The organism is Cellulomonas pakistanensis, from assembly GCF_016862755.1.
Taxonomy (GTDB): domain Bacteria; phylum Actinomycetota; class Actinomycetes; order Actinomycetales; family Cellulomonadaceae; genus Cellulomonas; species Cellulomonas pakistanensis.
Window position 1 is genome coordinate 1 of sequence record NZ_BONO01000031.1, and the last position, 51,824, is coordinate 51,824.

The following is a 51,824-nucleotide window of genomic DNA, read 5'->3' on the forward strand; positions in this document are numbered from 1 at the left end:
CACGGTGCTCGACAACGTCCTGCTCGCCACCCTGTACGGCGGCGTGCCCCGGGCGGAGCGCCGGGCCCGGGCGCTCGCGGCGCTGGACCGGGTGAACCTCGGGCACCGGCTCGGGTTCCTGCCCACGACGCTGTCGGGCGGCGAGCGGCAGCGGGTTGCGGTCGCGCGCGCCGTGGTCGCGTCGCCCGGCGTCCTGCTGGCCGACGAGCCGTCGGGCAACCTCGACACCCACAACTCCGCGGAGGTGCTCGACCTGTTCGACGAGCTGCACGCCGAGGGGCTCACGCTCGTGGTCATCACCCACGACGACGTCGTCTCCGCCCGCGCCCGGCGCCGGGTGCGGATCGCCGACGGCCGGCTGACGGAGCTCGCGTGAGCGCCCCCGCCTCCCTGGTCCGCGAGACCCGCCGCGCCGACCGGTTCGGCCTGCGGGACCTGCTCGCCGAGGCCGCCGCGGGGATCGACTCCCGGCCCGGCCGGCTGTTCCTCACCATCCTCGGCACCGTGCTGGGCATCGCCTCCGTCGTCGTCACGGTCGGGCTGGCCCAGACGGCGGCCGGCCAGATCGCCCGGCGGTTCGACGCGGTGGCCGCCACCCAGGCCATGGCCACCGCGAGCACCACCCGCGGGGCCGACGGGAACCAGCGCGCGACCGCGGCGCTGCCCTGGGACGCGCCCGACCGCGCCGGGCGGCTGGCGGGCGTCGAGGCGGCCGGGCTCGTCGCCCCGGTCGACGTCGCCGGCGCCGCGGTCACGGCCGTGCCGGTCAACGACCCGTCCGCGCCGGCCGCCACCTCCGTCGCCGTCCTCGCCGGCACCGGTCGTCTGCTCGACGCCGTCCGGGGGCGGGTCGTCACGGGTCGGTTCTTCGACGCCGGCCACGACGCCCGGGCGGACCGCGTCGTCGTGCTCGGCGAACGCGCCGCCGACCGGCTCGGCATCTCCCGGGTGGACCGGCAGCCGGCGATCTTCATCGGCGACCGCACGTACACCGTCATCGGCGTCGTCGACGGCATGCAGCGCCGCACCGACCTGCGCGACTCCGTCCTGCTGCCGCTCGGCACCGCCCGTGCCGACTTCGGGCTCGCCGCGCCGGAGGAGCTGCACCTGCGGATCGCCGTCGGCGCGGGTCCCGTCGTCGCCGCCCAGCTGCCCGTCGCGCTGTCGCCCAACGCGCCCGAGACCGTCACCGTCCAGGTGCCCGGCGCCTCCGGTGCGGTCCGGGAGGACGTGCAGGCCGACATCAACACGATCTTCCTGGCGCTCGGCGGCGTCGCCCTGCTGATCGGCGGCCTCGGCATCGCCAACGTGACCCTGCTGTCGGTCATGGAGCGCGTCGGCGAGATCGGCCTGCGCCGGGCGCTCGGCGCGCGGCAGCGGGACATCGCGGCGCAGTTCGTGCTCGAGTCGGCGACCGTCGGCCTGCTCGGCGGCATGGTCGGCGCCGCGCTCGGCGTCGGCGTCGTCGTGGCCGTCTCCGCGGCCCAGTCCTGGACGCCCATCCTGCACCTCGGCGTCGTCCTCCTGTCCGCGGCGGGCGGTGGCGTGGTCGGCCTGCTCGCCGGCGTCTACCCGGCCGTCAAGGCCGCGCGGGTCGAGCCGATCGCGGCGCTGCGCGGCGGGGTCTAGCCGCGCGGCGGGACGGGTGCCGTCAGCGGTACCCGTCCCACACCGGCGACGGGTAGAGCACCCGCTCGAACTTCGCCCACTCCGTCGCCAGGTCGACGGCGGGGCGGCGGAACGAGCGGATCTGCAGCCCGTCCATCGCCTCGATCGTCATCTCGACCAGGTCCCGGAGGCCGTCGAAGGACCCGGCCTCGGGCGGCAGCCGCCACGAGAACCCGCGGTAGAAGCCCCAGACCTGGTCGGGGCGGTCGAGGAAGTAGTCGTGCGCCGGGTGGTCGGGCGAGGACGCCTCGACGCCGAGCACCGTGTACAGCCGGAGCAGCTCGGGCCGCGCCGCGTTGAAGTCGACGAGGAACCGGAAGTAGCCCGGCAGCGAGATGCCGTCGGGGTGCGTCGCGGCCGGGTCCCCCGTGGCCACGTAGTCGTCGGGCGTCCCGCGCCGGTCGTACAGCTGCGAGACGACCAGCTCGAGCAGTCCCTCCTTGCTGCCCACGTGGTGCAGCAGCCCGGCCTGGGTGATCCCGACCTCGGCGGCGACGTCGGCGAGCGCCACCCCGTTGAACCCGTGCCGGGCGATCAGCCGGGTGGCCACCTCGAGGATCTGCGCCTGGCGCTGCTCGGGGGACAGGCGCACGCGGCGGCGCACCTGCGGGTCCTGCTGCTGCGCCGTCACGTCGCCTGCTCTCCGTCGGGGGTCCTCGCGCACGACCTTAAGCCGCGCGCGAGGACCGTCCCGCCTCAGGACTCCAGGACCACCAGGTCCCAGGGCCCGATGGTCAGCGCGTCGCCCGCGGCGACCGCGGCGCCGTCGGCGAGCACGGACCGGCCCGCCACCGGTGCGGGCAGCGTGACCGGCTGGGCCGAGTAGTTCAGCAGGTACGAGATCGCGTTCCCCGCGGCGTTCGTGCCGCGGCGCACCGACACCGTGCCGGCCAGGTCCTGTGCCCAGTCCGCGATCCCCGCGTCCCGGACGGCCAGGGTCAGGGCGGCGCGGAGCAGCTCCGGCGAGGTCATCGTCCCCAGGTGCAGGGACGACCCGTCACCGACCCGGTTCCGGGTGATCGCCGCGTACGGGCCCCACGCCGGGTGGTCGTACGAGGCGAGCGCCTCCGCGCCGTGCGGGTCGAGCAGCTCGAGGAACGCCTGCGCCCCGGCCGCCGCACCCTCGGCCGCGCCCGGCACCGCGGCCAGGTCGCCGTGCAGCGCCAGGCCCACGCCGTCGCCGGGCACCGTGTACTGGTTGTACGTGACGCCGGTGACCTCGGTGAGGCCGTGCGGCGCGGTGTCGTGCCAGACCTGCACGTGCTCGTCGGCGACCGCCGTGCGGAACGTCGTGACCAGGTGGCCGCCGCCGCGCGCGTACGCCGCCAGCCGGTCGACCGTCGCCTGCGGCGCCGCGTACAGCACGGGCACCACGAGCAGGTCGTACCGGCCCAGGTCCTCGTCGTCGACCGACACGAAGTCGACCTCGACGTTCAGGTCGAACAGCGCGTCGTACACCCAGCGCAGCACGTCGTTGTAGCCGAGCGACGACCCGAACACCCCGTCGATGAACCCGGTCTCGATGGTGAACCACCGCAGGGCCGTCAGAGCCTCGTTGCTCACCATGACCGCCGCGCGGTTGTGCTTGCGCAGGTGGATCAGCGACGAGCCGACCCGCTGCGCCTCGCGGCCGAACACGCCGGCCTCCTCGTACGTCGGGTTGCTCCGCAGGTCGTGCGACAGCAGCCCGCGCCAGTACGTCTCGAAGGAGTGGTGGATCGAGTGCCAGTGCCAGTACAGGAGGCCGTCGGCCCCGCCGGCCAGGTGGCTGTACGCCTGCAGCCGGAGCTGGCCCGGGTAGGGGAGCCAGCCGAGCTGGCCCTGCGCCTGCGTCTCCAGCACCAGGTAGTTCGCGCCGCCCTTGATCGAGCGGGTCATGTCGCCGCCGAACGCGATCTCCTTGCCCGTGAGCCGGGACTGCGTCGGGTGGTAGATGTCGACCCCCGCGACGTCGACCGTGGCCGCCGCCCGGAAGTGGTCCACGGCCGGCTGCAGGCCGTACGACCAGCCGGGCGTCCAGTCGAAGTCGAAGTTCTGGGTGACGAACTGGTCGTCCCGGGCGTACTCGCGCACGATCCCGGCCTGCCAGCCGAGGAACTCCTCGACGAGGCGGCGGCGGAACGCGTCGAACGCCGCGCCCAGGGACCCGTTGATCGTGCCGCGCACGTCCGGGAAGTCCTCCCAGGCGTCCACCCGGTTCGACCAGTAGTCCAGGCCGAACGCCGCGTTCAGCGCGTCCAGGTCGCCACCGAACTCCTCGCGCAGGTGCTTCACGAACCGGCGCTGCACCGCGGGGCCGGCCGTCTCGTGGTACTTGGTCTCGTTGTCGACCTGGAACCCGATCACGCCGCGGCGGTGCGCCGTGCGCTCCAGGAGCCGCCGGATGACCCGCTCGGCGTGGAACAGGTACGTCGGGTTCGTGATGTCCATGATCTGCCGGGCGCCGTAGCGCCCCTCGCCGGCCCGCGTCGTCGCCAGCACGTCCGGGTGCGACTGCACCAGCCACGCCGGGACCGCGTAGGTCGGGGTCCCGACGATCACGTGGATCCCGGCCGCCTCGAACGCGTCGAGCGCGCGGTCGACGTGCGTGAAGTCGAAGACGCCGGGCTGCGGCTCGAGCGTGCTCCACGTCGACTCGGCGATCCGGACGACCGTGATCCCGGCCGCCCTCATCATCTCGACGTCCGTCTCGATCCGGTCGGTCGGCATGTACTCGTCGTAGTACGCCGCACCGAACAGGAGCTCGTCCACCGGTTCACCCTCCGTCGCGCGAAGCCGGTGCCCGCGCGCGGCGCGGGTCCGGCCGGTCCGCCCTCGGACCGGCGGCCACTCTACCTACCGAACGGTAGGTAAGAGCAAGGCCGCGCCGGGTCCGCGCCGCGCCGCACCTCGGCCGCGCCCCCGGATGCCGGGTCGGCGCCGCCGACGGAGGATCGAGGGCGACCCGCCGCGTGCCGAGCGCGGTGACCAGGGGCGGCCCACGAGGCCGCCGAGGAGGGAGCACCGCATGCGCGCAGTCGTCTACCGCGGTCCGAAGCAGGTCGAGGTCGTGGAGGTCCCGGACGCCCGGATCGAGCAGCCCACGGACGTGCTCGTCCGGATCACCACCACCAACATCTGCGGGTCCGACCTGCACATGTACGAGGGCCGCACCTCCGTGGAGGAGGGCAAGGTGCTCGGCCACGAGAACATGGGTGTCGTCGAGGAGGTCGGCCCCGCCGTCACGCGGATCAAGGTCGGCGACCGGGTCAGCGTCCCGTTCAACATCGCCTGCGGCACCTGCCGCAACTGCCTGCAGGGCTGGACCTCGTTCTGCCTGCGCACCAACCCGATCGAGGGCATGGTCGGCGCCGCCTACGGCTACGCGAACATGGGCCCGTACGACGGCGGCCAGGCCGAGTACCTGCGCGTGCCGTACGGCGACGTGAACCTGCTCGAGCTGCCCGAGGGCACCGAGCACGAGAACGACTTCACCATGCTCAGCGACATCTTCCCGACCGGCTGGCACGGCACCGAGCTCGCCCGCATGCAGCCCGGCGACGACGTCGCGGTGTTCGGCGCCGGCCCGGTCGGGCTCATGGCGGCGCACAGCGCCCTGATCCGCGGCGCCTCGCGCGTGTTCGTGGTCGACAAGGAGCCGGACCGGCTGCGGCTCGCCGAGAGCATCGGCGCCGTCGGCGTCGACTTCTCCGCCGGCGACCCGGTCGAGCAGATCATGGACGCCACCCAGGGGCGCGGCACCGACTGCGGCGTCGAGGCCGTCGGGTACCAGGCGCACGACCCGTCCGGCGACGAGCAGCCCGAGCTGGTGCTCGACAACCTCGTCTCCGTCGTGCGGGCGACCGGCGGCATCGGCGTGGTCGGCGTGTACATGCCGGAGGACCCGGGCGCCGCCGACGAGGGCGCGAAGCAGGGCCGGATCGGGTTCGACTACGGCACGTTCTTCACCAAGGGCCAGCACATGGGCACCGGGCAGGCGCCCGTCATGCGGTACAACCGCCAGCTCCGCGACCTCATCGTCGCCGGCCGGGCCACGCCGTCGTTCATCGTGTCCCACGAGCTGCCGCTCGACCAGGCCGCCGAGGGCTACCGCCGGTTCGACGACCGCGAGGACGGCTGGACCAAGGTGCTGCTGCGCCCGGGCCAGGCCGCCTGAGCCGTCCCGCCGCCGGCGTCCCGGGGCCGGGGGCGTCACCCGTCCGGGTGGCGTCCCCGGCCGCTCGGGCGCACAATGACGCCCTGTGCAGCGCCGCGCAGCACGACGCCTGACGTCAGGACCGCACCATGAGCACCCGAGGGTCCGACGAGGTCCTGCGCGTCGACGCGGACGCGTCGCTCGACGCCCTGGTCCACACGCTGACGCACCACGCCGCGCGGACGCTCGGCGTCGTCGCGTCCGCCTGCGCCGCCGCGACCGTGCGCGGCTGCGACCGGTGGCTGGCCGCCGCGTCCGTCGCGGTCGCGCGCTGCGACGCCGTCCAGGACCGCCCGCGGCTCGGGCCGCGCTACCTCGTGCGGTCCACCGGCGCGCCGGTCGTCGTCCCGGACGTCGCCGCCGACGACCGGTGGCCGGTGTGGAGCCACGCCTGCCGCGTCCAGGGCTTCCGCTCCGCGATGGTCGTGCCCGGCACCTACGGCGACGTGACCGTGCACCTCTCGCTGTACTCGCCGGAGGCCCCCGACTGGGACGCCGTCACGCCCCGGGCGCTCGGCCTCGCGCACGGGATCGCCACCGTGGTGGCGGCGCGGGACGAGGTCATCGCGCTCGCGCAGACGATGGACGACCTGCTCGCGTGCAGCCGCACCCAGGCGGTGCTCGACCGTGCGGTGGGCGTCGTCATGGCGCGGCAGGGGTGCGACGCGTCCGAGGCGATCGCCTACCTCAAGGCCGCGTCCGGGGCGCGGGACGCCCGGGAGGTCGCGGCGGCGCTGGTCGCGGGCGCGACGACGGCGACGGCGTCGCCCGGGCTGGTGGCGCAGCGGGACGACGGCCCCGACGCCGAGCTCGGCCTCGCCCCCGAGGTCGGCAGGTCGGTGCCGGGGTCGGCAGCCAGAGGTGCCGACCTCGGGGCCTGAGTGCCGACCTCGGCGCTCGGTACAGTCCGATCGTGCCCACCCCGCCCGACGCCGCCCCCGCGCCCGGCGCCCCCGTGCACGTGGACGGCGGCGACCTCGGCTGCGCCCGGCTGCTGGTCCTGCTCCGCGCCCGGGCGCGCGAGCTCCCGCCGGGGACGGTCGTGCACCTGACGACGTCGGACCCCGTCGCGCCGATCGACCTGCCCGCGTGGTGCCGGCTGACCGGGCACCGCTACCTCGGCCCGGTGCCCGACGGCCCGCCGCCCGCGACCTACGCGGTCGAGGTCGCCGCGGACGCCCGCCCGACCGACCCCGACCGCCCCTGGCACGCGGCGCCGGGCGCCTGACGCGCGGCGCCGGTCAGTCCAGGCCCGCGGCCGCCTCGGCGTCCTCGATGCCGCGCAGCCACTCCCGCTTGCCCGCGCGCCAGCCCTCGTCGTCGGCGCCGAGCCGCCAGTACCCGGAGATCGACAGGTCGTCCTTGCCGAGCCCGCGCTCGACGCGCAGGTAGCGCCGGAGCTCGCGCACCGAGCCGGCCTCGCCGTGCACGAAGGCGTGCACCCGGCCGTCCGGCCACGGCAGTGCGCGCACGGCCTCCACCAGCCGGGCGCCCGGCGCGGCGTCCCCGGCGTGCACCCAGCGCAGCGCGATCCCGTCGGGGACGTGCAGGGCCTGCTCCTCGGCGCGGTCGTGCACCTCGAGCACGGCGTACCCGGACGCGGCCGGCCCCAGCCGCTCCAGCGCGACGGCGATCGCGGGCAGCGCGGACGCGTCGCCGGCGAGCAGGTGGTGGTCGGCGGTGAGGTCGGGGGTGTAGCCGCCGCCGGGGCCGACCACGACGACCTCGTCGCCGGGCGCCGCCGTCGCGGCCCACGGGCCGGCGATGCCCTCGGCCCCGTGCACGACGAGGTCGAGGGTCAGGGTCAGCTCGAGGTCGTCGAACCGCCGCACGGTGTAGGTCCGCATCCGCGGCTGGTGCTCCGGCGGCAGCGCGGCGCGGGCGGCCTCCAGGTCGACCCGGCCGTCCGGCGTGGTCCAGGCGGCGAGCACGTCGGCGCCGGACGCCGTCTCCCCGAGGCCGGGCACGAACAGCAGCTTGACGTAGGAGTCGGCGTGCGGCGACGGCGCGAACCCGGCGACGCCGGGGCCGCCGAGCGTGAGCCGGACCATCGCCGGGGTGAGGTGCTCGGCGTGCAGGACGGTCGCGCGCAGGGCGGTCCGCGGGGGTCGCCGTGCGGCGGTGGTCGGCTCGGTCGTGGTCACGCGGGAGCACCTTCCAGTGGTTCGAGGTGCCGGACGGGTCGGCGTGCGGGCGGCGCGCGGCCCGGGGGCGTGGCCGGTGCGCCGCGGTCGAGCGTAGGTGCTCGCCGCCGCGTGCGTCACGCGCGACGTGGCGGACGCCTCACCGGTCGCCGTGCGCGCGGCCCCAGGTGTCGACGTCGGCGTTCAGGCGGGTGAGCAGCCGCGCGAGGTCGCCGCGGTCCTCGGCGGACCAGCCGTCGAGCACCTCGCCGTACAGCCGCGCCCGCACCTCGCGGGTGCGCTCGAGCGCGGCGAGGCCCTCCTCGGTGGGGCGGACGAGCGTGACCCGCCCGTCGCTGGCGTCGGCGGCGCGGACGACCTGGCCGGCCTGCTCCATCGCGAGCACCTGCCGGGTGACGGTGGACGGGTCGAGCCGCAGGGCGTCGGCGATGCCGTTCACGCTGGTGGGGCCGTCCTGGGCGAGGACGCCGAGGACCAGGTAGGCGGAGCGCTCGATCTCGCCCCGCGCGCGGGCGCCGGCCCGCCGGGTGCGGTCGGAGAGGCGCAGGAGCATCGCCACCTGGGCCTCGATCGTGCGCAGGGAGTCGTCCGGCTGCATGGTCACCTCGTCGTCGGGTCGGCCCCGGCAGTCTGCCACGTCGCGCCGGACGTAAAGCTGTACAGTACAGATAAATCAGCACGGACGACCGAAGGACCCGCATGCCCAGCCGGCACCCCGAACCGAACAAGACAGCCATCTACGCCACGGCCCTGACGGCGTTCTTCGCGATCGCCGGCATCGCCGTCGTCGACCCGATCCTCCCGGTGATCGGGGAGGAGATCGGCGCCTCCACCTGGCAGATCGAGCTGCTGTTCACCGCGTACCTGGTCGTGATGGCCGTCGGCATGATCCCGGCCGTCATCGCCACGGGCCGGTACGGCTACCGCAAGGTCCTCGCCACCGGCGTGACGGTGGTCGCCGCGGCGGCGCTGCTCGCGGCGCTGTCCGGGAACATCCTCGAGCTCGCGGTGCTCCGCGGCCTGTGGGGCCTGGGCAACGCGATGTTCTTCGCGACGGCGATGGTCCTGCTGGTCGCGCTCGCCACCGACCGCGAGTGGGTGGTCGAGCTGTTCGAGACCTGCGTCGGCCTCGGCTTCGCGGTGGGCCCGCTGATCGGCGGCCTGCTCGGGCAGATCTCGTGGCGGGTGCCGTTCGCCGCGTGCGGCCTGTTCATGCTGATCGCGCTGGCGATGTCGGTCACGCGGCTGCGCGACCCGCAGGACCCGCCGTCGGCGCTCACCCTGCGCGACGTGTGGCAGCCGTTCCGCCGCCCGGCGTTCCGCACGCTGTGCGTGGTGACGGCGGCGTACAACTTCGTGTTCTTCGTGGTGCTCGGCTACACGCCGGTGTTCCTCGGCCTCGGCGTCGTGCCGCTCGGCCTGGTGTTCACGGCGTGGGGCGTCGGCCTGGCGTTCGGCATCCTCGTGGTGGGCCACCGGCTCGCGCACCGGATCGGCGCGGTGGCGACGGTCGGCGTGGCGATCGCGGGTCTGCTGGTGGCGCTGGTCCTGCTCGCGACGAGCGCGGGCACGGCGGAGTCGGTCGTGGTGCTGGTGCTGGCCGGCGTGTGCATGGGCATCGCCAACGCCAACCTCACGGACCTGGCCCTCGGCCTCGGCGGGGCGGAACGCCGCACGACCACCGCGGCGTTCAACCTGGTCCGGTGGGGCTGCGCGGCCCCGGCGCCGGTGATCGCCGGCCTGCTGCACCCGGTGAGCGCGACCGCGCCGTACTGGGTCGGCGCCGGCGTGCTGGTGATCGGCGTGGCGGCGTTCGCGTGGAAGGGGCGCGCGATGGCGCACGCGGTCGGCGAGCGGCTGTCCTTCCGCCGCTGGGACCGCGCGGCGCTCGCGGCCGAGGGCGCCCCGGAGGAGGCCGTCGGCGAGGTGTGAGCCCGCGGGGAACCACCCGGCCGCCCCGGCCGTTCACCCCACGACCGCGCTCCACGGCCACGACGGCCGGGTGGCGCGGTCGCGCCGTGCCCGGACGTCCTCCGGCGCGGCGCACCGGACCCCCGGCCCCGCGCGGGCCACGCACCGTGGAGCACGCATGTCCCGTCTGACCCGGCTGTCGCTGGCCAACCGCGCGGTCATCGCGCTCGTCACCGCGGCCATCGCGGTGTTCGGCGTGGTGAGCCTCGGCTCGCTCAAGCAGGAGCTCATCCCGTCGCTGCAGATCCCCACGGTCGCCGTGGTGGCCGCGTCGCCGGGCTCGGCGCCGGACCTGGTCGAGCAGCAGGTCACCGAGCCGATCGAGGCCGCGCTCACCGGGATCGCGGGGGTCGAGGACGTCGAGTCCACCGCGTCGACCGGCCTGTCCACGACGACCGTGATGCTGACCTACGGCACGGACACCGGCGACGCGGCGCAGGACGTGCAGCGGGCGCTCGAGCGCGCGGCGACGACGCTGCCCGAGGACGTCGACCCGCAGGTGATCACCGGCTCGATCGACGACCTGCCCGTGGTGCAGCTCGCGGTGAGCGCGGGCGCCGGCGCCGACGACGCCGCCGCGGTCGACCCGGCCTTCGTCGCGACGCTGAACGAGCAGGTGCTGCCGCGCCTGCAGGAGATCGAGGGCGTCCGCGACGTCACGCTGACCGGCACCGCGGAGGACCTGGTCACGGTCGACCTGGACCTGGCCGCCGCGACGGCCGCGGGCGTGTCGCCGGCGTCGGTCACGACCCTGCTGCAGGACTACGGCGTGGCGCTGCCCGCCGGCTCGGTCGACGACGGCGACCGGACGCTCTCGGTGCAGGTCGGCGCGGTGCTCACCTCGGTCGACGACCTGCGCGCGCTGCCGCTGGCCTCGGCCGCCGGCGCGCCGGTCACGCTCGGTGACGTCGCCACCGTCACCGAGGGCACGGCCGAGCCGACCTCGTTCTCCCGCCTGGACGGCAGCCCCGCGCTCGGCATCGCGATCACCAAGACGCCCGAGGGCAACACCGTCGAGGTCTCGCACGGCGTGACCGAGGCGCTCGACGAGCTGTCCGCGGTGGTCGGCGACGACCAGGTCGCCGTGGTGTTCGACCAGGCGCCGTTCATCGAGGAGTCGATCCACGGCCTGGCGACCGAGGGCGGGCTCGGCCTGGTGTTCGCGGTGGTCGTGATCCTGGTGTTCCTGGCCTCGGTCGCCTCGACGCTGGTCTCCGCGATCTCGATCCCGCTGTCCCTCCTGGTGACGTTCATCGGCCTGCAGGTGAGCGGCTACTCGCTCAACATCCTCACCCTCGGCGCGATGACGGTGGCGATCGGCCGCGTCGTCGACGACTCGATCGTGGTCATCGAGAACATCAAGCGGCACCTGTCGTACGGCGAGGGGAAGCTGCCCGCGATCCTGACGGCCGTCCGCGAGGTCGCCGGCGCGATCACGGCGTCGACGCTCACGACCGTGGCCGTGTTCCTGCCCATCGGCCTGGTGGGCGGGATGGTCGGCGAGCTGTTCCGGCCGTTCGCGCTGACCGTCGCGATCGCGATGACCGCCTCGCTGGTCGTCGCGCTGACGATCGTCCCGGTGCTCGCGTACTGGTTCATCCGGACGCCGAAGGGCGAGGACCCGGCGGCGGCCCGCGAGGCGGCCGAGGAGAAGGAGCGCCGCGGGCGCCTGCAGCGCGGCTACCTGTCGACGCTGCGCGCCGCGCTGGCGCACCCGGTGTGGACGATCGGCATCGCGGTCGCGGTGCTCGGCGGCACGCTCGCCCTGACGCCGCGGCTCGAGACGAACTTCCTCGACTCGACCGGCCAGGACACCGTCACGGTGACCCAGACGTTCCCGGCCGGCACCTCGCTGGCCACGCAGGACGACGCCGCCCGGGAGGTCGAGCAGCAGCTCGGCGACCTGGCCGGGGTCGACACCGTGCAGACGACCGTCGGGTCCGCGGGCGGCGCGGCCGCGTTCTTCGGCGGCGGGGGCGCGCCCACGGCGAGCTACGCGCTCACCCTGGGCGCCGACGCCGACGCCACCGCGGTGCCGGACGCGATCCGCGAGGACGTGGACCCGGCCGGCGACAGCACGCTGAGCGTGTCCGGCGGCGACGCCGCGTACGGCAGCTCGACGGTCGACGTGGTCGTGCAGGCGGCCGACGCCACGACGCTGGCGGACCTCGCCGCGCAGGTCGAGGAGACGGTGCGCGGCGTCGAGGGCACCACGGACGTCACGAACGACCTCGCGGCCGAGCAGCCGACCGTCCGCGTCGAGGTCGACCGTGCGGCGGTGGCCGCGGCCGGGCTGACCGAGACCCAGGTCGCGGGCACGCTGGCCGGGATGCTGAGCCCCCAGGCCGTGGGCCAGGTGGACCTGGGCACCGGCCCGGTCGACGTGGTGCTCCGGACCGGCGCCGTGCCGGCGACGGTCGACGAGCTGCGCGCCGTGGTGCTGCCGGGCGCCGCCGGCGTGGTGCCGCTGACCGCGGTGGCGTCGGTCGACGTGGTCGACGTGCCGACCTCCGTGACCCGGATCGACGGGCAGCGCGCCGCCACGGTGTCGGCGACCCCCGCGGGCCAGGACCTCGGCACGCTGACGTCGGAGCTGCAGGCGGCGGTCGACGGCATCGAGGTGCCGGACGGCGCCTCGGTGACGATCGGCGGCGTGTCCGCGGACCAGGCGGACGCGTTCGCCGACCTCGGCCTCGCGCTGCTGATCGCGATCGCCATCGTCTACGTGGTGATGGTCGCGACGTTCCGCTCGCTGCGGCAGCCGCTGGTCCTGCTGGTGTCGGTGCCGTTCGCGGCGACCGGCGCGCTGCTCGGCCTGCTGGCGACGTCGACCGCCCTGGGCGTCCCGGCGCTGATCGGCGTGCTCATGCTGATCGGCATCGTGGTGACCAACGCGATCGTGCTCATCGACCTGGTGAACCAGTACCGGCGCGACGGGATGCGGCTCGACGAGGCCGTCGTCGAGGGGGCGCGGCACCGGCTGCGGCCGATCGTCATGACCGCGGCCGCGACGATCTTCGCGCTCGCGCCCATGGCGTTCGGGCTCACCGGCGGCGGCGTGTTCATCTCGCGCCCGCTGGCGATCGTCGTGATCGGCGGGCTGCTGAGCTCGACGCTGCTCACGCTGGTGCTCGTGCCGGTGCTCTACACGCTGACGGAGCGGCGCGGGGAGCGGAAGCGGCTCGCGCGGGCGGGGGAGGGCGTCGCCGCGGCGCCCGCCGACGGCGCCGCGGACCTGGACGGCGAGCACGGCCGGCACGCCGCCGCGCCGGCCGCCGCCGGGCCCGCCGGGGCGTCAGCGGCCCACGAGTCCTGACTCGTAGGCCAGCACCACCGCCTGCACCCGGTCCCGGACCCCGAGCTTCGCGAGGATCCGGCCGACGTGCGTCTTGACGGTCGCCTCGGACAGGAACAGCCGCTCGGCGACCTCGGCGTTGGACAGGCCCTCGGCGACCGCGAGCAGCACCTCGCGCTCGCGCTGCGTGAGCTCGGCGAGCCGGGCGTCGGTGCGTGGCGCGGGCGCGGCGTCGTCGCCGGGCAGCTCCTCGGCGAACAGCTCGAGCATCCGCCGGGTGACCCGCGGGGACACGACGGCGTCGCCGGTGGCGACCGCGCGGATCGCGGCGGTGAGCTCGGCGGGCCGGGCGTCCTTGAGCAGGAAGCCGCTGGCGCCCGCGCGCAGGGCGGCGAACGCGTACTCGTCGAGGTCGAACGTCGTGAGGATCAGCACCCGGGACCGGGAGCCCGCCGCGACGATGCGCTCGGTGGCCTCGATGCCGTTGGTGCCGGGCATGCGGACGTCCATGAGCACGACGTCCGGGTCGAGGGCCGCGATCTGGCGGATCGCCTCGGCGCCGTCGCCGGCCTCGCCGACCACGGTCAGGTCGTCCTCGTCGTCCAGCACGAGCCGGAAGCCCATCCGCAGCAGCGGCTGGTCGTCGACCAGCAGGACGCGGATCGGCGCGGGGCCGTCGGGGGTGGTGGTCACGCGGGCTCCTCGGTCGGGGTGGTGGCGGGGCCGTCGGGGACGTCCTCGGTGCGCAGCTCGACGTGCACGCGCCACCCGCCGCGGTACGGCCCGGCCGCCACGGAGCCACGGTAGACCGCCGCGCGCTCCCGCATGCCCACCAGGCCGCGCCCGCCGCGCACCGGCACCGGTGCGGTGACCGCCGCGACGCCCTCGGCGTCGGTCCGCGCGGCCAGCGGGTCGTCGCGCCGCTCGGCCAGGCGCTCGCCGAGCCGGCCGAGGCGCCCGGGCTCCGCGGCGCCGTCCGCCACCGGCCCGGCCGCGTTGCCGTCGTCGACGACCTCGATGCCGACCCGGCCGGCGCCGTGCCGCACCAGGACGTCGACCCGCGCGCCGGCGCCGGCGTGCCGCAGCGCGTTCGTGAGCGACTCCTGCACCACCCGGTAGACGGTGAGGGCGAGCGCCGCGTCCGCCGGCAGCGCGGGCCCGGCGGTCGTGAGGTGCACCGTGAGCCCCGCGGCGCGGAACTGCTGCACCAGCGACTCGAGGTCCTGGGTGCCCGGCTGCGGCTCGAGCGGCACGTCGGCGCCGCGCAGCACGCCCAGCATCCGGCGCATGTCCGCGAGCGCCGACCGCCCGGTCTCGGACAGCAGGTCGAGCGCGGCGACGGCGTCGTCGGGGGAGCGGCGCACCGCCACCCGCGCGCCGTCCGACAGGGCGATCATCACCGTCAGCCCGTGCGCGACGACGTCGTGCATCTCGCGGGCGATCCGGGTCTGCTCGGCCGCGGCGGCGAGCTTGGCGTGCTGCTCGCCGGCGTCGACCAGCTGCTGGTGCCGCTCGACCAGCGCGCGGGTGTGCAGCCGGCGGCCGCGGACGTTGGCGCCGACGGCCAGCGCGATCAGCCCCGCGACGAGGATCGACCCGATGTCGACGTTCAGCCGCGCGTTCTCGGGGCGGAGCACCGCGCCCCAGAGCAGGAACGCGCCGAGCACGGCGACGGTCGCGCCGCCGAGCAGGAGCCAGCCCTGGCGCTGCGGCCGGGTGGCCGCGACCACGTACAGGCCGAGGGCGAACGCGACGTCCTCCGCGCCCACGGAGCCGGTCAGCAGCACCTGCACGACGGCCATGACGCCGAGCGCGAGCGTGACCCGGACCGGCCACCGGCGCCGGAACCACAGGGCGCCGAGCGACAGGACGGTGAGCGCGAGCGAGACGCCGGCCGCGGCCCCGGAGAGCACCACCGCGTCCGCGGCGACGCCGACGTTCGGCCCCTCGCCGTCGACGACCGGCCCGACGGACGAGATCGCGCCGAGTGCGAAGAACGCGCACACCAGCACGTCCGACGCGCGGGGGTGCACCGCGAAGAACCGGCGCACGCGGCCGAGCCGCCGCGCGTCGAGCTCGGTGAACGCGGCGGGTGCGGCGTCCGGGGTCTGGCTCAGCGGGTCCTCCGGGGGTCGTGGCGGGGCCGGGGGCGGCCCGGTGGGCGGGCCGGGAACCGGCGGTGGCCCCGTCCCGGGTCGGGACGGGGCCACCCTAGGGTGCGGCGCGGGTCAGGCGTCGCGGCGGCGCAGCAGGACCGCGGCGGCGGCCAGCAGGACGACGCCCCAGGCGACGAGGACGCCGTAGCCCTCCCAGGGGCCGAGCACGGCGTCCGGGTTGTCGGTGAACACGAGCTGCGAGCCGGCCGACATCGGCAGGTACGGGCTGATCTTCTCGAAGAAGGTCCAGGGGATGAGGGCGAACACGCTCTCGACGACCAGGAGCAGGCCGAGCACCGTCGCGAGCGCGCCGGCGGAGTGCCGGAGCAGGGCGCCGATCGCGTACGCCAGCAGGGCGATCGCCGCGAGGTACAGCGGGGCGCCGAGCAGGATGCGCTGGTTCATCTCGAGCCCGAGGTCGACGCGGTGCGCCTCGCCCAGGACGGGGTAGGTCACGGCCCAGGACACCAGGGTGGCCACGACGCCCGTGGCGAACGCGACCGCCACCACGACCAGGCCCTTGGCGAGCAGCGCCGGCGTGCGGGTCGGGGAGGTCGACAGGGTGCTCCGGATCATCCCGGTCGAGTACTCGCCGGTGATCGCGAGGACGGCCAGGACGCAGATCGCGAGCTGGGCGAACTGGAGGCCGCCGACGATGTCGGCCGCGGTGATCGTGTAGTCGATCCCGCCCTCGCCGAACTCCTGGGTCCCGAAGTAGGCGATGAGCCAGGCGATGCCGGCCTGGGCGACGACGGTGATCGGCAGTACCCACCAGGTGGAGCGCAGCGACCACAGCTTGATCCACTCGGACCGCAGGAGGCGGCCGAAGGTGACCCGGGCGGCGCCCGACGGGCGGGCCGCGGCGCGGGTGGCGGGGACGGTGGCGGTGGCGCTCATCGCCGGGCCTCCTGGGGGATCGCGGGCGCCTGGCCCGGCTGGACGGTGGTCCCCGCGCCCGTGGGGGCGGAGTGGTACTCGACGTCGTCCGCGGTCAGCGACATGTACGCCGCCTCCAGGGACGCGGCGACCGGCGTGAGCTCGTGCAGCACGACGCCGTCGCGGGCGGCGAGCTCGCCGACGGCCTCGGCGGTCGCGCCGGTGACCTCGATGAGGCCGGCCTCGACCGAGGTGACGGTGGTGTCCGGGCCCTGGAGCAGCTCGGCCAGGCGGGCCGCCTGCGGGCTGCGCACCCGGACCCGGGTGCCGGACGCGCCGGCGACGATGTCCGCGACGGGCGCGTCCGCGATGATCCGGCCGCGGCCGATCACGAGGATGTGGTCGGCGGTCAGCGCCATCTCGCTCATGAGGTGCGAGGACAGGAAGATCGTCCGCCCCTCGGAGGCGAGGTGCTTGACCAGGTTGCGCACCCACAGCACGCCCTCGGGGTCGAGGCCGTTGACGGGCTCGTCGAGGATCAGCGTGCGCGGGTCGCCGAGCAGCGCCGCGGCGATGCCCAGCCGCTGCCCCATGCCGAGCGAGAAGCCGCCGACGCGCTTGCCGGCGACGGCCTGCAGGCCGGTCATCTCGATGACCTCGTCGACCCGCTTCCGGCCGATGCCGTGCGTGGCGGCGACCGCCCGCAGGTGGTTGGTGGCGGAGCGGCCGGAGTGCACGGCCTTCGCGTCCAGCAGCGCGCCGACCTCGGTCAGCGGGCTCTTGAGCTGCGCGTAGGGGCGGCCGTTCACGGTGACGGTGCCGGACGTGGGCCGGTCGAGGCCCATGATCATCCGCATCGTGGTCGACTTCCCGGCGCCGTTCGGGCCGAGGAAGCCGGTGACCTTGCCGGGCTGCACGGTGAAGTCGATACCCGCGACAGCAGTCTTCTGACCGTACTTCTTGGTCAGTCCTCTTGCCTCGATCATGGTGTCCTCACAGGGGTGGTCTCCAGGTACGTGTCGAACCTACGGAGCCGGGTCCCGCCGGCGGAACGCCCCTGGGGCCGATTCGTCGGGGTGGTCGCCTCGCCCGGACGGCCGACGCCCTCAGCCGTGGGGATGATGCGGGGGGCGCCGGGATCGGCCGCCGGGATGGTCGTGGACCCGTACCGGCCCGCGGGAACTTCCGCGGGGGCCGTGGCGTTCTAGGGTCAGTGCCACTGCCGGCTCGATCTCGAACCGACCTCGGAGGACCCATGACCAACCCGGTGTTCACCAACAGCGCCGTCTTCGGCGACCCGCGCAAGAGCGGGTCCCGCGGCGGCCGCGCGCAGCAGCCGACCGCCCAGCCCGGCGCGTACGGCGCCACGGCCACCGGGCCGGTGATCGAGGCGCAGTCGCTGGAGCAGATGTACGGCGCGCCCGCGGCCACCACCCGGGACACCGGCCGGCTGACCTACGACGACGTCATCATCAAGACCGGCGGGCTGCTCGCGCTGCTCGTCGCCGTCGCCGCCGCGACCTGGAACTTCGCGCCGGGGCTGTGGCCGGCCGGCGCGCTCGTCGGGCTCGTGCTCGGCCTGGTCAACGCGTTCAAGCGGAACCCGAGCCCCGCGCTCATCACGCTGTACACCGTCGCGCAGGGCGTGTTCCTCGGCGGCATCAGCCTGGCGTTCCAGAACATGACCATCGACGGCACCACCGGCAGCGCCGAGCCGATCGTCTTCCAGGCGATCGTCGCGACGATGGCCACGTTCGCCGCCGCGCTGTTCCTGTTCAAGTCCGGCAAGGTCCGCGTCACGCCGAAGTTCACGCGCTGGCTGCTCATCTCCATGGTCGGCTACCTGGCGTTCTCGCTGGTGAACTTCGGCCTGTCGTTCTTCGTCGACAGCGCCGGCTTCGGCCCGCTCCGCGACGGCCCCTTCGGCATCATCATCAGCCTGGTCGCGGTCGGCCTGGCCGCTGCGAGCCTGATCATGGACTTCGACGCCATCAAGCGTGGCGTCGAGCAGGGCGCCCCCGCCAAGATGGCCTGGTCTGCCGCGTTCGGCCTCATCGTCACGCTGGTCTGGCTGTACCTCGAGATCCTGCGCCTGCTGGCGATCCTGCGCGGCAGCGACTGACCGCTCCCGCCCGCGTCAACCCGCGACGACGGCCCCGCACCCCGGCCCTAGGCTGGGCGGCGGGGCCGTCGTCCGTCCCCTCCCCTTCGCACCCGCACCTGGAGACCCGTGAAGTACGCGCAGCACATCTCCGAGCTCGTCGGCGGCACGCCGCTGGTCCGGCTCAACGCCGTCACCGAGGGCCTGTCGGCGACGATCCTGGCCAAGGTCGAGTACTTCAACCCGGGCGGCTCCGCCAAGGACCGCATCGCGCTGCGGATGATCGAGGCGGCCGAGGCCTCGGGCGAGCTGCAGCCGGGCGGCACGATCGTCGAGCCGACGAGCGGCAACACCGGCGTCGGTCTGGCCCTGGTGGCGCAGCGCAAGGGGTACCGCTGCGTCTTCGTGTGCCCGGACAAGGTCTCCGAGGACAAGCGCGACGTGCTGCGCGCGTACGGCGCCGAGGTCGTCGTGACGCCGACCGCCGTGCCGCCGGACCACCCGGACTCGTACTACTCGGTGTCCGACCGCCTGGTCACGGAGATCGAGGGCGCCTGGAAGCCGAACCAGTACGCCAACGTCAACGGCCCCGCGAGCCACTACGCGTCGACCGGCCCGGAGATCTGGGCCGACACCGACGGCCGGGTCACGCACTTCGTCACCGGCGTCGGCACCGGCGGCACGATCACCGGCACCGGCCGGTACCTGCACGACGCGTCCGCCGACCGCCCCGAGGCCGACGGCGGCCCGGTGCGGGTGGTCGGCATCGACCCGCTGGGCTCGGTGTACTCGGGCGGCGACGGGCGGCCGTACCTGGTCGAGGGCGTCGGCGAGGACTTCTGGCCGGCCGCGTACGACCCGTCCGTGCCGGACGAGATCATCGCGGTCTCCGACGCGGACTCGTTCGCGATGACGCGGCGGCTCGCCCGCGAGGAGGCGCTGCTGGTCGGCGGGTCCTGCGGCATGGCCGTCGAGGGTGCGCTGCGGCTCGCCCGCCGGCTCGAGGAGGAGGACCCGGCCGCGGCGGCGCGCGCGGTGATCGTCGTGCTGCTGCCGGACAGCGGCAAGGGGTACCTGTCGAAGATCTTCAACGACCGGTGGATGCGGTCGTACGGGTTCCTCGACTCCGAGGCGGGCGCGACGGTCGCGGACGTGCTGCGCACCAAGGACGGCAGCCTGCCGGCGCTCGTGCACACGCACCCCAACGAGACCGTCCGCGACGCCATCGAGATCCTGCAGGAGTACGGCGTCTCCCAGATGCCCGTCGTCGGCGCGGAGCCCCCGGTGAAGATCGGCGAGGTCGCCGGGTCGGTGTCCGAGCGCGAGCTGCTGGACGCGGTGTTCTCCGGGTCGGCGTCGCTGTCCGACCGGGTGGACCGGCACATGGCCGCGGCGCTGCCGCTGCTCGGGTCGGGCGAGTCCGTCGGGTCCGCCCGCGAGGCGCTGCAGAAGCACGACGCGGTCATGGTGGTCGACGACGGCCAGCCCGTCGGGGTGCTCACCCGGCACGACCTGCTGGCCTACCTGGCGCGCTGACCCGCCGCTGCGACCCGGGTGGAGCGTCCTGGGCGGACACGCCCCGCGTGCCGAACAGGCCGCTCCACCCACCCCCCCGGTGGCGGGTCAGCCCAGGCCGAGCACGTGCCGGTCGACGAACGCGTTCCGGAACGTCCCGTCCGGGTCCGTGCGGGCGACCAGGGCGCGGAAGTCGTCCAGGCGCGGGTAGAGGTCCCGCGGGTCGGAGCCGGGCGCGCCCACGGCGTCGAACAGCTTGCCCCAGTGCGGGCGGGCGCCGAACGGCGCCAGCGCGGCCTCGATCCGGGGCAGCACCGCCTCGACCTCGGCCTGGCGCGGCAGCCAGGTGAAGTGCAGCCCGACCCGGTCGCCGCCCTCGGCGGTGCTGAGCCAGAGGTCGTCGCCGGCGATGGTCCGGACCTCGGCGACCTGCAGCAGCGGGGCCACGACCTCGCCGAGCCCGCGCATCGCCTCGATCGCCGCGACGGCGTGCGCGCGCGGGACCAGGTACTCGGACTGCAGCTCGTCGCCGTTGCTCGGGGTGAACTCGAGCCGGAAGTGCGGCAGCCGCTCGTGCCAGGGGCCCGGGACGCCGAGCTGCTGCGTGCAGTTCACCGGGTCGATGCCGGGCAGCGGGTGCAGCGGCCCGGGCGCGGGGCGGGCGCCGAACAGGTCGACGCGCGGCTCGTACGCCCCGCCGGGGGCCACGCGCGTCTTGCGCCAGACCTGCCGGACGGCCGGCCCGGTCCAGTCGGTGAACAGGCTGACCGAGTCGGCCGACCCGGTGACGTCGTCCAGGTGCTCCAGCACGGCGTCCCACGGCAGGTCCGTGTGCACCTCCTGCGCCACGTCGTAGGCCGGCTCCACGTCGAGGGTCACGCGCACGACGACGCCCAGCGCACCGAGCGCGACGACCGCGCCGGGGAAGTCCGCGTCGCCCCGCGCCAGGTGCCGCAGCGACCCGTCGGCGGTGACCAGGTCCAGCCCGGCGACCGCGGCGGCGAGGTTCCGGGACCGGTCGCCCGAGCCGTGCGTGGCCGTCGCGACGGCGCCCGCGACCGAGATGTGGGGCAGCGACGCGAGGTTGTGCAGCGCCCACCCCTGCGGGTGCAGCTCCCGGGCCAGCGCGCCGTACCGGGTGCCGGCCGACACGGTCACCGTGCGCGCCGCGGCGTCGACCTCGACCGCCGGGTCCAGGCCGTCGAGCCGCACCAGGTCGTCCGAAGTGTCCGCGACCGTGTTGAAGCAGTGCCGGGTGCCGAGCGCGCGGACCCGGCGCGCCCCGGCCACCACCTCCTGCACCTGCTCGACCGTGCGCGGCTCGTGCACGCGCGCGGCGGCATAGGTGAGGTTCCCGGCCCAGGTGGTCAGCGTCATCGGTGCTCCCGTCCCGGCGGGCGCCCGTCGCCCGCCGGGACGACCGTAACCCGGACGGCGGGTGAGGTCCGGTGCGCCGGCGGGCCGCGTTCGCGGGCGGGGGAGCGCACCGTGCAGGATGGGGGAGTACGCCGCTACCCCGATCGAGGAGACGTCATGCCCGCCACGCTGCCCGAGGCCACCGGTTCGTTCGGCGAGAAGCCGACCCTGACGTTCCCCGAGGGCGACGCCCCCGCCGAGCTCGAGGTCGTCGTGCTGTCGCCCGGCGACGGCGCGCTCGTCGAGGCAGGCGACGACCTCGAGGTGCACTACCTGGGCCAGAGCTGGGGCGGCCACGTGTTCGACAACTCGTACGACCGCGGCTCGTCCATCTCGTTCCCGATCGGCGTCGGCGCCGTCATCGGCGGCTGGGACGAGGGCCTCGTCGGCCAGCCGGTCGGCTCGCGCGTGCTGCTGTCGATCCCGCCGCACCTGGGCTACGGCGACCGCGGCGTGCCGCAGGCCGGCATCCGCGGCGGCGACACCCTGGTGTTCGTCGTCGACATCGTCGGCACGCACTGACGCCGCACCCCCGCACCACCTCGGCCGCCGCCCTCGCCCTCCCGGGCCGGGCGGCGGCTGCGCGTCCAGCCCGCACCACCCGCCCCACTCCGAGGAGCCCGCCATGCCCACCCCGCACATCTCCGCCGAGCCCGGCGACTTCGCCCCCGACGTCCTCATGCCGGGCGACCCGCGCCGGGCCACCCGGATCGCGGAGACCGTGCTCGAGGACGCCCGCCTGGTGACCGAGGTGCGCGGCGTCCTCGGGTACACCGGCACCTGGCAGGGGCGCCCGGTGTCGGTCATGGCGTCCGGCATGGGCGTGCCGTCCATCTCGATCTACGCGACCGAGCTGTTCCGGTTCTACGACGTGCAGCGGATCATCCGCATCGGCACGGCCGGCGGCATGGCGCGCACCCTGGAGCTCGGCGACGTCGTCGTCGCGACCGCCGCGCACACCGACTCGGGCGTCAGCGAGCACCGGATCTCCGGCGTGCACTACTCGCACGTGCCGGACTTCGGCCTGGCCGCCGCCGCGTTCGCCGCCGCCGCCGAGGTGCCGGGCGCCCGCGCGCAGGCCGGCGCGGTGTTCACCTCGGACTCGTTCTACTCGAACCGCCCCGAGCGCACCCAGGCGCTGATCGACCACGGCACGCTGGCCGTCGAGATGGAGGCGGCCGGCCTGTACGCGGTCGCCGACCGCGAGCGGCGCAAGGCCCTGGCCCTGCTGTCGATCTCGGACTTCACGTTCCAGGCGAACGAGCTGACCGCCGCCGAGCGCGAGCAGCTGTTCGACCACGCGGTGCAGATGGCGCTCCGCGCCTTCGCCGCGACGTCCTGACCGCGCCCGGCGCGGGGCCGGGACGCAGGACGGCCCGGCCCCCGCGGTGGGGGGCCGGGCCGTCCGGACGCTCGCGCGCCGGCGTGCGTCAGGCGTCGAGCGGGCGCGGGCAGGACACGCCCGTGCCGCCGATCCCGCAGTACCCGTTCGGGTTCTTGTCGAGGTACTGCTGGTGGTAGTCCTCGGCGTAGTAGTACGGCCCGGCCTCGGCGGCGGTGCGGATCTCGGTGGTGATCTCGCCGTAGCCGGCCTGGGTCAGCCGCTGCTGGTACGCCGCGCGGGTCTCCTCCGCCACGGCGGCCTGCTCCGGCGTCGTGGTGTAGACGGTCGACCGGTACTGCGTGCCCCGGTCGTTGCCCTGGCGGTAGCCCTGCGTCGGGTCGTGCGACTCCCAGAACGTCCGCAGGACGTCGGCGTCGGAGACGACCGTCGGGTCGTAGGCGACCTGCACGACCTCCGCGTGCCCGGTCAGGCCGGTGCACGTCTCCTCGTACGTCGGGTACGGCGAGTAGCCGCCCTGGTAGCCCACCGAGGTGCTGACGACGCCCGGCAGCTGCCAGAAGATGCGCTCGGCGCCCCAGAAGCAGCCCATGCCGAGCACGATCGTCCGGGTCCCCTCGGGCCACGGGCCCTGCAGCGGCGTCCCGAGGACGGTGTGCGTCGCGGGCACCGGGTAGGTGTAGCCCTCGTGCCCCTTCAGCGCGCGCTCCGGCTCGACCATCGTCGACTTGAGGGCGGATCCGAACAGCCAGTTCATGGTGACTCCCTTCCACGGGTCCGACGCTCTCAACCCGCGCGCGGGCCCGCGTGTTCCCGCGCGCGACGGTCCGGGGCGGGGGCCTAGCCTGGGGCCGTGAGCGACGCGAACGACAGCACCCCGACCCTGGCCGCGACCGGCGACCTCGACCAGCACACCGACCACGGCGACTGGTCGTCCGCCGGGTTCGCCACCCGCGCCATCCACGCCGGGCAGGACCCGGACGCGGCGACCGGCGCGGTCGTCACGCCGATCTACCAGGTGTCGACGTACAAGCAGGACGGCGTCGGCGGGCTGCGCGGCGGCTACGAGTACTCGCGCTCGGGCAACCCGACCCGCGCGGCGCTGGAGGAGGCGCTGCGGTCGGCGGAGGGCGGCGGCGCGGGCTTCGCGTTCTCGTCCGGGCTCGCCGCGGAGGACACGCTGCTGCGCGCGGTGCTGCGGCCCGGCGACCACGTCGTCATGGCGAACGACGCGTACGGCGGCACGTACCGCCTGATCGCGCGCGTGTTCGGGCCGTGGGGCGTCGAGCACACGCCGGTCGACCTGTCGGACCCGGACGCGGTGCTCGCGGCGATCCGCCCGGGGCAGACCAAGGTCATCTGGGTGGAGACGCCGACCAACCCGCTGCTCGGCGTCGCGGACATCGCGGCGCTCGCGGCGCACGCGGCCGCGGCGGGGGCGGTGCTCGTCGTCGACAACACGTTCGCGACGCCGTACCTGCAGCAGCCGATCGCGCTCGGCGCGGACGTGGTCGTGCACTCGACGACCAAGTACATCGGCGGGCACTCCGACGTCGTCGGGGGCGCGCTGGTCGTCGCGGACGGCGCGCAGCTGCCGGTCGGGCTGGACGGGCCGACGGGCACGACGGCGCTCGCGGACGCGGTGGCCTTCCACCAGAACGCCTCCGGCGCGGTCGCCGGCCCGTTCGACTCCTGGCTGACCATGCGCGGGCTCAAGACGCTCGCGGTGCGGATGGACCGGCACTGCGCGAACGCCGCCGCGGTGGCCGCGTTCCTGGAGGCGCGCGACGACGTCCCGCAGGTGATCTACCCCGGGCTCGAGAGCCACGCGGGCCACGAGGTCGCGGCGCGGCAGATGTCCGGGTTCGGCGGCATGGTGTCGTTCCGCGCGGGCAGCGCCGAGCGCGCCGAGCAGATCTGCGCTCGCACGAAGATCTTCCTGCTGGCCGAGTCGCTCGGCGGCGTGGAGTCGCTCATCGAGCTGCCGGCGCGGATGACCCACGGCTCGGTGGTGGGCACCGACCTCGAGGTCCCGGACGACCTGGTCCGGCTGTCGGTCGGCATCGAGGACGAGGCCGACCTGCTCGCCGACCTGGCCCAGGCGCTGGCGTGAGCACGCCGCGCCGGGGCTGGCGGGGCCGCCCCCGCCCGGGCGAGCCGGCCACCCCGGCGCCGGTGCTGCACGAGGGCGACCTCGCCTCGGGCGACACGCCCCCGGGCTGGACCGCCGAGCAGTCGGTCGCGCCGTCGGTGCGCGCCGCCGCGGCGTGGTCGTGGCGGTTCCTGCTCATCGCCGCGGCGACCGCGGCGGGGCTGTGGGTCGTCGGCTTCTTCAAGGTCATCGTCGTCTCGGTGGCCATCGCGCTGCTGCTCACCGTGCTGCTCGCGCCGGTGGCCCGGTTCCTGCACGCCCGCCTGCGGTTCCCGCGCGGCCTGGCGTCGATCACCTCGGTGCTGCTGCTGCTCGCGGTGGTGTCCGGGCTGGTCGTGCTGGCCGGCCGGTCGATCGCGAGCGGCTTCGGCGACCTCTACGACCAGGCGTCCGCCGGCGTCGACGAGGCGCTGGCGTGGCTGTCCGACGGCCCGCTCGGCCTCAGCACCGACCAGCTCGACGACCTGGTGCAGCAGGGCCGGGACCAGATCAGCGAGAACGCGAGCAGCCTGGTGTCCGGCGCGCTCACCGTCACGACGACCGTGGGCCACGTCGCCGCGGGCGCGCTGATCACCCTGTTCTGCACGTTCTTCTTCCTGCTCGACGGCCGGACGATCTGGACCTGGCTGGTCGGCCTGCTGCCGATCTCGGTGCGCGAGCGGGTGCACCAGGCGGGCCGCCGCGGCATCGTCACGCTGTCCGGGTACACGCGCACGCAGATCCTGGTGGCATTCGTCGACGCCACGGGGATCGGCCTCGGCGCGGCGATCCTCGGCGTGCCGCTCGCGGTGCCGCTGGCGACGCTGGTGTTCGTCGGCTCGTTCATCCCGATCGTCGGCGCCATCGCCACCGGTTCGGTGGCGGTGCTGGTGGCACTCGTCGCGCAGGGCCCGGTCGTGGCGCTGCTCATGCTGGGCGTGGTGCTGCTCGTGCAGCAGATCGAGGGCCACGTGCTGCAGCCGTTCCTCATGGGCCACGCGGTCTCGCTGCACCCGGTGGCCGTGCTGCTCGTGGTGGCGGCGGGCTCCCTGGCCGCCGGCATCGTCGGCGCGCTGTTCGCGGTGCCGATCGCGGCGGTGCTCAACACGGTGGTGCTCTACCTGCACGGGCACGACAAGTTCCCCGAGCTGGGCACGGACGACCACGTGACGCTCCGGCCGCCCGGGGTGTACGGCCGCCGGCGCGGGATCGGCCGCGGGCGGGTCCGGGCCGGCGCGGGCGGCAGCGACCCGGCGGCCGGGCTCGAGCCCGGCGGCGCGCGCGGGGCGGGAGGTGCGCGGCGCGGCCCGGACGGTCCGACGGGGAGATCGTGAATGATGCACCGGTGACCTTCCTCGACGACGCCCGCGCCGCCGCGCGCCTGCTGGAGGGCGTGGCGACGCGCACCCCGGTGGAGTCCTCCCGCGCCCTGTCCCAGATCGCCGGCGTGCCCGTCCTGCTCAAGTGCGAGAACCTGCAGCGCGCCGGGTCGTTCAAGATCCGCGGCGCCTACGTGCGGATGGCGCGGCTGTCGTCCGAGGAGCAGGCCCGCGGCGTCGTCGCGGCGAGCGCCGGGAACCACGCGCAGGGCGTCGCGCTCGCCGCGCAGCTGCTCGGCATCGACGCGGTCGTGTACATGCCGGTGGACGCGGCGCTGCCGAAGGTCGCGGCGACCAAGGAGTACGGCGCCGAGGTCCGGCCGCACGGCCGCAGCGTCGACGAGGCGCTGGTCGCGGCGCGCGCCGAGGCGGAGCGCACCGGCCGGGTGCTGATCCACCCGTTCGACCACGAGGACATCGTCGCGGGCCAGGGCACGCTCGCCCTCGAGATCCTCGAGCAGGTGCCGGACGTGCGGACGATCGTCGTGCCGCTCGGCGGCGGCGGGCTGGCGGCCGGGATCCAGGCGGTCGTGGCGGAGCTCGCGCCGCACGTGCGGGTCATCGGCGTGCAGGCCGCGCGGGCCGCGGCGTACCCGGCGTCGCTGGTGGCGGGGGAGCCGGTCGCGGCCCCGGAGCTGCACACGATGGCCGACGGCATCGCGGTCGGGACGCCCGGCGCGGTCCCGTTCGCGCTGCTGCGCCAGCACGGCTGCGAGGTGCGCACGGTGTCCGAGGAGGACCTGTCCCGCGCGCTGCTGCTGGTCGCCGAGCGCGCGAAGCTGCTGGTCGAGCCGTCGGGCGCCGCGGGCGTCGCGGCGGTCATGGCGGCCCCGGGCGAGCTCGAGGGGCCCGTCGTGGTGCTGCTGTCCGGCGGCAACATCGACCCGCTGGTGCTGCTGCGCGTCGTCCGGCACGGGCTCGCGGTGTCCGGCCGGTACCTGCAGCTGCGGGTGCGCGTGCACGACGCCCCGGGCGCGCTGGCGGCGCTGCTGCGCGAGCTGGCGACCACCGGCGGCAACGTCATGCACGTGTCGCACGTGCGCACCGGGGTGGACCTGGAGATCGACGAGGTCGAGATCGAGGTGCAGGTCGAGACCAAGGGGCCCGAGCACTGCGCCCGCGTCCTGCAGCACCTGCGCGACGGCGGCTTCCGGCTCGCGGAGCACTGACCGCGGCGCGGCCCGCGCGCCCGGCCGGCCCGCGAGGCCCGCGAGGCTCGCGAGGCCGGCGAGAGAGCATCCGACACGTCGAGAGAGCATCCACTGGATGCTCTCTCGACGTGTCTCATGCTCTCTCGGCGCGTGGCGCGGCGTCGCAGAGGCGGCGCGGGGCGCGGCACTCCCACGCCTCCGCGAGCAGCTCGGCGAGCTCCTCGGGGTCGACGCGGTCGAGCCGGACCAGCACGCTCGGGTGCGCGCGGTAGTGGTCCGTGGTGAAGAACCGGTCCGGCGCGCTCGCGATCAGCCCGGCGCGCTCCTCGACGTCGGGGCGCCAGCACACCAGCACGCCAGGCTGGTCGTGCACCCGGGCGAAGATCTTCCCGGCGACGTAGTAGGCGGGCGTGCCGTACGCCGGCCGCTCGGTGACCTCGGGCAGGCCGGTGGCGATCCGCCGCACGTCGTCCTCGGTGCTCACGCCTCGATCGTGCCGGACGCGGTCGCAAACGGCGCGGACCGCGGCCGGGGCGCCGACCGGGCACGGGACGCGTCGACTGGGCAACCAGGGGATGCCCACTCGACGCGTCCGATGCCCACTCGGCGAGCGGGCATGGAACCGCGCCGCGCGGTGTTGTGCCTCACGAGGGCCGGAGCGCCCCCACGGACGACAGGAGGACCCACGGTGACGACGACGACCACCCCGGCGGCCACGACGACGGGCGGCTGGGTCGATCCCCGGACGGAGATCGAGGCGGGCGTGCTGCTCGCCGACGGCAGGCTGGTCGGGCGGAAGTTCGCGTCCCGCGCCGAGGCCGAGGCGTTCGCCCGCCCGGAGGACGGCGAGCAGGTGGTCGAGTACAACCTGGTCTGCGAGTGCGCGGTCTGACCGCACCGGCCGCCGCGGACCGCGGCACGCGACGAGGGCCCCGACCGGTGATCCGGTCGGGGCCCTCGTCGCGTGGGCGGCCGTGTCAGCCCGTGAAGGGCTTCGCGTCCGTGATCTCGACCGGGATGTCGCGGCCGTTGGGCGCGGTGTAGGACACCTTCTCGCCGACCTTGCGGCCGTTGATGGAGGCGCCGAGCGGCGACGTCGGGGAGAACACCTCGATGTCCGCGCTGCCGGCGATCTCGCGCGAGCCGAGCAGGAAGGTCATCTCGTCCCCGGCGACCACGGCGGTGACGACCATGCCGGGCTCCACGACGCCGTCGTCCGGCGGGGTGCCGATCTGGACGTTGCGGAGCTTCTCCTTGAGCTCGCGGATGCGGGCCTCCTGCTTGGCCTGCTCCTCGCGGGCGGCGTGGTAGCCGCCGTTCTCCTTGAGGTCGCCCTCGTCACGCGCGGCGGCGATCCGCTCGGTGACCTCGGCGCGGCCCGGGCCCTCGAGGTGCTCGAGCTCAGCCTTGAGGCGGTCGTAGGCCTCCTGCGTCAGCCAGGTGGCGGCCTGCGTCGTGTCGGTCACGTCCACTCCTTCCTGCGTGTCGCGCGCCCGGTGGCGCGCCGTCGTCGGTGGCCCCGGTCAGGCGTGCGCGGGCCGGGCGGTGAACGGGGGTGCCGTCTTCCTCGCGGTCGCGTCGGCCTGCGGCGACGTCGGGCGACGTCGGACCGGGGGCGGCGTATGAATCGGCAAGCATAGCAACCCGGCGGTCCCCGGGGGTGGATCCGCGGGCCCGGTGCCGGCCGGGTGTCAGGCCGCCTCGCACGACTCGACGACCGCGGACACCGCCAGCTCGGTGGTCGGGATCGCCGAGGTGACGCGCTGCGTGGCGGTGCCGGCCGGCCCGACCTCGACGGTCTGCACGCCCACCTCGGCGTACGACTCGGACAGGGCCTGCACGCGGCAGCGCACGGTGGCGTCGGCGTCCTTGGTGACGTCGAACGTGATCGCGGTGCTGGTCGGGCCGTCGACGCTGAACCCGACCATCTTCCAGCTCAGCCCGTCCCCGCCGAGCGCGAGCCACGCGGCGACGGCGACGGCGACGACGCCCAGGGCGATCATCGCCGCGCGCGCCAGCCCGGGCCGGCCGGGGCCGGACGGCTTCCCGTAGCGCCCCGCGGGGAGGTCCGGGGTCGGGTCGGAGGTGGCCGTCACGTATCGCTCCTGGAGGAAGGGGCCGCGCGCGTCGGCGCGCGGAGTCGTCGGGGTGCGACCATTGTCCCGCGCCGGAGGCCGCGCCGGCGACGAGGAGAGGACGACACCACACCGTGACCGAGCAGCTGCGCCTGATGGCGGTGCACGCCCACCCGGACGACGAGTCGAGCAAGGGGGCGGCCACCACCGCCCGGTACGCCGCCGAGGGCGTCGACGTGCTCGTCGTGACCTGCACCGGCGGGGAGCGCGGCGACGTGCTCAACCCGCACCACCCGCCCGTCGAGGGCGGCATCGAGGGGATGCGCGCCGTGCGCCGCACCGAGATGGCCGCCGCCGCGGCCTCGCTCGGCGTGCGGCAGCACTGGCTGGGCTTCGTCGACTCGGGGCTGCCCGAGGGCGACCCGCTGCCGCCGCTGCCCGAGGGCTGCTTCGCGCTGCAGCCGCTGGAGGACGCCGCCCGGCCGCTCGTCGAGCTGGTCCGCGAGTTCCGGCCGCACGTGATCACGACGTACGACCCGACCGGCGGCTACCCGCACCCGGACCACATCATGTGCCACCGGGTGGCGTTCGAGGCGTTCCACGCGGCCGGCGACCCCGAGCGGTACCGCGGCGCGGGGGAGCCCTGGGAGCCGCTGAAGCTCTACTACAACCACGGCTTCTCGATGGCCCGGATCCGCGCGGCGCACGAGGCGCTCGTCGAGCGCGGGCTCGAGTCGCCGTTCGGCGAGTGGGTCGAGAGCCGCGCGGCCCGGGAGATCCCGGAGCGCGAGGTCACCACGCTGGTCGACGTGCACGAGTACTTCGACGCCCGGGACGGGGCGCTGCGCGCGCACGCCACCCAGATCGACCCCGAGGGCTTCTTCTTCGCGATGCCGCGGGACCTGGAGCTCGAGGTGTGGCCGACCGAGGAGTTCGAGCTCGCCGAGTCGCGCGTGCCGACGACCCTGCCCGAGGACGACCTGTTCGCCGGCGTCCGGGAGGTGCTCCGGTGACCCCGGGGACGCTGCTCGCGGTCGCGCACGGCACGCTGCTGCAGGGCTGGGGCTCGCTGGCCGCCGCGACCGGGCCGACCCCGTCGCCCTCGCCGTCGACGCTCGAGATCCCGCCGGAGGACCAGACGTCGCCGGGCCTGCTCGGGTTCCTCGTGACGTTCGCGGCCGCCGCGGCGGTCATCTTCCTGGCGTTCTCGCTGGTCCGGCACCTGCGGGTGGTCGACCGGAACGCGCGCCGGCTGCAGGCCGAGCGGGATGGCGCCGCCTCCGGGGACGCCCCGGCGGGCGGCGCGGCAGGAGACGGCGCCCCGACGGCCGACGGCGACCCCGGTGGCACGACGCCGCCGGGCCGCCGGTGAGCACCGTCGAGCCGCCGGTCCGCCCGGCGGTGCGGGTCACGGTCGGCCAGCTCCGGGTGAGCGACGACCACGACGCGAACCGCGAGGTCGTCCGGCGCGCGTTCGACACGGCCGCCCGCACCCGCGCCGACGTGCTGGTGCTGCCGGAGTACGCCTCGGGGTTCGACCCGCGGGGCACCGGCCCCGAGCACGCCGAGCCGCTGGACGGCCCGTTCGTCTCGCTGCTGCGCGAGCGCGCGGCGGCCACGGGCGTGGCGGTGGTGGCGGGCACGACGCTGCCCGGGTCCACGCCGGAGCGGGCGGTGAACGCCGTGGTCGCCGTCGCGGCCGACGGCGCGCTGGCCGGCGTCTACCGCAAGGTGCACCTGTACGACGCGTTCGGGCACCGGGAGTCCGACCGCCTCGAGGCCGGCCCGGCGGACGCCGCGCCGCTGACGCTCGACGTCGCCGGCGTCCGGCTGGGCGTGCTCACCTGCTACGACCTGCGGTTCCCGGAGTCGGCGCGCCGCGCGGTCGACGCCGGCGCGGACGTCCTGGTCGTCCCCGCGGCGTGGGCGGCCGGGCCGCTCAAGGCGGAGCACTGGCGCACGCTGGCCACCGCCCGGGCGATCGAGAACACCGCGGTCGTCGTCGCCGTCGGGCAGGCCGGCAGGGGCGTGACGGGGCGGTCGCTGGTCGTCGGCCCGGACGGCGTCGTCGGGCTGGAGCTGGGCGATGAGCCCGAGCTGCGCACGGTCGACCTCGACCCGGAGGCGCTGGCCGGCGTGCGGGAGACGAACCCGTCGCTCGCGCACCGCCGGTACCGGGTGGTCCCGGCGGTCTGACCCGCCGGGCGCAGGGCGGTCAGCCGCGCGGGCGCCCCTCCGCGTCCAGGTCCGTGTCCGGCGACGGCCAGAACGTCCGCAGCAGCTCCTCGGGCGTCAGCACCGCCTCCGCCTGCTCCACCGGTGCCTCGTCCCCGGCCAGCGCCCGCACCTCGTCGTGGATCCGCTCCATCGACGCGTCGAGCTGCGCGGCGACGTCGGCCGCGAGCTTGAGGGAGTCGGTGAGGTGCCGGGGCACCTGCCGGTCGTACTTGTAGTAGATCTTGTGCTCCAGGCTCGCCCAGAAGTCCATGGCGATGGTGCGCAGCTGGATCTCGACGACGACGTGCTCGACCCGGTCGGACAGGTACACCGGCACCTGCACGATGAGGTGCAGCGACTGGTAGCCGTTGCCCTTGGGGTGCGCGATGTAGTCGCGCTCCTCGAGCAGCGTCAGGTCGGCCTGCGCGACGAGCATGTCGCGCACCCGGTAGATGTCCGACACGAACGAGCAGGTCACCCGCACGCCCGCGACGTCGAACACCTGCGCCCGGACGGCGTCCGGGGTCAGCGGGATGCCCTTGCGCCGGCACTTCGCGACGATCGACTCGAACGACTTGAGCCGGGAGCCGACGTGCTCGACCGGGTTGTAGTTGGCCATGTGCCGGAACTCGTCGCGGAGGATCGCGATCTTGGTCATGACCTCGTCGATGCCGAACTTGTAGGTCAGCGCGAGGCGGCGCATGTCGCGCATGAGCGCACGCAGCTCGGCGGGGTCCGGCATGCGCGGGGCGGGCGCGGGCTCGACGGGCCCGGGGGCCGACGGGTCGGGGACGCGCTGCACGGTGCCGGTCATGCCACCACCGTAGAGGGCCCCGCGGGGGCTCATCGCAGGACCGCGAGGGCGGCCGCGACGTAGTGGCAGGTGAACCCGACGACGGTCAGCACGTGGAAGATCTCGTGGAAGCCGAACCAGCGGGGGCTCGGGTTCGGCCGCTTCGTCCCGTAGACGACGGCGCCGAGCGTGTAGGCGAGGCCGCCGCCGGCGACGAGCCAGACCACCTCGGGCCCGCCGGTGGGCGCGCGCCAGAACGCGGGCAGGAACCACACGGCGACCCAGCCCAGCGCGATGTAGACGGGCACGTAGACCCAGCGTGGCGCGCCCAGCCAGAACACCCGGGCGAGCATCCCGACCAGGGCGCCGGACCAGACGATGAGCAGCAGCGTCCGGGCGGTCGACGCGGGGAGCAGGGCGACCGCGAGCGGCGTGTACGTGCCCGCGATCACCAGGAAGATGTTCGTGTGGTCGAGCCGGCGCAGGATCCCGGCGACCCGCGGGGACCAGGTGCCCCGGTGGTAGACGGCGCTGGTGCCGAACAGCAGCATCGCCGCCAGCCCGAACACCGCGCACGCGATCGTCAGCGGCGCGGTCGGCGCGAGCACGACGAGCACGATGGACGCCGCGGTGGCGAGCGGGAACATGCCGGCGTGGATCCAGCCGCGGAGGCGGGGCTTGACGGCGTCCGCGATCTGCTCGGCGGTCTCGGCGACGTCCACGGCGGGCTCCTCCCAGATGTCCTCGGCTGGTCCGGGTGACGGACCCGAGCCTAACCTACGAATCCGTAGGTTACGGGTGCGTAGGTAGTTCTTGCGGTGTCCGTCGCGCCTGCACGAATCCTCCCCCTGCCGCTCCGTGGACGCGCCGTGCTGCGGGGTCGCCGGGCGGTAGCGTGAGCACGCCCCACCGCCCCGACCAGCCGAGGAGACCCGCGCGTGCGCCTGCCCCACCCGCTGTACGGGCTGTACGAGCGCCGGCTCGCCGCGTCGCTGCCCCGCGACCGGGTCCCGCGGCACGTGGGCGTGATCCTCGACGGCAACCGGCGCTGGGCGCGCCAGCTCGGCGAGTCCACCGCGACCGGGCACCGCCGCGGCGCGGACCGGATCGCCGACCTGCTCGCGTGGGGCGAGGAGGTCGGGGTCGAGGTCGTCACGCTGTGGATGCTGTCGACGGACAACCTGAGCCGCGACCCCGAGGAGCTCGAGCCGCTGCTCGGCATCATCGAGGACGCCGTGCGGGAGCTCGCCGCGACCCGGCGCTGGCGGCTGCAGGCGGTCGGCTCCCTCGACCTGCTGCCCGCGCACACCCAGGCGGTTCTGCGGGACGCCGAGTCCGCGACGGCCGACGTGCGGGGGCTGCACGTCAACGTCGCCATCGGCTACGGCGGCCGGAAGGAGATCGCCGACGCGGTGCGGTCGTACCTCACCGAGCGCGCCGCCGAGGGCGCGACCCTGGACGACATCGCCGCCACGTTCGACGTCGAGCACATCGCGGACCACCTCTACACCAAGGGGCAGCCCGACCCCGACCTGGTCATCCGCACGTCGGGGGAGCAGCGGCTGGGCGGGTTCATGCTCTGGCAGTCGGTGCACTCCGAGTACTACTTCTGCGAGGTCTACTGGCCGGACTTCCGGCGGGTCGACTTCCTGCGCGCGGTGCGCGACTACGCCGCCCGGGAGCGCCGGCACGGGCAGTGACGCCCCGGCCCGGGCGTCGTCGCGGCCGCGCCCCGGCGACGCCGCGACGACGCCCGGGTGAACATCGTGTTGCGGATCACACCCGCGGCGTGTCGTGCGCGCCACCGTGTCGGAGTCCCGGCGTAGCGTCCGGAGCAACGGGCGGCACCCGCCGCCCCCGGGAGGCCAGCCCATGGAGCATCCGCTCCGGGGGGAGGGCCGGTCCGGGCCCTCCGCGGCCGGCCGCCCTCGTCCCGTCACCGAGCGCCGCGCGACCCGCGGGTCCGGCGCGAGGGGTCCGACTCGGCGCTGAGCAGCGCCGGAGGGAGCCTGCCGTGGTCAGCAAGCTGGGAACCGCCACCGCCTCGACCGACCAGCCGGAGGGGCGTCGCACGCACGTCCTCGACACCTCCGTCCTCCTGTCGGACCCGCGGGCCATCACGCGGTTCGCCGAGCACGACGTCGTCCTCCCCGTCGTCGTGATCACCGAGCTCGAGGCGAAGCGGCACCACGCCGAGCTCGGCTACTTCGCCCGCGCGGCCCTCCGGCTGCTCGACGACCTGCGGGTCGCGCACGGCGGGCTGGACACCCCGATCCCGCTCGGCGACCAGGGCGGCACGCTGCGGGTCGAGCTCAACCACATCAGCCCCGAGGTGCTGCCCGCCGGGTTCCGGCTCGGCGACAACGACACCCGGATCCTCGCCTGCGCGGCCAACCTCGCCGCCGAGGGTCACGACGTCACGGTCGTGTCGAAGGACCTGCCGATGCGGATCAAGGCGTCGGCGATCGGCCTGCGCGCCGAGGAGTACCGGCACGAGCTCGCCGTCGACTCCGGCTGGACCGGCATGGACACCCTCGACGTCGGCGAGCAGCAGATGGCCGACCTCTGGGAGCACGAGTCGCTGCCGCTGGCGGACCTCCCGGAGGCGCCGACGCTCCCGGTGCACACCGGCCTGGTGCTGCACAGCCCGCGCGGGTCGGCGCTCGGCCGGGTGACGGCGGACAAGCACGTGCAGGTGGTCCGCGGCGACCAGGACGTGTTCGGCCTGCACGGCCGCAGCGCCGAGCAGCGGATCGCGATCGACCTGCTGCTCGACGAGTCGGTCGGCATCGTGTCGCTCGGCGGGCGCGCGGGCACCGGCAAGTCGGCGCTGGCGCTGTGCGCGGGCCTGGAGGCGGTGCTCGAGCGCCGGCAGCACCGCAAGGTCATGGTGTTCCGCCCGCTGTACGCGGTCGGCGGCCAGGAGCTCGGCTACCTGCCTGGCAGCGAGGCCGAGAAGATGAACCCCTGGGCCCAGGCGGTGTTCGACACCCTGAGCGCGGTGGTCAGCCGCGAGGTGGTCGAGGAGATCATCGACCGCGAGCTGCTCGAGGTGCTGCCGCTCACGCACATCCGCGGGCGCTCGCTGCACGACGCGTTCGTCATCGTGGACGAGGCCCAGTCCCTCGAGCGGAACGTCCTGCTGACGGTGCTGTCCCGGATCGGGCAGAGCTCGCGCGTGGTGCTGACGCACGACGTCGCGCAGCGGGACAACCTGCGGGTCGGCCGGCACGACGGCGTCGCGGCGGTGATCGAGGCGCTCAAGGGCCACCCGCTGTTCGCGCACGTCACGCTGACCCGCTCGGAGCGGTCGCCGGTGGCGGCGCTCGTGACGGAGATGCTGGAGGGCATCGAGCTCTGACGCCCCGCGGGGCCGGTCAGTGCGCGGCGGGCGACGCCGCGGCGGGCGAGTGCCCCGGCCGCGGCGTCGTCGGCACCGCGGGGGTCCCCGCCGTCGCGGGTGCGACCGGCCCCGCGTGCTCCGGCCGCGCCGCGACGACCGCCACCAGCAGGCCGACCACCGCGCCGGCCGCGGTGTCCAGCGCCCGGTCCAGGGCCAGCCGCGCCGGGTCGAGCGGCGCCCCGAGCGAGGTCATGAGCAGGGCCATCGGGGTGATCGTGAGCATCGCGACCCCGTAGTGCCGGGCGACCACGAGCTCGGTCGCGGTCTGCAGCACGACGACCAGCGCCGCGACGGCCCAGAACGGCAGGTCCGCGCCGAGCAGCGGCAGGGCGATCGCGACACCCGCGGCGGTGCCGGCGGCGCGCTGGAGCGCCCGGACGCCCATGTGCCGGACGTGCGCGCCCTGCAGCACGGCGGCCGCGCCCATGACGGCCCAGGCGGGGTGCCCCCAGCCGGCCGCGGCCGCGACGGAGCCGGCGAGCGCGGCGGCCACCGCCACGGAGGCGGTCGGGGCGAGCGCCGCCCCGCCGGCGGTCCCGGCGCGCACCACGTCGCGGACCCGCGGGGCGGGCTCGGCGGCGCGCGGGCCCCGGTCGACCACCCGGCCGCCGGTGCAGACCAGGCACGCGACGACCGCGCCGCCCGCGACGGCCAGCGCCCGCGCCGCCACGTCGGCCGCGTCGGACGCGGCCGCGGTGCCCGCGCCGGCCGCGAACACGAGGATCGTCGCCCCGGGCGGGCCGGTCCGCAGCGCGACCGCGCCGGCGGTGGCGCCCGCGGCGAGCAGGGTGAGCACCGCCAGCTCGGCGACCACCGGGGCGTGCGCGGCGGCCAGCGCCGACGTCGCGGCGACCGCGGTCGCGAGCGCCGCGCCGACGACCGCCATCAGCCGCAGCCGCCACGCGTACCCGCTCGACCGGCCGTACAGCGACGCGAGCGCGCCGAGCGACGCGTAGCCGGCGAGGTCCTGCCGCCCGAGCGCGGCGACCGCGAGGAAGGCCAGCGCCACGCTCGCGCCGCAGCGCAGCGCGCCGCCGAGAGCGTCCCGGGTGCTCGGCCCGCCGCGGTGCGGGCGCAGGGCGTCCCGCAGCTGGGACGGGTGCAGGAGGGCGGCGAGGAGGGACAGTCGGTGCACGGTGCCATGCTCTCAACCGATCGTTCACCGGTAAATGATTCGTGAAGCAACTCACGGTCGGTAGGGTGACGGCCGTGGACAGCGTGGACCGCCTGCGCGCGGAGTGGGAGCGCGAGGCGCCGGAGCTCGACGTGGCGCCGATCGCCGTCGCCGGCCGGATCACCCGGATCGCCGCGCTGCTCGACGCGCGGGCCGAGGCGGCGCTCGCGGACGCGGGGCTGACCCGCGGCGAGTTCGACGTGCTGTGCGCCCTCCGCCGTGCCGGCCGCGCGCTGCGCGCGGCGGAGGTGTCGACGATCACGGCCGCGTCGCCGGCGGCGATCACCAAACGCGCGGACACCCTGGTGCGCGCGGGGCTCGTGGCGCGGGGCATCCCGCACCGGGACCGCCGCGGCGTCCTGCTCGAGCTGACCGCGGAGGGTCGCGCGGCGGTCGACCGGCTCATGCCGGAGCACCTCGCCCGCGAGGCCGCGGCGCTGGGCGGGCTGGACCCCGCGGAGGCGACCGCGCTCGCGGCGCTGCTGTCCCGCGTGCTGGTGCGCGTCGAGGGCGGCGGCTCCTAGGCACGCCGGGTCGCCGCGCGCGAGCGGTCAGCGGGTGAAGTCCACCTGCGACCGCCAGTTCTCATCCTGGTGACCGCTCACATGGGACGAAAGACCTACCGATGGGTCGAGGAATCCCGCCGGCGGCCCACCAGGCCGCCCGGCGCCCGTCCCCCCTCGGCCCAGGAGTCCACCGTGCCCCTGCCCCGACTGCGCACCTCCCTGCGCGCTCAGCTCGTCGCGACCGGAGCCGGTGCCGTCGCCGTGACCGCCGCCCTGCTCACCGCCGTCGGCGGGTGGCAGGTGACCGGCCTCGCGTCGGACGCGGGCGACGACGTCGACCGCCTCATGCGCGACTCGATGATCCAGACCACCCAGCAGGCGGTGACGATGGTCGAGACCCAGGTCGCCACGGTCACGGACCGGATGGCGTCCAGCCTCCGGGTCGCCCAGCAGACCTTCGCGCAGGCCGGGCCCGTCACGTTCGACGGCACCGAGCGCTGGACGGTGACGGACCAGACCACGGGCGCGACCGAGGAGGTCGACCTGCCGCGGCTGAGCGTGGGCGGCACCTGGCTCGGGCGGACCACCGACCCGGCCACGCCCGTGCCGGTGGTCGACGACATCACGTCGCTGCTCGACGCCCCGGTCACCGTGTTCCAGCGGGTGAACGACGAGGGCGACATGCTGCGCGTCGCGACCAGCGTGACGAACGCCGACGGCGCTCGGGTCATCGGCACCGCCATCGGCGCGAGGGCTGCGGACGGCTCGCCGAACGCCGTCGTGGCCGCGCTGCTCGCCGGCGAGTCGTACTACGGCACCGCGACCGTCGTCGGCCAGCCGTACGTCACCGCGTACGCGCCGCTCATGGCGGGCGACGAGGTGGTCGGCGGGCTGTTCGTCGGCGTGCCGCAGACCGAGGTGGACGCGCCGCTGCGCGCGGCGCTGGCCGAGGTGGCCGTCGGGGAGCACGGGTACCTGACCGTCGCCGACGCGGACGGGCAGTGGGTCGTGCCGCCGCCGAGCGCGCAGGCGGGGGACGCGGTGGGGTCCGTCGACGCGGACGGCGAGGCGTACGCGACCCGCCTGGTCGAGGCGGCCGCGGAGCTGGGCGCGGACGAGACCGCGACCGAGCGCGTCGACCTCGGGGACGACGGGGCCGCCACCGTGCAGCTCGCCCGGTACGCCCCGTGGGGCTGGACGGTCGGCGCGTGGGGCTTCGACGCCGACCTGCGGGCGGTGTCCGCGGAGCTCGAGGACGGCGCCGGGACGCTGATGATCACGCTGCTCGTCGTCGGGCTCGTCGTCGCGGCGTTCGCCGTGGCGCTGGTCGTGTGGATCTCGGGCCGGGTCGTCGGCCGCGTCGGCCGGCTCACCACCGCGCTGCGCCGCGTCGCCGACCGGGACCTGTCGGTCGAGGTGCGCGGCGAGGGCCGCGACGAGATCGGCGTGATGGGCTCGGCGCTCGGCGAGGCGATCGACGCGATGCGCGCGGCGCTCACCCGGATGCGCGAGGGCGCCGAGGCGGTGCGCAGCACGGCGGGCCGGCTGGACGGCTCGTCCGGCACGCTCGAGGAGGCGGCGGGCCGGACCGTGTCCCGCGCCGAGGGCGCCGCCAGCTCCGCGTCCGTCGTGAGCACCGAGGTGCAGACCGTCACCGCCGCGATGACCGAGATGCGCGCGTCCATCGAGTCCGTCGCCCAGGACGTCAGCGCGGCGTCCGGCGAGGCCGCGCAGGCCGTCGGCATCACCGCCGACGCCGCGTCCGCGGCAGACCGGCTCGCGGCGTCCACGGGCCAGATCGCGGCCGTCCTGGACACGGTCACCACCATCGCCAACCAGACCCACCTGCTCGCGCTCAACGCCAGCATCGAGGCGGCCCGCGCTGGCAGCGCCGGCGCGGGCTTCGCGGTCGTCGCGGGCGAGGTCAAGGACCTGGCGCAGCAGACCTCGAACGCGATCGGCACCATCGCGCCGGTGCTCGAGGCGGTCACCCGGGACGCGGCCGACGTGCAGGCGTCCGTCGGGCGGATCTCGCAGGCGGTCACGACCGTCGACGGCCTGCAGGGCGCCGTGTCGGCCGTGGTCGAGGAGCAGACCGCCACGACGTCGGAGATCGAGCGGAACCTGGTGGTCGCCGCCGAGAGCACGACGGACATCGCCGGCGGCGCCGCGGACGTCGCGCAGGCGGCCGGTCAGGCGTTCGACGGCGCCGCCGAGGTGCGCCAGGCCGTCGTCACCCTGGGTGACGTCGCGGCCGAGCTGGCGCGCGGCGCGGAGGAGTTCACGCTGAACCGCCCCGCGCCGGAGTACGACCTGGCACGCTAGGGCCCGGGCGCCGCCGGCCCGGGACCCCCTGCCCCGGACCGGCGGCGCTCGTCACGCGCGCGGCGCCCTGCGCGGGCGCCCGCGCCTCACGCCTTCGGGCGCGTCATGCTCAGCAGGTCGAGCGCCGCGTCGAGCTGCGCCTCGGTGACCTCGCCCCGCTCCACGTAGCCGAGGTCGACCACGGCCTCGCGGACCGTGACGCCCTGCGCCACCGCGTGCTTGGCGATCTTCGCCGCGGCCTCGTAGCCGATCACCCGGTTCAGCGGGGTGACGATCGACGGGGACGACCCGGCGTAGGCCGCGCCGCGCTCGGTGACGACCTCGATGCCGTCGACCGTGCGGTCGGCGAGCACCCGGCAGGCCGCGGCGAGGAGTCGCTCGGACTCGAGCACCGCCTGGCCCATGACGGGGATCTGGACGTTGAGCTCGAAGGAGCCGCTCGCGCCCGCCCACGCGACGGTGGCGTCGTTCCCGACGACGCGGGCCGCGACCATGAGCACCGCCTCCGGGATCACCGGGTTGACCTTGCCCGGCATGATCGACGAGCCCGGCTGCAGGTCGGGGATGCGGATCTCGCCCAGGCCGGTGTTCGGGCCGGAGCCCATCCAGCGCAGGTCGTTGCAGATCTTGGTGAGGCTGACCGCGATGGTCCTCAGCGCGCCGGACAGCTCGACCAGCCCGTCCCGGGCGCCCTGGGCCTCGAAGTGGTCGCGGGCCTCGGTCAGCGGCAGGCCGGTCTCCTCGGCGAGCAGCGCGATCACCCGCTGCGGGAAGCCGGCGGGGGTGTTGATGCCGGTGCCGACCGCGGTGCCGCCGAGCGGGACCTCGGCGACCCGGGGGAGCGCCGCCTGCATCCGCTCGACGCCGCGGCGCACGGCGGCCGCGTAGCCGCCGAACTCCTGGCCGAACGTCACGGGCGTCGCGTCCATGAGGTGCGTGCGGCCGGCCTTGACGTCGCCGGCGTGCTTCTCGGCGAGCCGCTCCAGCGAGACCGCGAGGTGCTCGAGGGCGGGGACCAGGTCGTTGACCGCGCCGTCGGTGGCGGCGACGTGCACGGAGGTCGGGAAGACGTCGTTCGAGGACTGCGAGGCGTTGACGTGGTCGTTCGGGTGGACGTCGGCGCCGAGGGACCGGGACGCGAGGGTCGCGAGCACCTCGTTCATGTTCATGTTCGAGGACGTGCCGGACCCGGTCTGGTAGACGTCCACGGGGAAGTGGGCGTCGTGCCGGCCCTCGGCGACCTCGTCGGCGGCGGCGGCGATGGCGTCCGCGACCGGCTGCTCGAGGATGCCCAGCTCGGCGTTGGCCAGGGCGGCGGCCTTCTTGACCCGGGCGAGCGCGGCGACGTGACCGCGCTCCAGGCCGGTCCCGCTGATCGGGAAGTTCTCCACCGCCCGCTGGGTCTGGGCGCGGTAGAGGGCGTCCGCGGGGACGCGCACCTCGCCCATCGTGTCGTGCTCGATGCGGTACTGGACGTCGTCGTCGGCGTGCAGGCTCATGCCGCTGATCCTGCCACCGACCCGGGACCTCGGTCCCGGCCGCCGGGGTCGCGCCGGGCCGGGCGTGGCGCACGTCACACGACGCACCGGGCGTCGAGGTGGCACCTCTCGGCTGTGCGGCGGCGCTGCGGCACAACCGAGAGGTGCCCTCTCGGCGGGGAGGTGACGGGCGTCAGGCGGGGACCGGCACGTCGCCGATGTCGCCGATCGCGGACGTGAGGCGGGCGTTGCCGTCCGCCAGCGTGTACTCGACGCCGACGACCGCCACGCGCCCGGCGTCGATGCCCTCGGCGAGCGTCACGGAGTACGACCGCAGCATGTCGACCGTGTGCCGCACGTGCTCGTGGCCGAGCTCGGCCGGGTCGACGGCGGACAGGTCGCGCGGCCGGCCCTCGGCGTCGGCGCCGTGCGCCAGCGACACGATCGACGGGATGACCCGGTCGACCACCGCGCGGACGAACCCGCGCTGCAGCTCGCCGGTGGTGAGCGCCGCCGTCGCCGCGGCGACGGCGCCGCACGAGTCGTGACCGAGCACGACGACGAGCGAGGCGCCCAGCACCTCGACGCCGTACTCGATCGACCCGATGACGGTCGTGTCGAGCACGTGGCCGGCGGTGCGGACGACGAACACGTCGCCGAGCCCCTGGTCGAAGATGATCTCGGCCGCGACGCGGCTGTCCGAGCAGCCGAACACGACGGCGAACGGGTGCTGCGCGGTGCTGACCTCGGCGCGGCGGTCGATGCCCTGGGACGGGTGCTCCATCTCGCCGCGGACGAACCGGTCGTTGCCGTCGCGCAGCGCGGACCAGGCCTCGGCGGGGGTCGTGGGGTGTGCCATGCGGCCCATCTTGCACCGTCCGGCGAGGCGCGCCGACGGCCGCACGCCGCGCCTCGTCCGCCGCGGGTGACGGACTCCGTTCCGGTGGCGGGCCCCCGTGGGGCGGTGTAGCCCTAGGGGGGAGACGTGCGGACGGCGCGGACTCCCTGGTCGGGGGGCACGCGGCGCCGGAGTGAGGAGCGGTGAGGGTGCGCAGACGGTCGAGGGCGATCGCCGGGGTGGCGGTGCTCGCACTGGGGGCGGGGTTGGCGGCGTGCGCGCCGGCCGACGACACCCCGGTGCTCACCTGGTACACGAACCCGGACGCGGGGGGCCAGGCGCTCCTCGCCCAGCAGTGCACGGAGGAGGCCGGCGGTGCGTACCGCATCGAGGTCTCGGTGCTGCCGCGCGACGCGAGCTCGCAGCGCGAGCAGCTGGCACGGCGGCTCGCGGCGGCCGACTCGTCGATCGACCTGATGAGCCTGGACCCGCCGTTCATCCCGGAGCTGGCGAACGCGGGGTTCCTCGCGCCGGTCCCCGAGGAGATCGCCGACCAGGTCAGCCAGGACGTCGCGGAGGGCGCGCTGCAGGGCGCCTCGTGGGGCGACGAGCTGGTGACCGTGCCGTTCTGGGCCAACACCCAGCTGCTCTGGTACAAGAAGTCGGTCGCCGAGGCGGCCGGGCTCGACCCCGCCGAGGCGCCCGTGACCTGGGACCAGGTCATGGACGCGGCCCGCGACCAGGACCTCACGCTCGGCGTGCAGGGGATCAAGGCCGAGGCGTACACGGTGTGGATCAACGCGCTCGTCGAGTCCGCGGGCGGCCACATCGTCGAGACGCCGGAGGCGCCCGCCGAGGACGTCGCGCTCGGCCTGGAGTCGGACGCCGGCCGGGAGGCCGCCCGGATCATCGGCGAGATCGGCGCCGATCGGCTCGGCGGCGCCGGGCTGCCGACCCAGGACGAGAACGCGTCGCTGACGCAGTTCCAGGGGGACAGCGGCTCGTTCATGGTCAACTGGCCGTTCGTCTGGCCGGCCATGCAGGGCGCGGTCGAGGACGGCACGCTCGACCAGTCGTTCCTGGACGACGTCGGCTGGGCGGTCTACCCGCAGGTCGCGGAGGGCACCGACGCCGCGCCGCCGTACGGCGGGATCAACCTCGGCGTCGGCGCGTTCAGCGAGCACGTGGACGAGGCGTACGAGGCCGCCGCGTGCATCGTGCAGCCGGAGAACCAGGCCGCGTACTTCGTCTCCGACGGCAACCCGCCGTCCTCCACGGTCGCCTACGACGACCCGGAGGTGCAGGAGACGTTCCCGATGGCGGACGTCATCCGCCAGTCGCTGGAGCAGGCGGCGCCGCGCCCGCAGACCCCGTACTACAACGAGGTCTCGCAGGGTCTGCAGGAGACCTGGCACCCGCCGGCCTCCGTGGACCCGGAGTCGACGCCGCAGGAGTCCACCGACTTCATCACCGCCGTGCTGCGAGGGGAGCGGCTCCTATGAGCACCGAGATCACGGGCGCCACGGCCGGGACCACCGAGCGCGCCACGCGCGGCGCCGGCCCCGAACGCCGGTCGAAGCCGGTCCGGAGCGACCGGGCCCGGGCCGAGGCGCGGCTCGGCTGGCTGCTCGCCGGCCCCGCGTTCGTGGTGATGCTCGCCGTCACCGCCTACCCGATCCTGCAGGCCGTCTACGACTCGCTGTTCCGGTACCGGCTCACCGCGCCGGACGACCGGGCGTTCGTCGGGCTCGGGAACTACGGCGTCGTGCTCGGCGACCCGGTGTTCTGGCAGTCGCTGGGGGTCACGACGGTGATCATGGTGATCACCGTCGCGATCGAGCTGGTGCTGGGCTTCGCGCTGGCCCTCGTCATGCACCGGGCGATCACGCGGCTCCGGGGCCTGCTGCGCACCGCGATCCTCGTGCCGTACGGGATCATCACCGTGGTCTCGGCGTTCGCGTGGTTCTACGCGTTCGACATCAGCTCGGGGTACGTGAACAGCTGGTTCGACTGGGTGCCCGGCATCAGCGAGGACCTCAACTGGTTCGCCGGCAGGGGCACGAGCCTGTTCGTCATCATCGCGTCCGAGGTGTGGAAGACCACGCCGTTCATCTCGCTGCTGCTGCTCGCGGGCCTGGCGCAGGTGCCGGGCGACCTCGAGGAGGCGGCCCAGGTCGACGGCGCCACCTGGTGGCAGCGGATGAAGCGCGTGGTCCTGCCGAACATGAAGGCGGCGATCATGGTCGCGGTCCTGTTCCGGGCACTCGACGCGTTCCGCATCTTCGACAACGTCTTCATCATGACGAACGGCGCGAACGGCACCACGGTGCTGTCGCTGCTGGCCTACCGGACGTCGATCGGCCGCCTCGAGATCGGCCTCGGGTCCGCGATCTCGGTGCTGCTGTTCGCCTGCGTGATCGTCATCTGCTTCGTCGCGATCAAGATCTTCAAGGTCGACCTCGCCGGCGCACGAGGGGAGAAGTGATGGGCGCCCTGTCCGGCAAGCAGAAGGTCGCGTGGGCGGCCATCACGATCGCCGTGCTCCTGTACGCGCTGTTCCCGGTCGCGTCGATCATCGCGACCTCGTTCAAGCTGCCGAGCGACCTGAGCTCCGGCACCTTCCTGCCGACCACGTGGTCGTGGACGAACTACGAGGAGATCCTCGGCCCGGACGGCTCGGCCCAGGAGCTGTTCCTGTCGTCGCTGCGGAACTCGATCGGCATCTCGCTGATCGCCACCGCGATCTCGTGCGTGCTCGCCACGCTGGCGGCGTACGCGATCGCCCGGCTGGACTTCCCGGGCCGCAAGCTGATCCTCACCACCGCGCTCGGGGTGTCGATCTTCCCGGTCATCTCGATCGTCACGCCGCTGTTCAACCTGTGGCGGAACATCGGGCTGTACGACACCTGGGCGGGCCTGATCATCCCGTACCTGTCCCTCACCCTGCCGATCTCCATCTGGACGCTCACCGCGTTCTTCCGGCAGATCCCGTGGGAGCTCGAGCAGGCCGCGCAGGTGGACGGCGCCACCACGTGGCAGGCGTTCCGGAAGGCCATCGTGCCGCTGGCGGCGCCGGGCGTGTTCACCACGGCGCTCATCGCGTTCTTCATCGCGTGGAACGACTTCGTGTACGGCATCTCGCTGACCTCGACCGAGGCAGCCCGGCCCGTGCCCGCCGCGCTGGCGTTCTTCTCCGGCGCGTCCCAGTTCGAGGACCCCACGGGCGCGATCTCCGCCGCGGCCGTCGTCGTCACCATCCCCGTCGTCGTCCTGGTGCTGCTGTTCCAGCGCCAGATCGTGTCCGGGCTGACCCAGGGCGCGGTCAAGGGCTGACGCCCGACCGCCCGGACCCCAGGAGGAGCACATGGCATCCATCACCCTGACGGACATCGTCAAGAAGTACGGCGACGGCTACCCGGCCGTGAACGGCGTCAGCCTCGACATCAAGGACGGGGAGTTCGTCATCCTGGTCGGCCCGTCGGGCTGCGGGAAGTCGACGCTCCTGCGGATGATCGTCGGCCTCGAGGACATCACGTCCGGCGAGCTGCGGATCGGCGACGAGGTCGTCAACGAGCGGGCCCCGCGCGACCGGCACCTGGCGATGGTGTTCCAGAACTACGCGCTGTACCCGCACCTGACCGTGTACGAGAACATCGCGTTCCCGCTGCGGCTGCAGAAGGGCAAGTACACCGAGGAGCAGATCAAGGACAACGTCGAGTACGCGGCGGACACCCTGGAGCTGCGGGAGCACCTCGACCGCAAGCCGGCGAACCTGTCCGGCGGCCAGCGGCAGCGCGTCGCGATGGGCCGGGCGATCGTGCGCGACGCCCGCGCGTTCCTGTTCGACGAGCCGCTGTCCAACCTCGACGCCAAGCTGCGCGGCCAGATGCGGACCGAGATCGCGCGCATGCAGCGCCGGCTCGGCACCACCACGGTCTACGTCACGCACGACCAGACCGAGGCCATGACGCTCGGCGACCGGGTCGCGGTGCTCCGCAAGGGCGAGCTGCAGCAGGTCGCGAGCCCGCGCGCGCTGTACGAGCAGCCGGTCAACCTGTTCGTCGCCGGGTTCATCGGCTCGCCGCCGATGAACTTCCTGCCGGGCGAGGTGCACGGGGACTCCCTGCGGCTCCCCTTCGGCGACGTCCCGATCCCGGAGACGGCCCGGGGCAGGCTGGACGGCCGCGAGCTGGTCATCGTCGGCCTGCGGCCGGAGCACGTCGAGGACGCCCGCGTGCTCGACGAGGACAAGCGCGCCAAGGGCGCCACGTTCTCCGCCGAGGTCGACGTCGTCGAGTGGCTCGGCGCGGAGCTGTACGCCTACATCCCGTTCGAGACGCACGCCGACGTCGCGCAGAAGCTCGAGGAGCTGGACCGCGACCTGGACGGCGAGGGGATGCGGACGCAGATGATCGTCTCGCTCGGCTCCGAGAGCCGGGTGCGCGACGGCAGCAGCGCCGAGCTGTGGTTCGACCCGCGGCGGCTGCTGATCTTCGACCCGGAGTCGGGCGAGAACCTCACGTACGACGACGACGCGGCGCGCCGCATCGACGCCGAGACCGAAGAGGACCGCCGCGCAGCCCTGGAGCGCGCGCACCGCGATGCGGAGAAGCAGGGGAACGGCGAGGCGTCGGCCGCGGGCCGGCACCGCCAGGCGAGCTGAGGCGCGCAGGCGCGTCGCCCGGTACCGGTGAGGTCGTCACAACGGCACGAGGTCGTCACTCCTGAGTGGCGACCTCGTCCGCTCGTGACGACCTCAGCGCGCGGCGGCGTCGCGGCGAGGGCGCGGCGCGCGCCGGCCTACGCCTCGCCGAGCTCCGCGGACGTCGGCGGGTTCGCCCCGGCGCGGGAGACCGTGATCGCGGCGACCTGGGCGCAGCGGACCAGGACCTGCTGGACCGTCCCGCGGTCGATCGCGTGCAGCGCCTCGCGGGCGTCCGCACCCAGCAGGCCCGCGGTCCACAGGCCGTCGACGAGCGCGCCCATGAACGAGTCGCCGGCGCCGACCGTGTCGGCCACCTGCACCGCCGGCGCCTCGACCAGCACCTCGTCGCCGCCCGCGGTGATCGCGAGCGCGCCCTCGCCGCCGAGCGTCACGACGACGAGCGCCGGTCCGCGGCCCAGCCAGTCCTGCGCGATCTCGACGGGCGCGACGCCCGGGTGCAGCCAGGCGAGGTCCTCGTCGGACACCTTCACGACGTCGGCCAGCGCGACCAGCCGCTCGACGACGGGCAGCGTCTCCTCCGGCGAGCCCATCAGCGCGGGGCGCAGGTTCGGGTCGTAGGTGATCGTCGACGTCGCCCGGCGCTCCTCCAGGAGCCGGGCCACCGCCTCGCCGCCGGGCGAGATGACCGTCGCGATCGAACCCGTGTGCACGACGGCCGGGGCGTCGTCGGCCTCGTCCCACCGCGTCGGCAGGTCCCACGTCAGGTCGAACTCGTACGTCGCGGCGCCCCCGGCGTCGAGGTGGGCGCGCGCCACGGGGGTGCGCTCGGGGGCGCGGTCGCCCGCGAGCACGTGCACGCCGGACCCCGCCAGGTGCTCCCGGACCAGGTCGCCGTGCGCGTCGTCGGCCAGCCAGGTCAGCAGGTCGACCCGGCGCCCGAGCCGGCCGAGCCCGATCGCCACGTTGGCGGGGCTGCCGCCGGGGTGCTCGGCGGGCTCGGCGCCCGGGCGGAGCACGACGTCGACGAGGGCCTCCCCGACGACGAGGGCGCGGGCGGCGGGCTGCTCGGTCATGGGGCTCCTTCGCGTCCGGCGGCGGTGCCGGGTCGGGGGTGGGGCGTGCGGGGTCGAGCGGGGTGGTGCGCGGCGCGGGCGGTGCGCGGGGTGCGGTCGGCGCCGTCAGGACGCCGCGTCACCGCCGGGCCCGTCGGACGCGCGGGCCGCGTCGAGCCGGGCGCGGGCGCCGTCCAGCCACTGCTGGCAGCGCGCGGCGAGCGCCTCGCCGCGCTCCCACAGGGCGAGGGACTCCTCGAGCGTCGCGCCGCCGGCCTCGAGCCGGGAGACGACGGCGACGAGCTCGTCGCGCGCCTGCTCGTAGGACAGGTCGGCGGGGTCGCCGGGGGTGGGGGAGGTGTCGCTCACGGGTCCATCTAACCAACGACCGCCCACCTCGCGCCCCGCGCGGCGCCGGGGGTGCGTGCCCGGCCGGCCGGGCGGGCGGCCGCGGGCGTCAGCCGTCCTGCGCCGCGAACTGCTGCGTCCCGAGCACGGCCAGCAGCCGGAGCCGGCTCTCCGCCTCGCTGCGCGGCGCGGCGGTGAGGACGAGCAGCGTCTGCGACCCGTCCTCGGTGAACAGCGCCTGGCAGTCGACCTCGATCGCCCCGACCCGCGGGTGGATCAGCACCTTGTGGTCCTCGAACCGGCGGGACACCTCGTGCGCCTCCCAGAGGGCGACGAACTCCGCGCTCCGGGCGGACAGCTCGCGCACCAGCTCGGCCGCCCGCGACCGCGGGCCCTCCGCGCCGAGCGTCGCCCGCAGCGAGGCGACCTGCGCCCGGCTCTGCCGGTCCCGGTCATCCTCCGGGTACAGCAGCCGCTCCGTCCCGGGGCTCGCGAACCAGCGGTAGATCGCGCTGCGCTCCCACCCGGCGAGCGACTCCACGGGGCCGAACAGGGCGCGCGCCAGGTCGTTCTGCACCAGCGTCCGCCCGAGCCCGTCGAGGACCAGGGCCGGGCTGTCGGTGATCCGGTCCAGCACCCGCAGCAGCCCGGGGGCGACGTAGTCCTCGCGCGCGGCGCGGTCCGGCGCGCTGTGCCCGGCGACCCGGTACAGGTAGTCGCGCTCGTCGGGCGTCAGCCGCAGCGCCCGGGCGAGCGAGCCGAGCATCTGGGTGCTGGGCTGCGGGCCGCGGCGCTGCTCGAGCCGCGTGTAGTAGTCCGTCGACATCACGGCGAGCTGGGCGACCTCCTCCCGCCGCAGGCCCGGGGCGCGGCGGCGGGCGCCCGGCGGCAGCCCGACGTCGCCCGGGCGCAGGGCCTGGCGGTGCCGGAGCAGGAAGTCGGCCAGCGCGTCGCGATCCACCCGAGCAGTATCGGCGCGCGCCGCGACCGCGGACCAGGGACCCGCGATCCCCCGACGAGCGCTCTCTGGCGGGCGGACGCCGGCCGTCGAAGACTCGGGGCATGCGAATCGACGGGAACACCATCTTCATCCCCGGTGCCACGAGCGGCATCGGCCTCGCCCTGGCCCTCGCCCTGCAGGCGAAGGGCAACACCGTGATCGTCGGCGGCCGGCGCACCGAGCTGCTCGACCGGATCACCGCCGAGCACCCCGGCATCCACGCCTACCGCATCGACACCGCCGACGCGGAGGACGTCGCGGAGGTGTCGAAGCGGGTGATCGCCGAGCACCCCGAGGTGAACGTGCTCGTCCCGATGGCCGGCATCATGCGCGTCGAGGACTGGACCGACCCGGCCGGGTTCCTCGACACCGCCGAGCAGACCGTCACCACCAACGTGCTCGGCCCGATCCGGCTGATCGCCGCGTTCGTCGAGCACCTGCAGACCCGCCCGGACGCCACGATCCTCACGGTGTCCTCCGGGCTGGCGTTCGCCCCGCTCCGGGTCACGCCGACCTACAACGCGAGCAAGGCGTTCATCCACATGCTCAGCGAGTCGATCCGGCTGCAGCTCGCCCGGACCAGCGTCCGCGTGCTCGAGCTCGAGCCGCCGTCGGTGCAGACCGACCTCATGCCGGGGCACCGGGAGAACGCCGACGCGATGCCGCTCGACGAGTTCGTCGCGGAGGTGATGGCGCTGCTCGAGGCGCAGCCCGACGCGACCGAGATCCAGGTCGAGCGCGTCAGGTTCCTCCGGTACGGCGAGGCGCGCGGCGACTACCCGCAGGTGGTCGCGGCGCTCAACGCACGGGACCCGCACGGGAAGTGACGCGCGGCGGGGAGGAGTGGACGAACCGGCCGGACACGCCCGGCGTGTCCGGCCGGATCCGCCACCCGAGGGCGTGGGGCCGGGCCCGCGGAACGTCAGGCGTCCTCGCCCGCCTCGGCGGCGGGGCGCCTCCGGCCGGGCGCGACCGCCAGCACCGTCGCCATGAGCTCGCCGCGGGACACCCGTATCCGCAGCGAGTCCTTCGCCGCCACCTCGGTCGCCTCCCGCACGACGCGGCCGTCGGACGTCTGCACCACGGCGTACCCGCGGTCGAGCGTCGCGGCGGGGGACAGCGCCCGGACCTGCGCGGCGAGCGCGCGCGTCGACGTCACGGCGCCCGCGAGCGCGTGGTCGAGGCTGCGGCGGGCGTGGTCGCGGGCGCGGACCACCTCGGCCTCGCGGGTGTCGACCATCGTCTGCGGGCGGGCCAGCACCGGTCGGCTGCGCACCTGCTCCAGGTTGGCGGCCTCCCGGGCGACCCGGTGCTCGACGGCGGACCGGATGCGGGAGCGCGCCTGCGCGACCCGGGCGCGCTCCTCGCCGACGTCCGGCACGATCCGCTTCGCGGCGTCGGTCGGCGTGGACGCGCGGTAGTCGGCGACCAGGTCGAGCAGCGGGGTGTCCGTCTCGTGGCCGATCGCGGACACCAGCGGGGTGCGGCAGGCCGCCGCCGCGCGGACGAGCGCCTCGTTGCTGAACGGCAGCAGGTCCTCGACCGAGCCGCCGCCGCGCGCGACGACGACCACCTCGACCCGCGGGTCGGCGTCCAGCTCGGCGATCGCGCGGCTCACCTGGGGCACCGCGCCCGCGCCCTGCACGGCGACCTCGCGGATCACGAACTCCACCTGCGGCCAGCGCGCGCGGGCGTTCACCACCACGTCGTGCTCGGCCTTCGACTCCCGGCCGCACACCAGGCCGACGACCCGGGGCAGGAACGGCAGCGGCACGCGGCGGTCGGCGTCGAACAGCCCCTCCGCCGCCAGCACGCGCTTGAGGTGCTCGATCCGGGCCAGCAGCTCGCCCACGCCGACGGCGCGGATCTCGTCCGCGTTGAGCTGCAGCGTCCCGCGCTTGGTCCAGAACGTCGGACGGGCGTGCACGACCACGTGCGCGCCCTCGGCCAGCGGGGTCGCCGCGCCGGACAGCACGCCCGCCGGCATGGACACCGGCAGCGACATGTCGGTGTCCGTGTCCCGCAGCGTGAGGAACGCGACGTTCGCCCCCGGGCGGCGGTTGAGCTGCACCACCTGGCCCTCGACCCACAGCGGCGACATCTTCGCGACGTAGTCGGCGATCTTCACGGACAGCAGCCGGACGGGCCACGGCCGCTCGGCGGTGGTCTCGTTCGCGCGCGCCGGGAGCTCGGCCGGGCCGGTCGCGGCCGCGGCGCCGGGGGCGTCAGCGCGGGGGGTCGTGGGGGAGGACTGCTGCACGGGCCCACCCTGCCACGCGGGCCCGACAGCGCACGCCCCGCGGCCCCCCGGCGGAGCAGTGCCGAACCGGGGCCGTCCGGTTGAGCCGGGGCTGTCCTGCCGAGCCGGGGGCTGTCCGGCTGAGCCGGGGACATCCGGCTGAGGGAGGTGGTTCCGCCGAGATAGGGCCATCCCGCCGAGATAGGGCCATGGCCGGTCCTACGTCGATGGGCGGGTCCTATCTCGGCGACCCTCGCGTGAGGAGGCCGGACGCAGGCGCGCTGTCGCGCCACCCCCAGGGGACTCTGGCCGAGGCCGTGCACCCCCGCCCCCCCGCCCCGCCCGCCGCCCCGCCGCCCCGCCCCGCCCC

At 75.1% G+C, this 51,824-nt stretch carries 49 protein-coding genes; 27 read left to right on the top strand and 22 right to left on the bottom strand.

Annotated features, from left to right (window positions below; genetic code table 11):
• Together Cpa01nite_RS16540 and Cpa01nite_RS16545 are read left to right on the top strand one after the other, a co-directional pair.
• A partial coding sequence (locus Cpa01nite_RS16540) for an ATP-binding cassette domain-containing protein (protein ID WP_203669964.1) occupies positions 1-376 on the top strand: 376 nt, incomplete at its 5' end.
• Complete coding sequence (locus tag Cpa01nite_RS16545; protein ID WP_239068863.1) at positions 373-1,629, top strand: ABC transporter permease; 1,257 nt, start codon at positions 373-375, stop codon at positions 1,627-1,629. The genes Cpa01nite_RS16540 and Cpa01nite_RS16545, both read left to right, overlap by 4 nt.
• A gap of 22 nt (positions 1,630-1,651) precedes the next feature.
• Here the strand turns inward: Cpa01nite_RS16545 and Cpa01nite_RS16550 are convergent, their stop codons facing one another.
• Positions 1,652-2,299: a TetR/AcrR family transcriptional regulator gene (locus Cpa01nite_RS16550; protein WP_203669965.1), complete on the bottom strand. Its 648-nt coding sequence runs from the start codon at positions 2,297-2,299 to the stop codon at positions 1,652-1,654.
• A gap of 65 nt (positions 2,300-2,364) precedes the next feature.
• Positions 2,365-4,419, bottom strand: a complete 2,055-nt coding sequence (locus Cpa01nite_RS16555; RefSeq protein ID WP_239068864.1) for a beta-galactosidase — start codon at positions 4,417-4,419, stop codon at positions 2,365-2,367.
• 256 nt (positions 4,420-4,675) lie between these two features.
• Between Cpa01nite_RS16555 and Cpa01nite_RS16560 the strand changes: the two genes are divergently transcribed.
• The 3 genes from Cpa01nite_RS16560 (at position 4,676) to Cpa01nite_RS16570 (ending at position 7,091) form a co-directional block, all read left to right on the top strand.
• Complete coding sequence (locus tag Cpa01nite_RS16560) at positions 4,676-5,824, top strand: glutathione-independent formaldehyde dehydrogenase (protein WP_203669966.1); 1,149 nt, start codon at positions 4,676-4,678, stop codon at positions 5,822-5,824.
• 128 nt (positions 5,825-5,952) lie between these two features.
• Positions 5,953-6,744, top strand: a complete 792-nt coding sequence (locus Cpa01nite_RS16565) for an ANTAR domain-containing protein (RefSeq protein ID WP_203669967.1) — start codon at positions 5,953-5,955, stop codon at positions 6,742-6,744.
• A gap of 32 nt (positions 6,745-6,776) precedes the next feature.
• Positions 6,777-7,091: a sulfurtransferase TusA family protein gene (locus Cpa01nite_RS16570; RefSeq protein WP_203669968.1), complete on the top strand. Its 315-nt coding sequence runs from the start codon at positions 6,777-6,779 to the stop codon at positions 7,089-7,091.
• A 13-nt stretch (positions 7,092-7,104) separates the two neighbouring features.
• Here the strand turns inward: Cpa01nite_RS16570 and Cpa01nite_RS16575 are convergent, their stop codons facing one another.
• A complete protein-coding gene (locus Cpa01nite_RS16575) occupies positions 7,105-8,007 on the bottom strand; it encodes a siderophore-interacting protein (protein ID WP_239068865.1) in 903 nt (300 codons plus the stop codon).
• 139 nt (positions 8,008-8,146) lie between these two features.
• On the bottom strand, positions 8,147-8,605 hold the full coding sequence (locus tag Cpa01nite_RS16580; RefSeq protein ID WP_203669969.1) for a MarR family winged helix-turn-helix transcriptional regulator: 459 nt from the start codon (positions 8,603-8,605) through the stop codon (positions 8,147-8,149).
• Positions 8,606-8,706: 101 nt separating this feature from the next.
• Here Cpa01nite_RS16580 and Cpa01nite_RS16585 point away from each other — a divergent pair, with 101 nt between their 5' ends.
• Both Cpa01nite_RS16585 and Cpa01nite_RS16590 read left to right on the top strand, forming a co-directional pair.
• Positions 8,707-9,939: an MFS transporter gene (locus Cpa01nite_RS16585; protein WP_203669970.1), complete on the top strand. Its 1,233-nt coding sequence runs from the start codon at positions 8,707-8,709 to the stop codon at positions 9,937-9,939.
• 157 nt (positions 9,940-10,096) lie between these two features.
• On the top strand, positions 10,097-13,294 hold the full coding sequence (locus Cpa01nite_RS16590) for an efflux RND transporter permease subunit (RefSeq protein ID WP_203669971.1): 3,198 nt from the start codon (positions 10,097-10,099) through the stop codon (positions 13,292-13,294).
• Here the strand turns inward: Cpa01nite_RS16590 and Cpa01nite_RS16595 are convergent.
• The 4 genes from Cpa01nite_RS16595 to Cpa01nite_RS16610 form a co-directional block, all read right to left on the bottom strand.
• Positions 13,274-13,897, bottom strand: coding sequence for a response regulator (locus Cpa01nite_RS16595; protein ID WP_203670005.1), 624 nt, complete (start codon positions 13,895-13,897; stop codon positions 13,274-13,276). The genes Cpa01nite_RS16590 and Cpa01nite_RS16595 overlap by 21 nt on opposite strands.
• Before the next feature lie 65 nt (positions 13,898-13,962).
• Positions 13,963-15,324 (bottom strand): sensor histidine kinase, encoded by a 1,362-nt coding sequence (locus tag Cpa01nite_RS16600; protein WP_203669972.1) that lies wholly within the window; start codon positions 15,322-15,324, stop codon positions 13,963-13,965.
• A gap of 177 nt (positions 15,325-15,501) precedes the next feature.
• Entirely contained in the window at positions 15,502-16,326 is an 825-nt protein-coding gene (locus tag Cpa01nite_RS16605) for an ABC transporter permease subunit (RefSeq protein ID WP_203669973.1), read from the bottom strand.
• The gene (locus Cpa01nite_RS16610) at positions 16,323-17,291 is read right to left on the bottom strand and encodes an ABC transporter ATP-binding protein (RefSeq protein WP_203669974.1); all 969 of its coding nucleotides are present in this window, start codon (positions 17,289-17,291) and stop codon (positions 16,323-16,325) included. Before Cpa01nite_RS16610 ends, Cpa01nite_RS16605 begins: the two co-directional genes overlap by 4 nt.
• Positions 17,292-17,560: 269 nt before the next feature.
• On the opposite strand from Cpa01nite_RS16610, the gene Cpa01nite_RS16615 reads away from it, so the two are divergent.
• Both Cpa01nite_RS16615 and Cpa01nite_RS16620 read left to right on the top strand, forming a co-directional pair.
• Positions 17,561-18,427, top strand: a complete 867-nt coding sequence (locus tag Cpa01nite_RS16615) for a Bax inhibitor-1/YccA family protein (RefSeq protein ID WP_203669975.1) — start codon at positions 17,561-17,563, stop codon at positions 18,425-18,427.
• Between the two features lie 108 nt (positions 18,428-18,535).
• A complete protein-coding gene (locus tag Cpa01nite_RS16620; RefSeq protein ID WP_203669976.1) occupies positions 18,536-19,942 on the top strand; it encodes a cystathionine beta-synthase in 1,407 nt (468 codons plus the stop codon).
• An 87-nt stretch (positions 19,943-20,029) separates the two neighbouring features.
• Here the strand turns inward: Cpa01nite_RS16620 and Cpa01nite_RS16625 are convergent, their stop codons facing one another.
• Positions 20,030-21,298: an FAD-binding protein gene (locus tag Cpa01nite_RS16625; protein ID WP_203669977.1), complete on the bottom strand. Its 1,269-nt coding sequence runs from the start codon at positions 21,296-21,298 to the stop codon at positions 20,030-20,032.
• Positions 21,299-21,454: 156 nt separating this feature from the next.
• Between Cpa01nite_RS16625 and Cpa01nite_RS16630 the strand changes: the two genes are divergently transcribed.
• Entirely contained in the window at positions 21,455-21,859 is a 405-nt protein-coding gene (locus Cpa01nite_RS16630; RefSeq protein WP_203669978.1) for an FKBP-type peptidyl-prolyl cis-trans isomerase, read from the top strand.
• 103 nt (positions 21,860-21,962) lie between these two features.
• A complete protein-coding gene (gene deoD / locus Cpa01nite_RS16635) occupies positions 21,963-22,679 on the top strand; it encodes a purine-nucleoside phosphorylase (protein WP_203669979.1) in 717 nt (238 codons plus the stop codon).
• Between the two features lie 88 nt (positions 22,680-22,767).
• On the opposite strand, the gene msrA is transcribed toward deoD, so the two are convergent.
• Positions 22,768-23,436, bottom strand: a complete 669-nt coding sequence (msrA, locus tag Cpa01nite_RS16640; protein ID WP_203669980.1) for a peptide-methionine (S)-S-oxide reductase MsrA — start codon at positions 23,434-23,436, stop codon at positions 22,768-22,770.
• 126 nt (positions 23,437-23,562) lie between these two features.
• Between msrA and Cpa01nite_RS16645 the strand changes: the two genes are divergently transcribed.
• From Cpa01nite_RS16645 to ilvA, 3 genes are read left to right on the top strand one after another with little or no spacing between them, the layout of a single operon-like run.
• Entirely contained in the window at positions 23,563-24,792 is a 1,230-nt protein-coding gene (locus Cpa01nite_RS16645; protein ID WP_203670006.1) for a cystathionine gamma-synthase, read from the top strand.
• Positions 24,789-26,144 (top strand): AI-2E family transporter, encoded by a 1,356-nt coding sequence (locus tag Cpa01nite_RS16650; protein WP_373307461.1) that lies wholly within the window; start codon positions 24,789-24,791, stop codon positions 26,142-26,144. The genes Cpa01nite_RS16645 and Cpa01nite_RS16650 overlap by 4 nt, the downstream gene beginning before the upstream one ends.
• Positions 26,145-26,155: 11 nt before the next feature.
• Positions 26,156-27,358, top strand: a complete 1,203-nt coding sequence (gene ilvA / locus Cpa01nite_RS16655) for a threonine ammonia-lyase (RefSeq protein WP_203669981.1) — start codon at positions 26,156-26,158, stop codon at positions 27,356-27,358.
• A gap of 115 nt (positions 27,359-27,473) precedes the next feature.
• On the opposite strand, the gene Cpa01nite_RS16660 is transcribed toward ilvA, so the two are convergent.
• Positions 27,474-27,824, bottom strand: a complete 351-nt coding sequence (locus Cpa01nite_RS16660; protein WP_203669982.1) for an MmcQ/YjbR family DNA-binding protein — start codon at positions 27,822-27,824, stop codon at positions 27,474-27,476.
• 204 nt (positions 27,825-28,028) lie between these two features.
• On the opposite strand from Cpa01nite_RS16660, the gene Cpa01nite_RS16665 reads away from it, so the two are divergent.
• Positions 28,029-28,232, top strand: coding sequence for a hypothetical protein (locus Cpa01nite_RS16665; protein ID WP_203670012.1), 204 nt, complete (start codon positions 28,029-28,031; stop codon positions 28,230-28,232).
• Between the two features lie 85 nt (positions 28,233-28,317).
• Here Cpa01nite_RS16665 and greA read toward each other — a convergent pair whose 3' ends face one another.
• Positions 28,318-28,806: a transcription elongation factor GreA gene (gene greA, locus Cpa01nite_RS16670; RefSeq protein ID WP_203669983.1), complete on the bottom strand. Its 489-nt coding sequence runs from the start codon at positions 28,804-28,806 to the stop codon at positions 28,318-28,320.
• A gap of 225 nt (positions 28,807-29,031) precedes the next feature.
• A complete protein-coding gene (locus tag Cpa01nite_RS16675) occupies positions 29,032-29,436 on the bottom strand; it encodes a DUF4307 domain-containing protein (protein ID WP_203669984.1) in 405 nt (134 codons plus the stop codon).
• A 134-nt stretch (positions 29,437-29,570) separates the two neighbouring features.
• On the opposite strand from Cpa01nite_RS16675, the gene mca reads away from it, so the two are divergent.
• The 3 genes from mca to Cpa01nite_RS16690 are packed head-to-tail and all read left to right on the top strand — an operon-like array spanning position 29,571 to position 31,611.
• The gene (gene mca / locus Cpa01nite_RS16680) at positions 29,571-30,428 is read left to right on the top strand and encodes a mycothiol conjugate amidase Mca (RefSeq protein ID WP_203670008.1); all 858 of its coding nucleotides are present in this window, start codon (positions 29,571-29,573) and stop codon (positions 30,426-30,428) included.
• Entirely contained in the window at positions 30,425-30,787 is a 363-nt protein-coding gene (locus Cpa01nite_RS16685) for a hypothetical protein (protein WP_203669985.1), read from the top strand. The genes mca and Cpa01nite_RS16685 overlap by 4 nt, the downstream gene beginning before the upstream one ends.
• Positions 30,784-31,611: a nitrilase-related carbon-nitrogen hydrolase gene (locus Cpa01nite_RS16690; RefSeq protein WP_203669986.1), complete on the top strand. Its 828-nt coding sequence runs from the start codon at positions 30,784-30,786 to the stop codon at positions 31,609-31,611. Before Cpa01nite_RS16685 ends, Cpa01nite_RS16690 begins: the two co-directional genes overlap by 4 nt.
• A 19-nt stretch (positions 31,612-31,630) precedes the next feature.
• On the opposite strand, the gene Cpa01nite_RS16695 is transcribed toward Cpa01nite_RS16690, so the two are convergent.
• Positions 31,631-32,374, bottom strand: a complete 744-nt coding sequence (locus Cpa01nite_RS16695) for a GTP pyrophosphokinase (RefSeq protein WP_203670009.1) — start codon at positions 32,372-32,374, stop codon at positions 31,631-31,633.
• 101 nt (positions 32,375-32,475) lie between these two features.
• Complete coding sequence (gene trhA, locus Cpa01nite_RS16700; protein ID WP_373307463.1) at positions 32,476-33,147, bottom strand: PAQR family membrane homeostasis protein TrhA; 672 nt, start codon at positions 33,145-33,147, stop codon at positions 32,476-32,478.
• Between the two features lie 216 nt (positions 33,148-33,363).
• Here trhA and Cpa01nite_RS16705 point away from each other — a divergent pair, with 216 nt between their 5' ends.
• Both Cpa01nite_RS16705 and phoH2 read left to right on the top strand, forming a co-directional pair.
• Positions 33,364-34,125 carry an isoprenyl transferase gene (locus Cpa01nite_RS16705; protein WP_203669987.1) on the top strand — a complete coding sequence of 254 codons (762 nt, stop codon included), beginning with the start codon at positions 33,364-33,366 and terminating at the stop codon, positions 34,123-34,125.
• Between the two features lie 314 nt (positions 34,126-34,439).
• Positions 34,440-35,786 carry an RNA 5'-3' helicase PhoH2 gene (gene phoH2 / locus Cpa01nite_RS16710; protein WP_203669988.1) on the top strand — a complete coding sequence of 449 codons (1,347 nt, stop codon included), beginning with the start codon at positions 34,440-34,442 and terminating at the stop codon, positions 35,784-35,786.
• A gap of 16 nt (positions 35,787-35,802) precedes the next feature.
• Here phoH2 and Cpa01nite_RS16715 read toward each other — a convergent pair whose 3' ends face one another.
• Positions 35,803-36,963: an FUSC family protein gene (locus tag Cpa01nite_RS16715; RefSeq protein WP_203669989.1), complete on the bottom strand. Its 1,161-nt coding sequence runs from the start codon at positions 36,961-36,963 to the stop codon at positions 35,803-35,805.
• A gap of 74 nt (positions 36,964-37,037) precedes the next feature.
• Between Cpa01nite_RS16715 and Cpa01nite_RS16720 the strand changes: the two genes are divergently transcribed.
• Together Cpa01nite_RS16720 and Cpa01nite_RS16725 are read left to right on the top strand one after the other, a co-directional pair.
• On the top strand, positions 37,038-37,526 hold the full coding sequence (locus Cpa01nite_RS16720; protein WP_203669990.1) for a MarR family winged helix-turn-helix transcriptional regulator: 489 nt from the start codon (positions 37,038-37,040) through the stop codon (positions 37,524-37,526).
• Positions 37,527-37,700: 174 nt separating this feature from the next.
• Entirely contained in the window at positions 37,701-39,833 is a 2,133-nt protein-coding gene (locus tag Cpa01nite_RS16725) for a methyl-accepting chemotaxis protein (RefSeq protein ID WP_203669991.1), read from the top strand.
• An 86-nt stretch (positions 39,834-39,919) separates the two neighbouring features.
• Here Cpa01nite_RS16725 and Cpa01nite_RS16730 read toward each other — a convergent pair whose 3' ends face one another.
• Together Cpa01nite_RS16730 and Cpa01nite_RS16735 are read right to left on the bottom strand one after the other, a co-directional pair.
• Positions 39,920-41,332, bottom strand: coding sequence for a class II fumarate hydratase (locus Cpa01nite_RS16730; RefSeq protein WP_203669992.1), 1,413 nt, complete (start codon positions 41,330-41,332; stop codon positions 39,920-39,922).
• Positions 41,333-41,504: 172 nt separating this feature from the next.
• Positions 41,505-42,170, bottom strand: coding sequence for a carbonic anhydrase (locus tag Cpa01nite_RS16735; RefSeq protein ID WP_203669993.1), 666 nt, complete (start codon positions 42,168-42,170; stop codon positions 41,505-41,507).
• Between the two features lie 188 nt (positions 42,171-42,358).
• Here Cpa01nite_RS16735 and Cpa01nite_RS16740 point away from each other — a divergent pair, with 188 nt between their 5' ends.
• Genes Cpa01nite_RS16740 through Cpa01nite_RS16755 form a run of 4 tightly spaced genes read left to right on the top strand, consistent with a single transcriptional unit; the run spans position 42,359 to position 46,812 of the window.
• Positions 42,359-43,651: an extracellular solute-binding protein gene (locus tag Cpa01nite_RS16740; protein WP_203670011.1), complete on the top strand. Its 1,293-nt coding sequence runs from the start codon at positions 42,359-42,361 to the stop codon at positions 43,649-43,651.
• Complete coding sequence (locus Cpa01nite_RS16745) at positions 43,648-44,634, top strand: carbohydrate ABC transporter permease (protein WP_203669994.1); 987 nt, start codon at positions 43,648-43,650, stop codon at positions 44,632-44,634. The genes Cpa01nite_RS16740 and Cpa01nite_RS16745 overlap by 4 nt, the downstream gene beginning before the upstream one ends.
• Positions 44,634-45,482, top strand: coding sequence for a carbohydrate ABC transporter permease (locus Cpa01nite_RS16750; protein WP_203669995.1), 849 nt, complete (start codon positions 44,634-44,636; stop codon positions 45,480-45,482). Before Cpa01nite_RS16745 ends, Cpa01nite_RS16750 begins: the two co-directional genes overlap by 1 nt.
• A 31-nt stretch (positions 45,483-45,513) precedes the next feature.
• Complete coding sequence (locus Cpa01nite_RS16755) at positions 45,514-46,812, top strand: ABC transporter ATP-binding protein (protein WP_203669996.1); 1,299 nt, start codon at positions 45,514-45,516, stop codon at positions 46,810-46,812.
• Positions 46,813-46,949: 137 nt separating this feature from the next.
• On the opposite strand, the gene Cpa01nite_RS16760 is transcribed toward Cpa01nite_RS16755, so the two are convergent.
• The 3 genes from Cpa01nite_RS16760 to Cpa01nite_RS16770 form a co-directional block, all read right to left on the bottom strand.
• Complete coding sequence (locus tag Cpa01nite_RS16760) at positions 46,950-47,888, bottom strand: carbohydrate kinase family protein (RefSeq protein WP_203669997.1); 939 nt, start codon at positions 47,886-47,888, stop codon at positions 46,950-46,952.
• Between the two features lie 105 nt (positions 47,889-47,993).
• On the bottom strand, positions 47,994-48,236 hold the full coding sequence (locus tag Cpa01nite_RS16765; RefSeq protein WP_203669998.1) for an exodeoxyribonuclease VII small subunit: 243 nt from the start codon (positions 48,234-48,236) through the stop codon (positions 47,994-47,996).
• A gap of 88 nt (positions 48,237-48,324) precedes the next feature.
• Positions 48,325-49,176 carry a helix-turn-helix transcriptional regulator gene (locus Cpa01nite_RS16770; protein ID WP_203669999.1) on the bottom strand — a complete coding sequence of 284 codons (852 nt, stop codon included), beginning with the start codon at positions 49,174-49,176 and terminating at the stop codon, positions 48,325-48,327.
• Positions 49,177-49,277: 101 nt separating this feature from the next.
• Here Cpa01nite_RS16770 and Cpa01nite_RS16775 point away from each other — a divergent pair, with 101 nt between their 5' ends.
• Positions 49,278-50,042 (top strand): SDR family oxidoreductase, encoded by a 765-nt coding sequence (locus Cpa01nite_RS16775; protein ID WP_203670000.1) that lies wholly within the window; start codon positions 49,278-49,280, stop codon positions 50,040-50,042.
• Between the two features lie 95 nt (positions 50,043-50,137).
• On the opposite strand, the gene xseA is transcribed toward Cpa01nite_RS16775, so the two are convergent.
• A complete protein-coding gene (gene xseA, locus Cpa01nite_RS16780; protein ID WP_239068867.1) occupies positions 50,138-51,475 on the bottom strand; it encodes an exodeoxyribonuclease VII large subunit in 1,338 nt (445 codons plus the stop codon).
• Positions 51,476-51,824 lie beyond the last annotated feature (349 nt).

What these genes read in the sequence shown, in the direction of transcription:
- Cpa01nite_RS16605 (WP_203669973.1), bottom strand. Translation starts at nt 16,326, where the DNA reads ATGAGCGCCACCGCCACCGTCCCCGCCACCCGCGCCGCGGCCCGCCCG.
- msrA (WP_203669980.1), bottom strand. Translation starts at nt 23,436, where the DNA reads ATGAACTGGCTGTTCGGATCCGCCCTCAAGTCGACGATGGTCGAGCCG.
- Cpa01nite_RS16735 (WP_203669993.1), bottom strand. Translation starts at nt 42,170, where the DNA reads ATGGCACACCCCACGACCCCCGCCGAGGCCTGGTCCGCGCTGCGCGAC.
- Cpa01nite_RS16610 (WP_203669974.1), bottom strand. Translation starts at nt 17,291, where the DNA reads ATGATCGAGGCAAGAGGACTGACCAAGAAGTACGGTCAGAAGACTGCT.
- Cpa01nite_RS16565 (WP_203669967.1), top strand. Translation starts at nt 5,953, where the DNA reads ATGAGCACCCGAGGGTCCGACGAGGTCCTGCGCGTCGACGCGGACGCG.
- Cpa01nite_RS16585 (WP_203669970.1), top strand. Translation starts at nt 8,707, where the DNA reads ATGCCCAGCCGGCACCCCGAACCGAACAAGACAGCCATCTACGCCACG.
- Cpa01nite_RS16730 (WP_203669992.1), bottom strand. Translation starts at nt 41,332, where the DNA reads ATGAGCCTGCACGCCGACGACGACGTCCAGTACCGCATCGAGCACGAC.
- Cpa01nite_RS16625 (WP_203669977.1), bottom strand. Translation starts at nt 21,298, where the DNA reads ATGACGCTGACCACCTGGGCCGGGAACCTCACCTATGCCGCCGCGCGC.
- Cpa01nite_RS16630 (WP_203669978.1), top strand. Translation starts at nt 21,455, where the DNA reads ATGCCCGCCACGCTGCCCGAGGCCACCGGTTCGTTCGGCGAGAAGCCG.
- Cpa01nite_RS16695 (WP_203670009.1), bottom strand. Translation starts at nt 32,374, where the DNA reads ATGCCGGACCCCGCCGAGCTGCGTGCGCTCATGCGCGACATGCGCCGC.
- Cpa01nite_RS16580 (WP_203669969.1), bottom strand. Translation starts at nt 8,605, where the DNA reads ATGCAGCCGGACGACTCCCTGCGCACGATCGAGGCCCAGGTGGCGATG.
- Cpa01nite_RS16760 (WP_203669997.1), bottom strand. Translation starts at nt 47,888, where the DNA reads ATGACCGAGCAGCCCGCCGCCCGCGCCCTCGTCGTCGGGGAGGCCCTC.
- Cpa01nite_RS16750 (WP_203669995.1), top strand. Translation starts at nt 44,634, where the DNA reads ATGGGCGCCCTGTCCGGCAAGCAGAAGGTCGCGTGGGCGGCCATCACG.
- Cpa01nite_RS16775 (WP_203670000.1), top strand. Translation starts at nt 49,278, where the DNA reads ATGCGAATCGACGGGAACACCATCTTCATCCCCGGTGCCACGAGCGGC.
- Cpa01nite_RS16745 (WP_203669994.1), top strand. Translation starts at nt 43,648, where the DNA reads ATGAGCACCGAGATCACGGGCGCCACGGCCGGGACCACCGAGCGCGCC.
- Cpa01nite_RS16755 (WP_203669996.1), top strand. Translation starts at nt 45,514, where the DNA reads ATGGCATCCATCACCCTGACGGACATCGTCAAGAAGTACGGCGACGGC.
- deoD (WP_203669979.1), top strand. Translation starts at nt 21,963, where the DNA reads ATGCCCACCCCGCACATCTCCGCCGAGCCCGGCGACTTCGCCCCCGAC.
- Cpa01nite_RS16615 (WP_203669975.1), top strand. Translation starts at nt 17,561, where the DNA reads ATGACCAACCCGGTGTTCACCAACAGCGCCGTCTTCGGCGACCCGCGC.
- mca (WP_203670008.1), top strand. Translation starts at nt 29,571, where the DNA reads ATGGCGGTGCACGCCCACCCGGACGACGAGTCGAGCAAGGGGGCGGCC.
- Cpa01nite_RS16560 (WP_203669966.1), top strand. Translation starts at nt 4,676, where the DNA reads ATGCGCGCAGTCGTCTACCGCGGTCCGAAGCAGGTCGAGGTCGTGGAG.
- Cpa01nite_RS16590 (WP_203669971.1), top strand. Translation starts at nt 10,097, where the DNA reads ATGTCCCGTCTGACCCGGCTGTCGCTGGCCAACCGCGCGGTCATCGCG.
- Cpa01nite_RS16595 (WP_203670005.1), bottom strand. Translation starts at nt 13,897, where the DNA reads ATGGGCTTCCGGCTCGTGCTGGACGACGAGGACGACCTGACCGTGGTC.